Source organism: Ornithinibacillus salinisoli (assembly GCF_042684965.1).
GTDB classification, from domain to species: Bacteria; Bacillota; Bacilli; order Bacillales; family Amphibacillaceae; genus Ornithinibacillus; species Ornithinibacillus salinisoli.
Window position 1 is genome coordinate 1 of the sequence record NZ_JBHUMI010000007.1, and the last position, 44,913, is coordinate 44,913.

46 protein-coding genes are annotated in these 44,913 nt (G+C 35.7%); 10 read left to right on the top strand and 36 right to left on the bottom strand.

Annotation, left to right across the window (positions count from 1 at the left end; genetic code table 11):
* The 5 genes from ACFSTA_RS03370 to ACFSTA_RS03390 all read right to left on the bottom strand — a co-directional run.
* On the bottom strand, positions 1-497 hold a 497-nt coding region (locus ACFSTA_RS03370; protein WP_377555138.1), incomplete at its 3' end, for a transposase family protein.
* Positions 498-660: 163 nt separating this feature from the next.
* Positions 661-1,833 (bottom strand): hydroxymethylglutaryl-CoA synthase, encoded by a 1,173-nt coding sequence (locus tag ACFSTA_RS03375; protein WP_377555139.1) that lies wholly within the window; start codon positions 1,831-1,833, stop codon positions 661-663.
* A gap of 103 nt (positions 1,834-1,936) precedes the next feature.
* The gene (locus tag ACFSTA_RS03380) at positions 1,937-2,608 is read right to left on the bottom strand and encodes a Type 1 glutamine amidotransferase-like domain-containing protein (protein WP_377555140.1); all 672 of its coding nucleotides are present in this window, start codon (positions 2,606-2,608) and stop codon (positions 1,937-1,939) included.
* 62 nt (positions 2,609-2,670) lie between these two features.
* Positions 2,671-3,912, bottom strand: coding sequence for a metal-dependent hydrolase family protein (locus tag ACFSTA_RS03385; protein WP_377555141.1), 1,242 nt, complete (start codon positions 3,910-3,912; stop codon positions 2,671-2,673).
* 42 nt (positions 3,913-3,954) lie between these two features.
* Positions 3,955-5,124: a hypothetical protein gene (locus tag ACFSTA_RS03390; RefSeq protein WP_377555142.1), complete on the bottom strand. Its 1,170-nt coding sequence runs from the start codon at positions 5,122-5,124 to the stop codon at positions 3,955-3,957.
* Positions 5,125-5,376: 252 nt separating this feature from the next.
* Here ACFSTA_RS03390 and ACFSTA_RS03395 point away from each other — a divergent pair, with 252 nt between their 5' ends.
* On the top strand, positions 5,377-6,657 hold the full coding sequence (locus tag ACFSTA_RS03395; RefSeq protein WP_377555143.1) for a tetratricopeptide repeat protein: 1,281 nt from the start codon (positions 5,377-5,379) through the stop codon (positions 6,655-6,657).
* 318 nt (positions 6,658-6,975) lie between these two features.
* A complete protein-coding gene (locus ACFSTA_RS03400; RefSeq protein ID WP_377555144.1) occupies positions 6,976-8,259 on the top strand; it encodes a helix-turn-helix domain-containing protein in 1,284 nt (427 codons plus the stop codon).
* Between the two features lie 215 nt (positions 8,260-8,474).
* Here ACFSTA_RS03400 and ACFSTA_RS03405 read toward each other — a convergent pair whose 3' ends face one another.
* The 8 genes from ACFSTA_RS03405 to ACFSTA_RS03440 form a co-directional block, all read right to left on the bottom strand.
* Positions 8,475-9,548, bottom strand: coding sequence for a M42 family metallopeptidase (locus ACFSTA_RS03405; protein WP_377555145.1), 1,074 nt, complete (start codon positions 9,546-9,548; stop codon positions 8,475-8,477).
* 280 nt (positions 9,549-9,828) lie between these two features.
* Positions 9,829-10,614: an ABC transporter permease gene (locus ACFSTA_RS03410; RefSeq protein WP_377555146.1), complete on the bottom strand. Its 786-nt coding sequence runs from the start codon at positions 10,612-10,614 to the stop codon at positions 9,829-9,831.
* On the bottom strand, positions 10,615-11,379 hold the full coding sequence (locus tag ACFSTA_RS03415; protein ID WP_377555147.1) for an ABC transporter permease: 765 nt from the start codon (positions 11,377-11,379) through the stop codon (positions 10,615-10,617).
* Positions 11,380-11,383: 4 nt separating this feature from the next.
* Positions 11,384-12,328 (bottom strand): ABC transporter ATP-binding protein, encoded by a 945-nt coding sequence (locus tag ACFSTA_RS03420; protein WP_377555148.1) that lies wholly within the window; start codon positions 12,326-12,328, stop codon positions 11,384-11,386.
* A 140-nt stretch (positions 12,329-12,468) separates the two neighbouring features.
* On the bottom strand, positions 12,469-12,669 hold the full coding sequence (cspD, locus tag ACFSTA_RS03425) for a cold-shock protein CspD (protein WP_377555149.1): 201 nt from the start codon (positions 12,667-12,669) through the stop codon (positions 12,469-12,471).
* 217 nt (positions 12,670-12,886) lie between these two features.
* Positions 12,887-14,050, bottom strand: coding sequence for a PcsB-like coiled-coil domain-containing protein (locus ACFSTA_RS03430; RefSeq protein WP_377555150.1), 1,164 nt, complete (start codon positions 14,048-14,050; stop codon positions 12,887-12,889).
* A gap of 146 nt (positions 14,051-14,196) precedes the next feature.
* On the bottom strand, positions 14,197-14,457 hold the full coding sequence (locus ACFSTA_RS03435) for a histidine kinase (protein ID WP_377555151.1): 261 nt from the start codon (positions 14,455-14,457) through the stop codon (positions 14,197-14,199).
* Between the two features lie 39 nt (positions 14,458-14,496).
* A complete protein-coding gene (locus tag ACFSTA_RS03440) occupies positions 14,497-14,808 on the bottom strand; it encodes a hypothetical protein (protein ID WP_377555152.1) in 312 nt (103 codons plus the stop codon).
* A gap of 241 nt (positions 14,809-15,049) precedes the next feature.
* On the opposite strand from ACFSTA_RS03440, the gene ACFSTA_RS03445 reads away from it, so the two are divergent.
* A complete protein-coding gene (locus ACFSTA_RS03445; protein ID WP_377555153.1) occupies positions 15,050-15,217 on the top strand; it encodes a hypothetical protein in 168 nt (55 codons plus the stop codon).
* Between the two features lie 81 nt (positions 15,218-15,298).
* Here ACFSTA_RS03445 and ACFSTA_RS03450 read toward each other — a convergent pair whose 3' ends face one another.
* On the bottom strand, positions 15,299-15,604 hold the full coding sequence (locus ACFSTA_RS03450) for a hypothetical protein (RefSeq protein ID WP_377555154.1): 306 nt from the start codon (positions 15,602-15,604) through the stop codon (positions 15,299-15,301).
* 546 nt (positions 15,605-16,150) lie between these two features.
* Here ACFSTA_RS03450 and ACFSTA_RS03455 point away from each other — a divergent pair.
* Positions 16,151-16,705: a DUF3231 family protein gene (locus ACFSTA_RS03455; RefSeq protein WP_377555155.1), complete on the top strand. Its 555-nt coding sequence runs from the start codon at positions 16,151-16,153 to the stop codon at positions 16,703-16,705.
* A 166-nt stretch (positions 16,706-16,871) separates the two neighbouring features.
* On the opposite strand, the gene tnpA is transcribed toward ACFSTA_RS03455, so the two are convergent.
* The 3 genes from tnpA to ACFSTA_RS03470 all read right to left on the bottom strand — a co-directional run bounded on the left by tnpA (position 16,872) and on the right by ACFSTA_RS03470 (position 18,414).
* Positions 16,872-17,324, bottom strand: coding sequence for an IS200/IS605 family transposase (gene tnpA, locus ACFSTA_RS03460; protein ID WP_377555156.1), 453 nt, complete (start codon positions 17,322-17,324; stop codon positions 16,872-16,874).
* 202 nt (positions 17,325-17,526) lie between these two features.
* Complete coding sequence (locus ACFSTA_RS03465; RefSeq protein WP_377555157.1) at positions 17,527-17,796, bottom strand: hypothetical protein; 270 nt, start codon at positions 17,794-17,796, stop codon at positions 17,527-17,529.
* A gap of 123 nt (positions 17,797-17,919) precedes the next feature.
* A complete protein-coding gene (locus ACFSTA_RS03470; protein WP_377555181.1) occupies positions 17,920-18,414 on the bottom strand; it encodes a L,D-transpeptidase family protein in 495 nt (164 codons plus the stop codon).
* A gap of 399 nt (positions 18,415-18,813) precedes the next feature.
* Here ACFSTA_RS03470 and ACFSTA_RS03475 point away from each other — a divergent pair, with 399 nt between their 5' ends.
* Positions 18,814-20,634, top strand: a complete 1,821-nt coding sequence (locus ACFSTA_RS03475) for a S9 family peptidase (RefSeq protein WP_377555158.1) — start codon at positions 18,814-18,816, stop codon at positions 20,632-20,634.
* Positions 20,635-20,754: 120 nt separating this feature from the next.
* Here ACFSTA_RS03475 and ACFSTA_RS03480 read toward each other — a convergent pair whose 3' ends face one another.
* Positions 20,755-21,366 (bottom strand): class I SAM-dependent methyltransferase, encoded by a 612-nt coding sequence (locus ACFSTA_RS03480; RefSeq protein WP_377555159.1) that lies wholly within the window; start codon positions 21,364-21,366, stop codon positions 20,755-20,757.
* 762 nt (positions 21,367-22,128) lie between these two features.
* Here ACFSTA_RS03480 and ACFSTA_RS03485 point away from each other — a divergent pair.
* Together ACFSTA_RS03485 and ACFSTA_RS03490 are read left to right on the top strand one after the other, a co-directional pair.
* Positions 22,129-23,517, top strand: a complete 1,389-nt coding sequence (locus tag ACFSTA_RS03485; protein ID WP_377555160.1) for a sodium:solute symporter family protein — start codon at positions 22,129-22,131, stop codon at positions 23,515-23,517.
* 22 nt (positions 23,518-23,539) lie between these two features.
* Positions 23,540-24,643: a M24 family metallopeptidase gene (locus tag ACFSTA_RS03490; RefSeq protein WP_377555161.1), complete on the top strand. Its 1,104-nt coding sequence runs from the start codon at positions 23,540-23,542 to the stop codon at positions 24,641-24,643.
* Positions 24,644-24,930: 287 nt separating this feature from the next.
* Here ACFSTA_RS03490 and ACFSTA_RS03495 read toward each other — a convergent pair whose 3' ends face one another.
* Positions 24,931-25,797 carry a proline iminopeptidase-family hydrolase gene (locus ACFSTA_RS03495; protein ID WP_377555182.1) on the bottom strand — a complete coding sequence of 289 codons (867 nt, stop codon included), beginning with the start codon at positions 25,795-25,797 and terminating at the stop codon, positions 24,931-24,933.
* A 625-nt stretch (positions 25,798-26,422) separates the two neighbouring features.
* Here ACFSTA_RS03495 and ppsA point away from each other — a divergent pair.
* Positions 26,423-29,038, top strand: a complete 2,616-nt coding sequence (ppsA, locus tag ACFSTA_RS03500) for a phosphoenolpyruvate synthase (protein ID WP_377555162.1) — start codon at positions 26,423-26,425, stop codon at positions 29,036-29,038.
* Between the two features lie 295 nt (positions 29,039-29,333).
* Here the strand turns inward: ppsA and ACFSTA_RS03505 are convergent, their stop codons facing one another.
* The 17 genes from ACFSTA_RS03505 to ACFSTA_RS03585 form a co-directional block, all read right to left on the bottom strand.
* Positions 29,334-30,323 carry a phosphotransferase enzyme family protein gene (locus tag ACFSTA_RS03505; protein ID WP_377555163.1) on the bottom strand — a complete coding sequence of 330 codons (990 nt, stop codon included), beginning with the start codon at positions 30,321-30,323 and terminating at the stop codon, positions 29,334-29,336.
* A 349-nt stretch (positions 30,324-30,672) separates the two neighbouring features.
* On the bottom strand, positions 30,673-30,870 hold the full coding sequence (locus ACFSTA_RS03510) for a hypothetical protein (RefSeq protein ID WP_377555164.1): 198 nt from the start codon (positions 30,868-30,870) through the stop codon (positions 30,673-30,675).
* A gap of 26 nt (positions 30,871-30,896) precedes the next feature.
* Positions 30,897-31,271, bottom strand: a complete 375-nt coding sequence (locus ACFSTA_RS03515) for an enoyl-CoA hydratase (protein ID WP_377555165.1) — start codon at positions 31,269-31,271, stop codon at positions 30,897-30,899.
* A gap of 424 nt (positions 31,272-31,695) precedes the next feature.
* Positions 31,696-32,271, bottom strand: a complete 576-nt coding sequence (clpP, locus tag ACFSTA_RS03520; RefSeq protein ID WP_377555166.1) for an ATP-dependent Clp endopeptidase proteolytic subunit ClpP — start codon at positions 32,269-32,271, stop codon at positions 31,696-31,698.
* A gap of 58 nt (positions 32,272-32,329) precedes the next feature.
* Positions 32,330-33,049 (bottom strand): sigma-70 family RNA polymerase sigma factor, encoded by a 720-nt coding sequence (locus ACFSTA_RS03525; protein ID WP_377555167.1) that lies wholly within the window; start codon positions 33,047-33,049, stop codon positions 32,330-32,332.
* Between the two features lie 201 nt (positions 33,050-33,250).
* On the bottom strand, positions 33,251-34,111 hold the full coding sequence (gene speB / locus ACFSTA_RS03530) for an agmatinase (protein ID WP_377555168.1): 861 nt from the start codon (positions 34,109-34,111) through the stop codon (positions 33,251-33,253).
* Complete coding sequence (speE, locus tag ACFSTA_RS03535; RefSeq protein WP_377555169.1) at positions 34,101-34,955, bottom strand: polyamine aminopropyltransferase; 855 nt, start codon at positions 34,953-34,955, stop codon at positions 34,101-34,103. Before speE ends, speB begins: the two co-directional genes overlap by 11 nt.
* Positions 34,955-35,386, bottom strand: a complete 432-nt coding sequence (gene speD / locus ACFSTA_RS03540; RefSeq protein ID WP_377555170.1) for an adenosylmethionine decarboxylase — start codon at positions 35,384-35,386, stop codon at positions 34,955-34,957. The genes speE and speD overlap by 1 nt, the downstream gene beginning before the upstream one ends.
* Complete coding sequence (locus ACFSTA_RS03545; RefSeq protein ID WP_377555171.1) at positions 35,387-36,883, bottom strand: aminotransferase class I/II-fold pyridoxal phosphate-dependent enzyme; 1,497 nt, start codon at positions 36,881-36,883, stop codon at positions 35,387-35,389.
* Positions 36,883-38,067: a methionine adenosyltransferase gene (gene metK, locus ACFSTA_RS03550; protein ID WP_377555183.1), complete on the bottom strand. Its 1,185-nt coding sequence runs from the start codon at positions 38,065-38,067 to the stop codon at positions 36,883-36,885. Before metK ends, ACFSTA_RS03545 begins: the two co-directional genes overlap by 1 nt.
* 478 nt (positions 38,068-38,545) lie before the next feature.
* Entirely contained in the window at positions 38,546-39,328 is a 783-nt protein-coding gene (locus tag ACFSTA_RS03555) for an ABC transporter permease (protein ID WP_377555172.1), read from the bottom strand.
* The gene (locus tag ACFSTA_RS03560) at positions 39,328-40,248 is read right to left on the bottom strand and encodes an ABC transporter ATP-binding protein (protein ID WP_377555173.1); all 921 of its coding nucleotides are present in this window, start codon (positions 40,246-40,248) and stop codon (positions 39,328-39,330) included. The genes ACFSTA_RS03555 and ACFSTA_RS03560 overlap by 1 nt, the downstream gene beginning before the upstream one ends.
* Before the next feature lie 128 nt (positions 40,249-40,376).
* Positions 40,377-40,811, bottom strand: coding sequence for an NUDIX hydrolase (locus ACFSTA_RS03565; RefSeq protein ID WP_377555174.1), 435 nt, complete (start codon positions 40,809-40,811; stop codon positions 40,377-40,379).
* A 24-nt stretch (positions 40,812-40,835) separates the two neighbouring features.
* The gene (locus ACFSTA_RS03570; protein WP_377555175.1) at positions 40,836-40,973 is read right to left on the bottom strand and encodes a hypothetical protein; all 138 of its coding nucleotides are present in this window, start codon (positions 40,971-40,973) and stop codon (positions 40,836-40,838) included.
* Positions 40,974-41,007: 34 nt separating this feature from the next.
* Entirely contained in the window at positions 41,008-41,250 is a 243-nt protein-coding gene (locus tag ACFSTA_RS03575; protein WP_377555176.1) for a hypothetical protein, read from the bottom strand.
* Positions 41,251-41,269: 19 nt separating this feature from the next.
* Positions 41,270-41,428, bottom strand: coding sequence for a hypothetical protein (locus tag ACFSTA_RS03580; RefSeq protein WP_377555177.1), 159 nt, complete (start codon positions 41,426-41,428; stop codon positions 41,270-41,272).
* An 84-nt stretch (positions 41,429-41,512) separates the two neighbouring features.
* Positions 41,513-42,757 (bottom strand): MFS transporter, encoded by a 1,245-nt coding sequence (locus ACFSTA_RS03585; protein ID WP_377555178.1) that lies wholly within the window; start codon positions 42,755-42,757, stop codon positions 41,513-41,515.
* A 302-nt stretch (positions 42,758-43,059) separates the two neighbouring features.
* Here ACFSTA_RS03585 and ACFSTA_RS03590 point away from each other — a divergent pair, with 302 nt between their 5' ends.
* Positions 43,060-43,554 carry a sigma-70 family RNA polymerase sigma factor gene (locus ACFSTA_RS03590; protein WP_377555179.1) on the top strand — a complete coding sequence of 165 codons (495 nt, stop codon included), beginning with the start codon at positions 43,060-43,062 and terminating at the stop codon, positions 43,552-43,554.
* Positions 43,551-44,687, top strand: a complete 1,137-nt coding sequence (locus ACFSTA_RS03595; RefSeq protein WP_377555180.1) for an anti-sigma factor — start codon at positions 43,551-43,553, stop codon at positions 44,685-44,687. Before ACFSTA_RS03590 ends, ACFSTA_RS03595 begins: the two co-directional genes overlap by 4 nt.
* Positions 44,688-44,913: the final 226 nt, after the last annotated feature.

Here is a 44,913-nt window from a genome sequence, read left to right on the forward strand (position 1 = left end):
TGGTATTTCCCTTCTTTCGTGTCCCCTTTATATTCATCAATCGCAATGACTGGAGGAAGTGATTCTACTTTTTTAACTTGTGTTTCAGCTAACTCATCAAATCGTCTTACAATGGTTGAAGATGAAGAACCATACGTTTCTCCTACCTCTTTAAATGTCTTTCCTTTAATCGATCGAATGGATACAGCTTGATTCCATTCTGCGGATGTCAGTTGATATCTTTGTACAATTTTGTTTGCTTCTGAAAACCGTTTTCCACATTCCAAACATCTATACCGACGACGCTTATACCAAATTTGAGTCATTCGCTCAAACCATTTTAAGTGTTTCACTTTCTGATAACGATAGTCATGGATACTTTGCGTTTCCTCTCCACATTGCGGGCAAACATGGGTGGTGCGCTCCATTTCTACATAAATTTCTACACTTCCATCTCGTTCTTCTACTTTTGTCACTAAACAATCTTTTAATCCTGGAATATTCATGATAAAATCCATAGTATACGCATCCCCATTCTTTTTTCTTGTTTCTAGTCAATTCAAGTATAAAGAATGTTTGGGCTTGCGTGTATTTTTTTTCAGAATTTTATCTGAACCCCAACAAATATTATAGAGCCATTAAAAAACCCCAGGAGAAAGTCTCCCAGAGTCTGTCCAAAATTTATCGTAGTTTATTCACATACTGCCTCATATGCTCTATAACGCCCGAAACACAAATATGAGCCGGATCATTTTCGATATCTAACTCTATGTTAGAGCCATCTGTGGGTAATGTGTTTTGAAAAATTTCTTCATATTCTTCTACACTAACTTCTCTTCTACTGTCGAACAATTTTGTATGGGTTTCAACAAATAAATGCTCGCGGTAATTTGGTTTCAAGATTCCAGTAAATAGCTCCCCTACAGCTCCAGAACCATAGCTAAACAAACCAATTCTTGATCCAGCTTGAAGATCCTCTTTAAGTTCTAATAAGGAAAGTAAGCTTAAATATAAGGAACCCGTATAAATATTTCCAACGTTTCTATTATAAGTCGTACTAATTTTATAATTTGTTGTTAATCGTTCTTGAACATCTTCAGTAACTTCGTCCAAAACAGTTCGTAAAGCTTTTAACCCCATTTTTGTATATGGCAAATGATAGCAAATAGCTTCAAAATCATCCAATCCTAAACCAGTTTTTTCTTTATATCGCTCCCACACTTGTTGGAAGAATGAAATGTATTGTTCATTAGAAAATCTTCCATCCACAAATGCTTTATCAGAATATACCGGACGCCAGAAATCCATAATATCTTTTGTCAAATAAGTACTTTTTTCTTCTAAAACCATAACTTTTGGATTTGCACTTATTAACATTGCAACTGCTCCAGCACCCTGAGTTGATTCTCCACCAGTATTTAAGCCGTATCTTGCAATATCTGAACCAAGTACTAAAACCTTACTTTCCGGATTTAAAGCAATATGGCCTTTTGCCATCTGTATAGCAGCTGTAGCACCATAGCAGGCTTGTTTTACTTCAATACTTCGAGCATATGGATTTATATCTAATAGTTCATGAACATAAACACCCGCTGATTTAGAATGATCAATACCTGATTCTGTTCCAAAAATAACAAAATCTATTTGTTCTTTATCCTGATCATCTAAAATTCCCAACGCAGCATTTGCCGCCAGCGTAACCGAATCCTGCGTAATTGGTGGGACAGCCATTTTTTCCTGTCCAATTCCAATTGTAAACTTCTCAGGTTCTACATTTCTTGCCACAGCCAATTTATTCATATCTACAAATAAATGAGGTGTATAAAAACCAATCTTGTCAATACCAATATTCAATGTCAAAGACTCCTTTTAAAACAATAATAACTTCATTTTAATATATTATAAGGTGCCTGTCACTTCCCGAATTTTGTCGAATCAACAAGTTGCTTTTTTTACATTATAATGAATTTATTTCGATTTTTCTTAATATATCCTTCTTTACTGAATACACTCCTTCTCCTTCTATTCTTCGTAGCTTTCCATTGTTAAAGTAAGCACATGTATTTTCATCTATCCCAAAATTTTCATGTTTTTCATACTTAAGTGCCGCTTTTCTTAGATGCATCTCATCATTCCATTGTGTAAAATGAACAGCAATTACTACATTAGATAACAGACCTAATCCGACTCTCTCCTGGAATTCTTTTTGTTCATTGTCCTTTTCAGAAATGATACAATTATCCGGGCTTATTAAGGCTCCAGCGGAAAAACCAACAACAGGGTATCCAGACTCATATTGCTTGACGATCAGGCTGGATATAGGAGAATCCACGATGTAATCTGCATAGAGATTCGTATTTCCTCCACAAATAATAACTCCACTACTATTTTGCAAGCAATTTCTTACTTGGTCGAATGGTGTGGAAGGCAGTGGTAGAAGATGAAATTCCCTTAATCCCAAAACTTCTAATAATTGGGTGTATTTATGTATATAATCTTTCCACCCATCCCGCTCTACGTTTAAAATTGACACTGGCTTATCCGTTCTTAACGCAATTTCCGCAAAACATTTCCCCATCACAGGTGTAAAAGGAGGTCCCCCTCCAAAAAGAAATAAATGTCTATCCATACATAGCCCCCCTGGTGCCTGTCACCGACAAAAAACGACAAAAACCGGGGAGTGACAGGCACCTATAGTAGGTTTTTTTCGACTTTTCCGTTTTTAATTACGACTTGGATGTTGTCGTTGTTTGCTAGAGAGTAGATGTCTTCTATTGGATTTCCTTTTACAACAACGATATCTGCTAGTTTACCTTGCTCAAGGGTTCCAACTTTCTCTTCCCACCCTAAGCATTCTGCCGCTGTTTTTGTTGAAGCAACGATTGAATCCATCGGTGTCATACCTGCATCAACCATTAGTCCAAGCTCTCTAAGATTGGTGCCATGTTTCATTACACCAGCATCTGTTCCCATAGCAATCTTAACTCCGGCTTTATATGCTTTCGTAAAACTTGCCTTATGTTGTTCAATTACTTCTTTTGATTTTTCAACTGCACTGTCAGGCATTCCAACATCTTTTGCACTTTCTAATACGGCAACTGGTGCTAATAACGTTGGAACTAAATAAGTGCCATTTTCTAGCATTAACTCAATCGCTTCATCATCAATAAAGATACCATGTTCAATCGAATGAATACCTGCTTTCACGGCATTTTTAATTCCTTCAGCTCCTTGAGCATGGGCCATGACCTTAACACCTTTTCGAAAACGTCCCTCTTCTACTATTACTTTCAATTCCTCAAGCGAGAATTGTGTGAACTTTGGATGGTCCGTTGCACTCAGTACACCACCAGTTGCATGTACTTTAATGACCTCTGCTCCAGCTCGAAGCATCTCACGTGTTTTTTTTCGTACTTCCTCCACACCATCACATTTTCCACTCGGCATTCCAGGATAATCAGAAGGTAGTAAATCAACTGTATTACCTGCTACCTGATAACCATCACCGTGACCACCGGTAATCGTTAACGCATTAATACTCAATTGTAAACGTGGACCAGTAATCAATCCATCCTCTACCGCTTTTTTTACTCCTAGATCAGTTCCGAGTGCATCCCTTACAGATGTTACTCCAGCATGTAATGTGTTTTTCAAATACTCTGCTGCCTTGTAATACATGAATGAAAATGGCGTTGTCAATCTCTCAGATAGCGGTGCGTATTCCATCATCATATGAACATGAGTATCAATTAGTCCTGGTAAAATTGTTCCTCCAGCTGCATCAACAACAACTTCATCGCCTGTCGTCGCATAACCATTTTCAGGTCCTACGTAAACGATACGCTTGTCCTCTGATACGACAACATGGTCTTTCTTCGGTTCTCCACCATTTCCATCAACTAATAATCCATTTTTAATTAATTGTTTTACCATTATAAAGTCCCCCAATATATTAATATAATTTAAATCAGCATATTATAACGTCCCTACCAATATGCCAGCAATTACAACTGAAGCTACGGTAACTGTTGTGAAACCACCTATAAGCATGGGTGCTAACAACTCATTAAATATCAATTTTTCTTCTTTTTTATTTCGAGCGATACTTCTCGATACTTCTTCACAAAGAATATAATCACCCGGGAATCCGAATAAAGCAGTTAAAGCTACTGGCATACCTTTGTAAGGATGCCATTTGAAAACTTTTGACATCACATAGCCTCCTAGAGAAAGACCAAACGTTCCAATTAATAAGATCAATAGAACACTTGGAAGATTATTCACTGCCTCTTGTGGGGTAACACCAGCCATTGATCCAACCGCAACAAAAATAATAACAATCATGGTTAACGTAAATGAATTTGACTTTTCTAATGCTTTTGGTTCAAATAACTTAAGCTTTAATCCAACAACACCAATGGCAAGACACCAGAGCGTATAGTGAATAGGAGTTATTTCACCAAGTGTAATTCCGATCGCAGCACCAACAAATACAAAGAACAATTTTAATGTTGCGCTCGATTTAAGAGGATTTGATTTTTCCTCAACTTGATCAGTACCATTTAACTCTTCCTCGGTCGCCATTGGAACGAATGTACCGTTGTCGATATCTTTCTGAAGCCTGAGTGCATATCTCCTCATAATATTTAATGCTAGAGGCATGCCTAGTACTCCTTGGAAAGCAACTACAAGTGCTGGTATAACAACTAAGCTTGATAGCCCAATTTCTGTTAGCTTTTCGGAAGTAACAATTAGTGCAATGATTCCTCCGCTGACAGGTCCAACTCCCGCTACCGCAGTAGGATAATCGAAAATTAAGGAAATGATAACTAAGATTAAAGCGCCAGAAACAACTAATCCTCCTAGAGCAATAAGTACTGCCTTAATTTGACTTTTTAGCAATGAGAAGGGAATCATTGTACCCATATGTAAAATTGCCGGGCCAATTAAAATAGCTCCTAATGCTCCAAGTGTTGATTTCTCCATGATGTCGCTTGGGAATATTCCTGTCCAACTTAACACTAAGAATCCAACCATAGCTGTCAAAAGCATTGGAACTCTTGCTCTTGACTTAATTGATAGCCATTCCCCAAATGCAATAAGTGCAAAAATTAAAACGGTAGCGATAAGCGGATTGCTTAACATAATTCCCCTCCTCTTAAATATGCAAAATGTTAAATAATTATAAATAATGTTTATTAATATAACACTTTGCAAATGTAATGTCTATGGATTTTTTTAAGTTTTTATTATTATCTAACTAATTAGTAAAATATGAAAACGCATACGTTACCGCCCTATCAATAAAACAATAAGAAATAATATTTTTTGATTCAACTGGTCTACAAGTGACAGGGACTACCTATACAATTTATAATGTCTTTAGGGGGTTTTGATATGGTTATGTCAAATGATTTTGGAGATAAGATAAAATACTACCGGGTAAAAGCTAACATGACACAAGATGAATTAACCAAGGGCATTATTTCAGTATCATATTTATCGAAAATAGAAGCAGGTGTACTAAATCCTACCGAGGAAATTAGAGAATTATTATGTAAAAGACTTAACCTCGATCCGTTATTTCTTGAGAACGATAAAATGCATGATCTATGTCATACATGGTTTAAACAGTTATTCAACAGAGAAACAACAGCAGCCAAAGAATTGTTTCAAACTATTAATAATAATGTTGATTACATTGCAAATAAGCAACTTCATAATTTATTTCAAATACATAAATTGTTTTATTTTATACTTACCAAAAATACAGCAGCTGCAGATCAACAATTTGCTTTTCTTCAGCAAGAATCACCTAACTATAAAGGTAAAGTACTTTTTTATTGGTTAAGAGCATCGGGTGATTATCATTTTTCTAAGTTATCTTTTGCAGATGCTTTACATTATTATTTAGAAGCGGAAAAAAATATTTCCCTCGAACAAATTCATTTCCCAGAAAAAGAAGAAAAAGACCTATATTTTCTAATTGCTACTACAGCTAGTAAAATTAGAAAAACATATATTGCAATCGTATATGGATTAGACGCACTAGAATACTATCGTAGTATATATAACCTAAAGAGATGTGCAAATTGCCACATTTTGCTTGGCATATCGTATCAACGTGCAAATGAATACCAAAAATCATTAGAAAGCTACACATTAGCAATTACAATAGCTCAAAACATAAAAGACAAGAATCTACTTTCTCTCTGTTACCAAAATATGGGGAAACTTTACTCCTTACTAAATAAAACAGAGGATGCTATAAATTATTACCAAGAAAGCTATAAACTACGAGAAGAGTCCCATGCCAATAAGAGAATAATTCCTATTTCAAGTCTCATGAAGGAATACTATGACATTGGTGATCTGGAAAATGCAGAAAAATGGATGGAAAAAGGGTTAGAGTTATCAGAAACATTAAGCCCTGTCGATTCGATTTATTTTCATGAATTTAAAGTTTACCGTCATCTTATTAAAGGGTACGACAATACATTTGAAGCATTAATTAACAAAGAAGTCCTTCCTTTTTTAAATGAAAAGCAATTAGACTTTGAAAAATCATTCTACCTAAAAATCTTAGCCGACTACTACTTTAACAATAGAAAATACAAACTAGCAGCAACCACCTATAAAAGAGCACACCAAATACTAGGTAGATTCAACTCCGATTAGGTGCCTGTCACCTCCCGAATTTTGTCGTAGTATGTCGTTTAAAATAATCTTGAAATCAACTTATTAAAGATGTTGTTTACCCTTTTCCCATAAGAAACTTCCTTAGGATTTGATAGATTCCTCCAAGGAAGTTTTTTATTCTCCACTCATTCATCGAATTTCTAGACAAATGGCTAGCACCGACAAGAAACTTTTCCTTCAAAATCACATTTTTTCATTGTTTTTTTAGTTTTTTTTGATTTTATTGAATAATGCGATTACTATATAGTCAAAATTACCTACCGAACTTATAATATAGATAGGTAGGAGGTAATGGTTATGGAGAGAAATGCACTAGAAGATTTCGGAATTAAAATCAAGTACTACAGGACTAAGGCAAGAATGACACAAGAAGAATTATCAAGGGGAATAATATCTGTTTCCTATTTATCAAAAATTGAAGGAGGTGTCGTGAATACGTCAAAGGAAATTAGAGGACTATTATGTGACAAGTTAAAAATTAACCCACACTTTATTGAAAATGATCAAATGCTTCATATATGCCTAGCTTGGTTTAAACACTTACTAGATAGAGAGGTAAAAAAAGCGAAAGAACTATACCCCCAAATCAATGATAACATCAATTATGTTGCGAACATTCAGCTTCTAAATTTATTAGAAATTCACAAACTCCATTATTATCTACTTACAAACAATAAATTTGAAGCTGATCATCAATATGCAACACTACTAAAAGTATCGAAGAAATTCAAAGGAAAGAACCTCTTTTATTGGTTAAAAATATCCGGAGACTATAAATATTCAAAGTTATTATATTCCGAAGCATTGTATTTATATCAAGAAGCAGAGAAGAAAATTCACCTCGAACAAATTTATTTTCCAATGGAAGAGAAACAAAACCTATATTACTTAATAGCTACCACAGCTAGTAAACTGAGAAATTCATATATCTCCATAGTTTATGCAGAAAAAACGTTGGAGTACTATCGAAGCATTTACAATTTAGCAAGATGTGCTGAGTGTCATATATTGCTAGGTATTTCTTATCAACGAACCAATGAGCCCGAGAAATCTATTGAAAGTTTTCAATATGCTGCTACGATCGCTAAAAATACGCGTCAGAACAAGACTCTATCTCTTAGTTATCAAAATATAGGTAATCACTACTCTAAAATGAATAAACCAGAACTAGCCATCGATTATTTTCTTAAAAGCTATAAATTGCGAAGAGAAGAGAATACTGTTAAAAAGATTACCACCATTTCCAGTTTGATGAAGGAATATTATTCAAAAGGTAATGTTAGTCATGCTAAAAAATGGCTTAAAGAAGGGCTAGAGTTATCCAAATCTATTAGTCCCTTAGAATCGATTTACGTGTATGAGTTTAGAGTGTATAAAAATCTTATTATAGGTTTTGATGATACTTTCGAGGAGCTAATTAACGATGAAGTAGTACCATTTTTAGAAGAAAAACAGCTGGACTATGAAAAAAATAACTATTTAAAAATTTTAGCAGATTACTATTTTAACAATCGAAAATATAAACAAGCAGCAGCTAACTATCAAAACTCTCTCAATGTTCTAACAAAATACTCAAAATAGGAGCGTAATTATAAATGAAAAATTTCCTTAAAATAATTTTTGTAGTAACTCTACTTTTCCTACCAATAAGTAATAATTTCTCAACCACTGAAACAGCTCACATAAATGAAGACAAATACAAAATCGACAACCCCGAAGAACCAGACCCATTCGAAGAAAGATAAACCATAGGTGTCTGCCACCAACATAATTCGACAAGTGACAGGCACCTTAATTTAAATAAATTCCATGCTTCCCCAGTTTGCGTTATCTTTTATCAATGCTTTTAACAAATGTAACCCTTTTTCAAAGTCATTCAGATCTGCTACTTCTACTGGCGAATGAGAATATCTTCTAGCAAATGTAATAGCTCCAGCCAATATACCTTCCCGTTCTAAATGTACAGCCGATACATCCGATGAAGCACCTGGTAATACAGCTAATTGATAAGGTATCTTAGCTTTTTCTGCATAGTTAATAATTAAATTCTTCATTTGTGGTGCCATAATATTACCTCTTACCGAACTACCTGCAAGTGCAGGAATAACAGGACCTTTTCCAATCCCAACAGGCAACGTTCCAATACTATCAGGTGTATCAGCACAAGGAATCGTATCAATGACAATGGCAAAATCCGGATTTAGTTTATAGGTTGCTACTTTAGCGCCACGCAACCCAACTTCTTCTTGAACAGTTATAACACCAACCAATGTCCCATTAAACTCTCGATTTTGTAAAGCCTTAAACAATTCAATTAAAAGAACACAACAACTGCGATTATCTATTGCCTTGCCACAAATTAAATCCTCATTGGTAAACTGTTCAATCTCACTTATGTATGTTATTGGATCACCTATCCGAATTCCCATTCTACCAATTTCTTCTTTAGACTCTGCACCAACGTCAACATACAACTCCTTTATCGTCGGTTGCCTCTTCCTTTCTTCTGGCGTTTGAAGATGTCCTGCTTTTACACCTACTACACCAAAATGGCCATTCACATTAACTTTCCGACCAATTAATAAAGACTCTAGTACTCCTCCGGTTTTTTCCATTCGGATAAACCCTCTATCATCTATATCTTGAACAATACAACCAATTTCATCAGAATGAGCGGAAATCATCATCATAGGACCTGGCTTATTTCCTTCTAAATATGCATAAACATTCCCCATCGAATCTACTTCCACTTTATCAGAATGTTTCTTAAATCCTTCAACCAGTGCTTCAACTACTTTCATCTCCTGCCCTGGTGTCCCTTGGATACTTGCAAAACTTCTTAATTGCGTTAAAAATTCATCCTTAAACATAGTTCCCCTCCACTTTTTTTGATATTTCTATCTATTTTGACACAAAATACACAAGTGTACAACAGCAGTGCCTGGCACCGACGTTTTTCCACAATGTCGGTGCCAATGTTGTATAAGTAATGTAAGAGGCTAGAACAATCCATAAGAAAATGTAATACTTCCCCCTCCTAGTTATCTGTCCACAACACCTACATATAGCAGTTTGCAAAGTGAGTAGAAAAGCGGCTGGACAAGGATAAAATATCCATTCGACAAAATTCGGGAGGTGACAGGCACCCCCCTAGATACTTTTTAATAATGCTCCTTTTTTTCTTGCTGCTTTTTCCATTACGGATACTAGGATTAGAGACAATACTAAATAACATATTCCTACGATGAACTCTTTCATTAATAATGAGTAAACTGAAAATGCTTCTATCCCATAAATAGTTCTTAATGCTTCAATGCTATGGGTCAACGGTAATAACCGTGAAAAGAATTCCAAACTATTAGGAAGAAGTGTAACAGAAAAGTTTACACCACAAAACACTTGAAATACTGCCAATGCTAAATTTAAAAATAAGTTAACATTCGAAAACAGCAGACTGACACAAGCAAATAGCAACGAAAAGCATAAAACAGAAAATAAAGTAATCACAAATAAAACCAATAAATTGCCAATTTCACTTAACGGAAACGAAATCCCAAATAGCCATCGCCCAATCAATATTCCTACTCCGAATACAAAAAGTCCATCAAGCAGTGGTACAATAGCCTTTCGAATAATAATATATAATGTTGGAGTTGGTGAGGCAATGTTTAACTCTAAGGTTCCAAATCTCCTTTCCATTCGAAACATATTCATAAAATTAATAATCATAGTGTGACAAGTATAGTATGCGATATTGCCAATAACTACAAAGTTCAAATAGTCTGACCCGACTAATGCACTTGCTAAGGTAGCAAAAAACAAGAAATGCATAAAAGGATCTACAATTCGAAACAAGACAAATAAACGAAGTGATTGAAAAGAATAAACTGCTTTATAGGACAAGTGTGTAAAGCCGTATTTGCTGATCCAAAACATTTACATCGCCCCCAATTTACCATGTTTACGTAGAATTACTTCCATTTTTTTGATAATAAAGGAAGCTAGAATTAAATAAACGAAACTAACAATAATAGAAGTAACCATCGATGTGTACATCAAAGAATTCATTTCAATTGATTCATATACTGCTTTTATCCCCCAAGTCATCGGTACCCCATAGGAAAGATATTCAATTACAATCGGTAATTGATTAACAGGTATAAACACACCACACATTAGAATAATAGGCGTAAGTATCAAGTTTTGATAGTCATACACATTTTGAAAAACAACAAACACAATAGCTAAAATCAAACCTACAACACAAAGTGAAAAAATTAAAACAAGTACCGAAATAAAAAACCAAGCATAATTAATAATTTGTATATTAAATCCGTAAATAAATCTAGCATAAAAAAAACTTAGAGCCATCGATATTAATGCAATTACAGAGTTACTTAAAGCTTTCGAAATAATTACCTGAAATAGAGAAACTGGGGCAGCAATAAGTAATTTTAACGTATCACTCCACCTTTGTGAAACCAGTGCGGAACCAGAGGAATATAACACATAGCTCCACATACTAATTAATGCAGATGCAACAACAAATCGATCAGAATTAATGTCCCCTCTCAACTGTTGCAAAAAATATACGATTGTAAGAAATACTAGGGGTTGGAAAAAAAGAAGAAACTGGTACATCTTATTGTAAAAGTTCGTAAAATATTTTATCTCTCGTAGCACTAAAAAAACCATATTCATACAATCACCCTGCATCCTTCATTAGATAAATATACGCATCCTCTAAAGAGATTTCTCTTTTTCGAAGGCTCAATACTTCTCCATATTGATTCAAATATTCACTAATTCCTTCTTCCATTTCTAAATTAACCTCGAATTTTACGGTGTAAAACGAATCCTTTAACTCATCCAATTCCAAATTGATTAATGCATTATCAGTCTTTAATGCATCCAAATGATTAACACGAATAATAGCTTCGTACAGATTCAAGTGATTACATCGATCTTTAATATGATTTGGATCACCTATAATACTTATTGCCCCATCTTTTATAAACGCAATCCGATCACATAATTCATCTGCTTCTTGCATGTAATGAGTTGTCAGGATAATCGTTATCCCTTGGTTTGATAACTTCTGAACTAAATTCCTCAATAATTTAGCCCCGACTGGGTCAAGTCCAATTGTGGGCTCATCAAGAAACAATATTTTCGGTTCATTTATTAGACATCTGGCAATATGTAACCGTTGAATCATACCTTTTGAATATGTATGTATCTTTTGATTCTCAGCTTTTTTCATCTCCACTAATGATAATAAATTGTCAACAAGGTCTGCTTGCTCCTTATTTTTGATTTTATAGAGCGTACAAAAATAATGCATGTATTCTTTTCCTGTTAACCTTCCATAAACTCCTCTTTCACCACCATAAACGAAATTGATCTGATTACGAATTTTATGGCTTTCTGAAACCACATCATATCCCAATACTTTTGCTTCACCACTAGAAGGCAGTAATAAAGTAGTTAGTATCTTTATAGTAGTAGTTTTTCCAGCACCATTTGGACCTAATAATCCAAAAACTTCCCCCCGTTTCACATTAAATGAAATGTTTTCCAATGCAGTTTTGGTACCTTCCTTCAACTTATAATAACGAGAAAGGTTTTTAACTTCTATTATATTTTCCACAATGATTCCCCCATTGTTTGTAAATTCTTAGAATATTTTACCACAAATTAAGGCAAAGTTTTTATTTTACTTAAAATATTGTAAAAAAATCGCACAAAAAAACTCTCCTCATAAATGAGAAGAGTTTTTTCTAAGTTTACTTACGCTTTTTCAACGTTAGCAGCTTGAGGTCCACGGTTACCTTCTGTAATTTCAAAAGTAACTTGTTGACCTTCTTCTAATGTTTTGAAACCGTCGCCTTGAATTGCTGAGAAATGTACGAATACATCGTCTCCACCTTCAACTTCGATAAATCCAAAACCTTTTTCTGCGTTAAACCATTTTACTGAACCTGTGTTCATAAAAAAAACCTCCATGCGCTTATAAAGCACGTTTATTACTATTTCTGTTCAAGATAATAATTCAAGACGAAGATAATCACTAGAAAGCTATTACATAAATCTTGTATTGCTAACACGAACATAATTTAGTTAACCTTAGTATAACACATATCAAAAAAAAATCAAGGGTGCCTGGCACTGACAAAAATCGACAGGTGACAGGCACCTATTTTGGTACCTATTGTATTGTTACTTTTACTGTACGGACTCCCCAGGATGCTGCTTCTGCTTCTGTTTTGACGTAGACATCAATTTTATTTCCTTTAATTGCACTGCCTATGTCTCCTGCAATTGCATATCCATATCCTTCTACATATACGACTTTTCCTAATGGAATTACCTTTGGATCAACTGCAATCACTTTTGTATCAGGGTTTTTCTTTAGATCTATTCCTGTTGCCGTAACTCCGCTACCTCCAGCACTCTCAATTGTGTAGGCAGTAGCTGTCATGGTAATTGTTTTCTCATCATCTTTATTTTGATTATCTTCTTCAGAATCACTTTGTTTCTCAACTTCTGTCGCTGTCACAGCTGCCTCTTTTGCCTTCTTATCCCGTTCAGCAGCTTTTTTCGCTTCTTGTTCCCTACGAGCTGCTGCAATATTTTCTTTAACCTTGGTTTCAAGCGTAGCAAGATTATTATCTTCTTTTTGTAAATCTTCAATTAAAACAACTAGTTCTTGCCTTTTGGTATTTAACACTTCAACTCTTTGGTCATTTTGAGCTTTTTCTTCTTCCATTCGTACGAGCGTTTCCTCTTGATCGTTTCTCAATGCATTCAAATCTTCAAGCTTCTCTAAAGATAGCTTTTGATTTGCTGCTACTTTTTTCATATCACTCTCTAACTGTTCCATTAATGATGTATCAGATTCAGCAATTTTATTTACTGTCGTTATACGACTTATAAAATCACTAAAACTCGTGGCACTGAAAATCACTTCCAAATAACTGATCGAACCGCCCGACTTTTGATAGGATGCTATTCGCTCCTTTAAAATACCATAGCGTTTTTCAATACTTTCTTCTAATTCTTCGATTTCACCTTGAAGCTGTTCAATTTCTTTCACCGTCTTCGTAATATTTTGCTCAGTTTCCTCAATTAAATCCTGATACTCATTTAATTGTTGATTCACTTGCTCAACATTCGCATTTAATTCTTCAATCTCGGATAGCACTTTATTTACTTGCGCTTCCGCTTCCGTTATATCATCTCTAATATTCTCTCGTTGTTCTTGAATATCATTTAAATCGTCCGTAGATTCCGCATAGCTATAATTGCTAAACAATAAAATACCTGTAACAATTGTAGTAGCAAAGGTTATTACAGTTAATTTTTTAGTCAACTTTTCCTCGCTCCCTATTCTTGTTTCGTTATGTAAGCGAACTATAATCTAGCACACTACTTTTCTATGAAATTATAACACCCTTTAATGACATTACGATTATCATGACATTACAATATTGTATCAACTTAGAAAATAGTAGAGAGTTATGAAAGAATCCGGAATAATAAAACAATGAAAATCCCGATTACAATACCGATATCTCCAGCAATACGTTTTTTTTCTTTTTTCTTTTCTATTATTGTCAACACTTTTCCAACAATGATTAATGCAAGTGCAGAGCCGACAACAGTATCTCGTAAAGATTCACTAAACGTAACATCCGATACTAGCATAATAAATATTGGAACAAGAACCAAAAGCGCAACGATAACATACAAAATAAAATTCAACTTACTTACTTTCATCAAAACATCCCCTATTGGTGCCTGGCACCGACAAATTGTTCATTCTCGAATTAAATCAAAGCCGTTTTTGTGTGTTATTAAACTAACTGTTTTCCCATTGTTTTCGAATGTGAACTTGCTTCCAACTTGTTCGACCTTTTTCCACCCTTTTAATTGCAACTGTATAAGATAAAGTGAATTTATTACTGACCAATTATAAGTATACGAATCATTTGAATGCTTTTCCTCTATTTGTGCGTTCTTGGGAATGGGAAACTCACCATCAGAAGAAAGTGTAAGTGTTCCAAACAATAAAATGATAATTAGTATAACTGTAAATGTTAATCCTATAAATGTGATTTTTTTCTTCATGTCATTCACCTACTATTCCAATTTTGATAGACTCTTCCTCATTTTACCAGAATCTCCTAAATGGCACCTATTTTTTATAATCCATCATATTCTGTCCTAAGTTAAACTTGTCACCATATCTATTTTGACAAGATTCTAACATTTTCCAGTAGGTTCGACTTGAAAAGTTGATACAATTTACCTATAATTGTAGTTGGAATTAACTATATTTTTCTAAATTTTTTTCAAAAAGGAGCTTCATATGATCAGTAAAGATGAGTTGCTTTTCTTTATTAATGAGCTTCAAAAATTAATCAAAGAGCATGAACGATGCGAAGATCTTAAAATCAAACAATTAATCCAGGAAGATATACTGTTTTTATCTGAAACGTTGCATTTGCAATCCAAAATTGATGTCTCCATTCATTAAACTTCCAGATACAAATAACTATGTCACTGCAAAAAATCTAAAAAAAGGAACTGGATATCCCCCAATTCCTTTTTCATTTCATTATCTATAGAACCCTGGCCCGAATCCGGGATTACCAAAGCTCTGATAGCCAAATCCTCCTCCTGGATTTCCTTGGAACCCATATCCTGGTCCAGGTTGACCATAACCGCCGAAACCATAACCTGGTCCAAATCCACCAAAGCCTGGTCCATACCCGTAATAACCTTGATTCTGCCCAAAAAACTCTCCACCCAAATATCCTAACCCAGCTCCAATAAGTCCTGTAGCTAAAGGGCTAAGTCCCCAACCCGCACCAAAAATTCTCGGATCGGCGCTTCTATGCATCGGCATATAGTTTCCATACATGTGAATTCTCCTTTTTTAGAACATGTGATTATAATGCTTCACTATAGCCTATGTACACATACATAATATGATTAGGCAGAGCAATCAATTTCAACAAATCTTTTAAACGAATACCTAATTTCGTTTACAACTATATTTTATTATATTACGTTTACAAGAACGTTCGTTCCATTTCATGGTGTTGGAGTAAAACAATGAAAAATATTTTATACCCATCATCTTAGGACTGAGATATTTTGTTGCCAAACGGAAGAGAATCACCTCTAAGAGAGCATACCGAAAGAAAAAGTTGGGAAAAAGGAGAAAATATGTGTGATAAAAATTAATAGATTTATCCTTTAAACACTGAATACGAAGAAAATATCTTTTTAATGGGAAAAGTATTTAAGGACTCTAAGATATTTCAGCACAATTTTAATAAATTGTGCTTTTTTAATGGAGAAAATGTCGATAATACTTACAAAAAACATTATAAGTGCACCGAATTAATTTACATTTTTAACAAATGAAAAGGAAAGGCTATTGTAAAGGAGGTGAAAAAAACTAGTGCCTAATCCATTTGAAGCTGTCTGGAACATACTTAAAACATCAATAGACAATATAAATGAACCGAAGTCTCCGCTACATGTAATTGAAGTTGGAGATTGCTGGAAGTATTTATCAATTGTTGAAGAATTTATTCGATACGAAGAAATAGGATTAAATACGACCACAGACGATGAAGTAACGGAATTGTTAAATGATGTGATAAAAACATGCGAATCGCAAGTAAAACGATTAAGTCAATTTATGAAACAAGAAGGAATCCCATTACCCGAGGTTTCTTCTGCAAAACCAAAATCTAATTCAAAGGAAATTCCTTTAGGTGTTAAACTCACAGATGATGAAATTGCAAATGGTCTTTCTTTTAAACTGCTTAATTGCATGCAAACTTGCTCCAAAGGACAAATTGATGCCATTCGAAATGATGTTGCCATCTTATGGCTAGAGTTTTTTTCAGAGTGGGTTACACTTGGCACCACTCTGAAAACACTAATGCGAAAACGTGGTTGGTTAAAAGTTCCTCCATACTATTATCCACCCGGTTCTCCATCACAGTAATGTAATTTGATTCATCCATCTATAGGTATGGAACCGCTACCACTTATACGACAAGTAAGTATCCGCCGGTAGAACCGGCGGTTTTAATTTCGCCCTATAAGGGCACTTTACCAACTTAGCCACTAAAGTGGCCCCTCAAGTGACCGCCAACCGTTTATATTCCTCTCTATTTTTTAAATGGGTCTACATATTCACGCTTGCTCATGATGTCTCGTAATCGATCCTCAGCTTCTTGTTCCCGGATATATTTTGCTACAGTTTTCTGATTTAGGCCTACTGTGCTCACGTAATATCCTTTAGCCCAAAAAGTGCGGTTCCCATGGTTATACTTTAGATTTGCATGTCTGTCATGTATCATTAACGAACTTTTTCCTTTTAAGTATCCCATGAAATATGATACTGACATCTTCGGTGGTATTTTGACCAACATATGTATATGGTCGGGCATTGCATGGGCTTCTATTATTTCAACATCCTTCATATCGCATAACCTTCTAAGTATAGCTCCTATATCACGTCTTAATTTCCCATATACTACCTTTCTTCTATATTTCGGAATGAATACAATATGGTACTTACAATTCCATCTTGTGTGTGATAAACTATTGTCACTCGACATGAGTTGATCTCCTCTCGTTATTTAGATTTGGTTTGACGGCCATCTCTATTATAACGTTTGGAGATTTTTCTGTTACAACTCTACAAGTTTCATTTTCACACAGGCAGAGCCTGTGGTTTAAAAAGACGTAATAATAAAAAACCAACTCAAACACCCTAGAGTTGGTTTTTATATGTCGGATTGTGTTATCGACAGGCACCAGTTAGAAGTTAAAAGGTTGCTTGGCATCTTGCATTTGTTGGCGTAAATCGTGTATTTGTTGATAATTTCGTTGGAATTGTGGGTTTCTTGTTGCTTCTTCCCCAGATTGCTTCTGTGCATTTTGTAATTCCTGCTCTGCATGCTGCAATTGCTCGTATGCCTGTTTGAGTAGTTGCACATCGGAACCCTGTGCTTGCGTAATAGCTTGTTGAGCCTCGTCTATTTGCTGACTAGCTTGTTGAATCTGTTGTTGTAAGTTCTGTTCTACCATATAAGCACCCTCCATTATCACAATGAATTGATATCAATCGCTTTATATTTTTCTCTTAGATTACCCGTAATATGTGTTAATGAAGCAGGAATATATGTCGAATTTTGTAAGTGACAGACACCTTTAGGGACGGATGATAACCTTGGTTCCTATTGGTACGAGGCTGGCTAGCTCTTCTACGTCTCGATTGTACATACGTATGCAACCTCTTGAAACTGCTTTTCCAATTGAACTGGGGTCATTCGTACCGTGTATTCCGTAATGCTGTTTGGATAAACTCATCCACATCGTTCCAAATGGTCCTCCTGGATTAGGTGCTTTATTGATAATAATATATTCACCAATTGGTGTCTCATGAAGAATCCTTCCAACAGCAATCGAATACTGCTTTTGCAAAACACCTTCTTTTCGTAATCTTAGCCAACGATTGTTAACAGACACTTCAATCTGGAAAGGAATCGTATCTGGAGTAGGAAAACCTGGAATTACAATTGCTTGACCAGGATAAATAACATTGGGATTTATTTCTGGATTGGCACGGATTATTGCCGATAAAGCAGTTCGATAATCCAAAGCAATCTGATTCAACGTTTCCCCTCGTTTCACCGAATGAATCAGTCTAAACACCCCCATAGAATATAGTCAACACACTACATTCTATGCTATATCGTCAGCGCTTTGAACCTGTTGAGATTTGTCGGTGACTAGGCGCCTCTCTGTCATTCATTTACTCTTTCGTACATTATTAATCCATGCCTTATCTTCGTCCATCATCTTCTTAGCGGCATAAATTGGTAAGGAGCTGTATAACAATGATCACTATGCTTATTCGTAAGTAACCTCTCATTTCAACATAAAAAATAATCCACAATCATATTCTCTATCAGTCTCAAAAACTTACTCCATTCGACAGGTGACAGGCACCGACAAAAGTCGACATCTTAAAATAAAGGAGTTAAGGGTGCAGAACTAGAATATGTACTATTAAGAAATAGTTAGAAGAAGGAAGGGTATTTTATGACAAAAAAAGTTGAAGGAATCACTCGTGCCAAGTACTCGATTGAACAGTTTATGAACTCAGAGAGTATCGTAGATGTATCAATCTCACATGATGATGAATCCATCCTGTTTGGCAGTGATAAAACAGGCGTTTATAATGCCTATGCAACAAACAAAAATGGCGAACTGTCCCAACAGCTTTCCCATTCAACTTCAGACGCTATATTCCCTGTCACATTTTTTCCTGAAGATAAACGCTTTTTATATGAAAGTGATCGAGGCGGAAATGAAATTACACATCTTTTCCTTCAAGATGAAAATGGACAGTCCAAAGATTTAACACCTGGAGAACAAGAAAAGGTTATGTTCCAAGGATGGAGTGCGGACAAAAAGAGTTTTTTCTACCAATCTAATAAGCGCGATAATCGTTTTATGGATCTTTATGAAATGGATATTGAAGCTTTCACTTCAAGCATGTTATTTCAAAATAACGAAGGCTATCAAATAGCGAGTATTTCACCTGATAAATCTTTTCTTGCATTACACAAACCAATCACAGCAAATAATTCTGATATGTATATATTTTCTCCTAGCACGGGTATTGAACATGTATCACCACATGATGGAGATACACAATATACCCCCGTAGCATTTGATAAGGAATCCAACTACCTGTATTTCTTAACCGATGAAGCTAATGAATTTCTTCATTTGAAACGGATACATGTAACATCTAAAACGGTAGAAACAGTTGCAAAAGAAGAATGGAATATTTTAACGGCGAAATTTTCACCGAATCATAGTTACCTCCTATATTTAGTTAACAATAATTCAAAAATTGAATTGAAAATGATGGATACTATGTCAGGAGAATACGTAGAAATACCAGACCTTCCTGATGGCCAAATTAGTGGGGTTACTATTTCTAAAAGTGAAAAACTGATGGTTTTTCTGCTTAATAGTTCGAGTTCACCGTCAAATCTTTATGTATATGATTTCTCAAAGAAAAAACTACAATGTTTGACTGATACGCTTAATCCAGAAATCGAGCAAAGTGATCTTGTAGAAGCCAAGGTTGTCCATTATAGTTCGTTTGATGGACTCACTATCCCAGCGATATATTACGAGCCTCATTTGGAAGATGGCGAAAAAGCGCCTGCTCTTGTATGGGTACATGGAGGTCCGGGTGGACAATCAATGGTTAATTATAATCCGGTTTTTCAATATCTCGCAAATCATGGATATGCCATACTTGCAGTTAATAATAGAGGAAGCTCAGGATACGGAAAAACTTTCTTTAAAGCCGCAGATTTAAAACATGGTGAAGTCGATTTAGCCGATTGTATCGAGGCAAAAAAATACTTAACAGCAACAGGTCGAATTGACGAAAACCGGATAGGGATTATCGGTGGAAGTTATGGAGGTTATATGACACTTGCTGCATTAGCATTCCAGCCAGAAGCCTTTAAAGTTGGTGTTGATATATTCGGCGTATCTAATTGGGAGCGTACTTTAAAAAACATCCCCTCATGGTGGGAAGCTGTACGTGATGTTTTGTACAAAAAACTCGGAAACCCATATACAGCCACAGAATACATTAGAAGCATATCGCCTTTATTCCATGCAGAAAATATCACGAAGCCACTTATCGTACTACAAGGCGCAAACGATCCACGTGTCTTGAAGGTAGAATCAGATGAAATAGTTGAATCCGTTAAGAAAAATGGTGTTCCAGTGGAGTATATTGTCTTTGAAGATGAAGGACATGGTTTTACTAAACGCGAAAATCGAATTACGGGCTATCGTGCGATAAAAAAATTTTTGGATCGTTATTTATAACCTAAAATAGAATGATTATAAAACTGCCTATGAAGCAAAGTTACTTCATAGGCAGTTTTCAGTTTTGTTTATTAGAAAGCGCATCCCAGGAAAATTTAATCCTCATCACTTCTCCAGTCCCTATACTTTACAAGGTTTTGCCCAAATTAAAGATAATATATCTGACCGATAACTTTCTGAAAAGTGGATCTGTAGTTTGGATTCTTCGATAATTTTTTGAATATCTCTATTACAATGACATCCAGAAATTTTCAAATAAAGTGGATCGATTAATTTTTGTGTGAAAGACAGTAAAGAATTAGAACTGAGACCATGCTCCATTAGCAAAATCGTACCATCGTTTCGGCACCACTCATTAAATTTATTTAAAGCTGCAACTGGATCAGAGTAACTGCATAATGATAAAGTAGATACGATACAATCAAAGGAATTTGGCTCCATACTTAGTGTTTCAATATCTTCTTGTATAAAATCTGCATCGATTTTGAAATATTCTGCTGCCTGTGTAGCACTTTTAATCATCTCCGAGCTAAAATCAACACAAGTAAGAAATACACTTTCCTTGTTATAATATCGGAAGTTAGCCCCAACTCCGACTCCTACTTCTAATACCTTTCCATTAGCACTTTGTATTAATTTATTTCTCCATGCATCTAGTACTCGATTATCACGATTTCTTTCGTACATTTTCACTTGTTTATTATACTTTTTAATCTTTTTTTCTTTTTTCATCACATCTACTCCTGTAATTTAGAATGAAACTATCCAATCTATTACAATAGAAAAAATACATAAAACCGAACGAAGGATAAAGGTGTGAATGGGAGAACTAGATGATCTACACCTCCATTCGCACCATAAATAGCTCAATGTGATCTCTTTCACAATGTTAATTTATAAGATAAATCACCGAATATCCTGTTGCTAATCATAATACCATGATACATCATTCAAACGCAGCAAATTTAAAATTTTCTAATAAATAATTATGTATTATCCTACCAATTTTCATAAGAAATGATTTCCGTTGCTACTATCGAAATAGTACGAGTTATCATGTGTGGCAGGTATTCATTTCATTCCCTGACTTCTTCTGACTGAACTCCCTCTCTTAACGATCTAATCGTATTTGAGTCTCATTAACTTATTAACTTACTCACCCTTCTTTACCGTTGTGCATACAGATTTTCTATACCATCTATGTTAACATAAATTTCCAAACCGTTAGTACTATTTTATTCATTTTAGCTCTATGTTACAGATATCTTTTTCAATGCCGATTTGATATGAATTTTAGCTTATGTTAACGTTAATAACGTTGACAAATTGAAAGACTATCTAACTATCTATCCAAATTATTTTCCAATACAAATACTTAATTTTTACGATATCTCTTATACATAAGATCGTGATTTTTTATTATATGACGTACCATTATATTTTTATTAATTGGGAATAATAGATAGAAATCAAAACATCAGGAGCTGAAACATAATGGAACCACAAGCAAATCCTCAACTACTATGGTTTATTGGGATCTATGCAGTCTTAATGATCGGCATCGGAATTTATATGTCGAAAAAAGTGTCAAACAGTACAGATTTTATTTTAGCTGGTAAAAGCTTAGGACCACTTGTTTTAATGGGTACTTTATTAGCAACGTGGACAGGAAGTGGAAGTATTTCAGGTGGTGAAACATCTGTATCCTACAGTTTTGGAATTATTCCTTCATTGATGCTAATGATACCAACATTAATTGGTATTCTTACCCTTTATGTTATCGCCCCTAAAATTAGGGCATTTGGAAAATATACCATTTCAGGAATACTTGAAGCAAAATATGGTACCTCTGCACGCAATTTATCTAGTGTAATTGTTCTTCTTGCTTATGTCGGGATCGTTTCGTATCAAATGGTTGGATTCGGGTTTATATTGAATCTAACAACTGGAATGAGTGTAGAAATCGGTACAATCATTAGTGCCGCACTAATTATATTTCTCGCTATGATTGGTGGTCTGCGTTCAGTATCTCAAACAGATGCAATTAGTGGATTTTTAATGGTTGGTGGTTTAATTATAACTGTCCCTATCATTATCTCAATTGCAGGAGGATGGGATGCTATTGTTGCCAATGTCCCTGAATCACATTTGACAGCAACAGGCGGACTAACAACGGTACAATTAATGGGTTACTTACTACCATCATTATTTCTATTGCTTGGTGACCAAAATATGTATCAACGATTGGCAGCATCAAAAGGAGATAAGTCTGCTAGAAACGCTCAGATTGGTTGGCTGTTAATTATGCTGATTATTTCACCAGCTATTTCCATCATTGCTTTTGCTTCCCGGTCTATTTTCCCAGACATTGACCCAGGTATGGCATTGATGGCTACGACGCTCGCACTACCACTAGGTGTCGGCGGAATATTACTAGCTGCAGCTGCTGCCTTTATTATTACTACAGGAAATTCCTATTTGCTTTCCGCAGCGACCAATATGACGTATGATATATATGGGAAGTATATTAATAAAGATGCATCAGATAAGAAACTATTAGTGATGACAAAAATATTTATCGTCATTCTTGGTGCTTTGGCATATTTAATAATTAGCTATTTCCCAACAGTATTAGAGGTTCAAATGTATTCCTATACGGTATATGGAGCAGGTATTACACCAGCAATTTTAGCCGTATTCTTCTGGAAACGAGTAACTGCAATTGGTGGTATTTCCTCCATGGTTACCGGTGTCGTAACAACATTGATTTGGGAAATTATACTTGGAAAACCATTTGATTTAAACAGTGTTGTCATTTCGGTACCAGCTGCAGTGATCGTACTCATTGCTGTCTCACTTGCAACTCAAAACAATAAAAAGTAATTTTTATGAGGGGAGTAGGAACATGCAAAAACGTTTAGAAGCATTAACTGCATGGTTGAATGATGAGAATATCGAAGTAGCTTTTCTAAATTCAACCGAAAATGTATACTATTTATCGAACTTTTACACCGATCCACATGAACGCTTAATGGGAATTTTTGTTTTCAAACATGGCCAACCACTGTTTGTCCTTCCAGCAATGGAAGTAAATCAATTAAAGGATGCTGGTTGGGGTGATGAAATTATTGGATATTCTGATCATGAAAATCCATGGGAATTTATTCAAACTTCTCTTGAGTCCAGAAATCTTCAACAAGTAGAAGCTGTTGCAATTGAAAAGGAAGTACTATCCTTTGGTCGTAGTGAATCATTCCTAACGTTCTTTCCGGAGGCTAACGTAATTTCTGTTGAAGATAAACTAAATGAAATGCGCGTTGTAAAGGATGATAGCGAAATTGCTGTAATCAAACGCGCTACAGAGATGGCTGATTATGGTGTAGAAGTTGGTATTGATGCCTTGCGGGAAGGTATTACAGAAATGGAAGTTTTAGCAAAGATAGAATATGAATTAAAGAAAAAAGGTATTCGTGAAATGTCCTTTTCTACCATGGTACTATTTGGTGAAAAATCCGGTGACCCACATGGCAATCCAGGTGATCGTAAACTGAAACCAGGTGATATGGTTTTATTCGATTTAGGCGTTGTGCTTGATGGATATTGCTCAGATATTACAAGAACTGTAGCCTTTCAATCGGTAACCGAAAAACAGAAAGAAATTTATAATACAGTATTAAAAGCTCAGTTAGCATCATTAGAAGCAAGTAAACCTGGTACTCGAATCGGTGATTTAGATAAAGTCGCACGTGATATTATTACAGAAGCAGGGTATGGAGAATATTTTCCACATCGAATTGGGCATGGAATGGGTATTAATGTACATGAATTTCCATCCATGAGTCATCTAAATGACGGAATATTAAAAGAAGGTATGATTTACACAATTGAACCCGGAATTTACCTTCCAGGTATTGGTGGTGTAAGAATAGAAGATGATGTTCTTATTACTGCTGATGGATACGAAACACTAACTAAATTCCCAAAAGACCTGCAAATTATTGAAAAGTAAATCAAAAAATGAGCCAATCTTGACAAAGCTTGGCTCATTATTTTTACTCCTTACTTATCTTTATTCTATATACGACATTTATATCATGAATATTTTCTAACCATTCTTTTACTTCTTGATTTATTGTTAAATACATAAGGTCGCTTCCTTTTCTTTCTATGTAAAAACCTTACTTTTATATTCGCAAGTGCTCTTATACCTTTAAAATAAAGTAAATCTTCAACCCGTAGTGGGTTTCTTCATCCTCACTGATTGATCCCCACTCACCTCAAAGTCTTGAAGACACGTTACATGCAGGATAAAAAATCCCTAATCACCTGAAGGTATTCCTCTGGTTCCTCAATATAAGGCATATGTGCACTATTCTCAAAAACATGAATCTTACTATTTGGTGTTTGACTACTAAAATAATTTGTTGATTCTGGTGTCGCTTCATCATACCGTCCACAGGTGTAAAGTGTAGGAATTGAAAACATCTTAAGTTGTTGCGTGCAATCAAAGTTTTTCAGATTTCCTGTAACGTGAAATTCTGAAGGTCCCCACATCATATTGTAGACTTCTGGATTTCTGTAATGAGCTCCCTCCTTTAAAAAGTCTGGCTTTTGATCAAGTCTGCAAACGAAATGTTTGTTAAACACTTTGGTTGCTGCTTTGTACTCTTCTGAATCAGTTGTACCATTCTCCTCACATTTTCTTAAGGTTTGTTGGACCTCAATGGGTAACTCTTGACGATTTCTTTCTTGATCTTTTGCCCACATTGGGGAACTTAAACATGGACTTGAAAAAATAACACTTTCCACACCCTCAGGGTTTGATAGATAATAAGCTGCAGCTAAAGTTGTACCCCAAGAATGTCCAAGTATATGAAATTCTTGGAGCTGGAGTGCTTCTTTTATTTGGTACAATTCCTCCACAAATCGATCAATATTCCATAATGATGGATCGGTTGGACGATCAGATTTACCACATCCTAGCTGGTCATAAAAAATAACTGGTCGATCTTCTGCTAGACTTTTCAATCCTTGTAGTGACCAATGAGACGAACCAGGTCCACCATGAAGTACAATAACAGGTATCGTATTCGTGTTATTATCATGAATTTGATACCATACTTTTCCACCAGTTACATCAATAAATCCTTCTCTAATCAATATATTCCTCCTCGATTCTATGCTTAAATTTACTATTTTTACTTCATGAACTCATACTACCATATTACTTTAGAATATTTTCGAAATAATTACGAGAATAGGCGTGTTATGTGATATTTTGTTCCGGTTAGAAGTACAGTTACTATTATTATTCTTATATAAAAAACGCACAGTAATTTACTGCGCTATTATTGATAAATTTTTATATTAAACTGTAATCTGCGATAAGCTAAAATTGAAGTAGATGTAATGTTTTGTATGAATTAGTTGTGAAAAACAATATTTGAATGGCGAACTTGCTACCTCATATTCATACAAGGTAATTTAGGAAAAATAAACAGATTAGATGGAAAAAAGTTGAATCTAACCAATTCATTGTGGCTAAAAGGTATATGAGTTACTTTCGAGAGGATGAACCAGATTATTAGGTTGCTTTATGGTAAGATGTAGCTTTTTGTGTGTTTAATATAAAACTTCTTCAGAGGGGTCAGATGTTTTATGAAAATAGAACTCTAACTCTTCCCTAGTTTAATTATAGCATATAAAAAATGGTAAATATAGACTATTTATTCTCTTTTGCTACTGCTAAAATACAATAGAACATAAATGACGTTAGGAGAGATGTACAATGAGTTCTTTGGTTCTCGGTTTTCAGGAAATGGATAAAAATCAGCTTTTGCTCGTTGGCGGAAAAGGGTTAAATTTAGGTGAATTATCAAAAATTGAAGGAATACAAGTACCAGAAGGATTTTGTATAACAACCTTGGGATATCAAAAAGCCATCGAACAAAACGAAACGTATCATGCTTTGTTGGAATCACTAACAAGGCTAAAAGTAGAAAATCGAGATCAAATTGGTGAAATTAGCAGGAAGATTCGACAAAGCATTATGGAAGTAGAAATTCCTACCGATGTTGCGGACGCAGTAACTCACTATCTCTCCCAGTTTGGTGTTAAACATGCTTATGCAGTGCGTTCTAGTGCGACTGCTGAAGATTTACCACACGCCTCTTTTGCTGGTCAACAAGACACCTATTTAAATATCATGGGTAAAGAAGCAATCTTGGATCATATCAGAAAATGTTGGGCGTCCCTGTTTACGGAACGTGCCGTGATTTATCGCATGCAAAATGGATTTGACCACAGACAAGTTTATTTATCCGTTATCGTTCAACGGATGGTTTTCCCGCGGACTTCAGGGATTTTATTTACTGCCGATCCTGTTACCTCTAATCGAAAAGTACTATCAATTGATGCAAGTTTTGGACTTGGAGAAGCACTGGTCTCTGGCTTGGTATCCGCCGATTGCTATAAGGTTAAAAAGAATAAAATTGTCGATAAGATGATAGCAGCTAAAAAATTGGCTATCTATGGACGAAAAGAAGGTGGGACAGAGACCCACGAGATCGCTCCTGATCAACAAAAGGCTCAAACACTTACTGACCAACAAATTTTACAATTAGCACGTATAGGAAAACAGGTAGAAGCTCATTTTGGTTACCCACAAGATATTGAGTGGTGTTTAGTTGAAGATACATTTTACATCGTCCAGAGTCGTCCAATTACTACTTTATTTCCCACCCCTAAAACGAATGATCAAGAAAATCATGTCTATGTATCTGTCGGTCATCAACAAATGATGACTGACCCCATGAAGCCTTTGGGATTATCTTTCTTTCTGTTAACAACGAATGCCCCTATGTGTATTGCGGGAGGCAGGTTGTTTGTTGATGTAACAAATCAATTGTCTTCACCCGAAAGCAGAGAAACTTTATTAAATACCTTGGGTAAATCCGATCCACTAATAAAAGATGCGCTGATGACCATTATAGAACGTGGAGATTTTATTAAAGTGTTAGCAAAAAATAATAAGGAAATGAGTTCTCAAAAAAGTAATAACGGTATACATTCTTCAGGTTTTGAAAGTCAACCTGAAAACGATCCAGAAATCATTTCTGAACTAATTAAAAAATGCGAAATATCAATTGAAGAGTTAAAACAAAACATCCAAACGAAATCAGGATCAGATTTATTTGATTTTATTCTAGAAGATATCCAGCAATTAAAGAAGCTGTTATCTGACCCCCAATATTTGGGTGTGATTATGACTGCTATGAATGCTTCAACATGGATCAATGAAAAAATGAATAAGTGGTTAGGTGAAAAAAACGTAGCAGATACGCTTTCTCAATCTGTACCAAACAATATTACTTCGGAAATGGGTCTGGCGCTAATGGATGTTGCAGATGTGATTCGTCCTTATCCGGAAGTAATTGCTTATTTACAACAAGTAAAAGATGATAACTTTTTGGATGAACTGGTTAAGTTTGATGGTGGACAGGAAACCAAAGACGCTATATATGATTATCTTAACAAATACGGAATGCGATGTACCGGAGAAATTGATATTACTAAAACACGATGGAGCGAAAAGCCAAGTACACTTGTCCCCTTGATTCTTAGTAATATCAAAAACTTTGAGCCTAATGCTAGCAATCGGAAATTTGAGCAAGGGCGACTTGTTGCTTTGGAAAAAGAACAAGAGATATTAGATCGATTGAAGCAATTACCGGATGGTGAACAAAAAGCCAAAGAAACAAAACGAATGATCGACCTAATCCGCAATTTCAGTGGGTTTAGGGAATATCCAAAATACTTCATGATTAATTGCTACTTCGTATATAAGCAGGCTTTACAAAAAGAAGCCGAAAAACTCGTACAAGAGGGCGTTATTTATGAAAAAGAAGATATATACTATCTAACTTTTGAAGAACTACTCGAAGTTGTACGCACAAATAAAGTAGATAATCAGATCATTAGCAAACGAAGAGACGAGTACAAATTATATAAAAAACTAACTCCTCCACGTGTAATCACGTCTGATGGTGAAATCATTGTAGGACAGTACAAACGAGAAAATCTACCAGCCGAAGCTATTGTAGGTCTACCTGTTTATTCCGGTGTTGTAGAGGGGCGAGCACGTGTCATCTTAAGTATGGAAGATGCTGATCTAGAAGATGGAGATATATTAGTCACCTCCTTTACTGACCCAAGCTGGACACCATTATTTGTATCCATAAAAGGCCTAGTCACCGAAGTTGGTGGACTGATGACCCATGGAGCAGTGATCGCACGTGAATATAGCTTACCAGCAATTGTCGGCGTGGAAAATGCTACCAAATTGATACAAGACGGGCAACAAATTCGCGTGCATGGAACAGAAGGGTATATCGAAATACTGTAAATGCTGAATACCTTACATTATGAAAGATGTTATATTAAAATTCTTATCTTTTGTTATAGAATAATAATTGTTATGTTTTAAGGTTTAAGAAGAAAATAAATACTGTGGACCATGAAAAGAGCTTGGATTCCAAGCTCTTTTCATGTGAATTATATGGGATTTTCTTTTGAGTTCCGTTGTGAAATGCTCTGGTTTTCTATTGCGATTTGACATTTTGCACCCCAGAAAGGAACCCCGTTACTATTGTGACGACTCTTTTTATTCCAAAGGATGTAACTACATCCAAAAAAATTACTTAATTCTGTACTTTTCCAATAGAATCCCTATAAAACTTGATCCGTTCAGATAACTTTTTATGCAAATGGGTTAACCATTCTGGATGTGTTGTAGAAGCTGCAACGTCTACTGCCCTAGTTAGTTTTGCTAATGAAACGACATGGTGCATTCTGACAAACCCAGAAGCTTCATTCAGGATGCTTCGATCTAGCATGGTTTCACTCTCGTAACCTTCTATGAATATCTTTATAACAGAATTATTAACATTAAAATGTTCAATACCTCGAAGGGCATAGACAATATCAGCTACATACCAATAGTTTGAACAATCATCAAAGTCAAGCACCCCTAATGTATTGTTTTCAAACATAACATTATCTAGTTCAAAATCATAATGAATGATCCCGTAGTTTTCTTTTGTTACACGTAACCCTTCTGCCCATTTGGATAATTTCTCCACTTCTCTATATGCTGCAGTTTCACTTGGATAAAGTAATTCTTCCATTTTATATAGATGATCTTGCCAATTAGGGCGATTTTTTTGCAAATCGTCAGGTAGGCACTTTAGTGTTTGGTGTAATTCACCTAATGAACTTCCCCACCTAAAGATCTGTTCATTATTTATTTCTTCCATTTCATACTGTTTACCTTGAAGTGCTTCAAACACCACCGCATAATAAGTACCACTTTCCGTGTTAACAACTTCAATATAGTTTTCATTATTGGATTTTACTGGTCGAGATACTTTCAAGGAACTGTCTTGCAAATATTGAACAATTTGGAGTTCGGATTCTATTTGTTTTAATTCTTTTTCACATGAATCATTAAACCGTAAAAAATAACTTTTTCCTGCTCTCTTGAACATAAAAATGAAGTTTGCACTTGCTCGAAAACAAAAGACGGTTCCTTCATCATAGCCCCATCTTTCTAGAATCCTTTCAGCCAAAGGGCTTTTCCAATCACGATCAACCGTGTCAATCACTTTCTTCATCGTACTTAATTTCATCATACATTTTCTTCCCCTCTATTAGTAATCGTTACATACCAATAAGCTGGGCGTAAATTTTCCAAAAAAATATAGAGGGCCACATGTATCACTTTTCGGCTCTCCATTTCCTTCGTAGAGTATATATTTTTGAAAGCCCAAAAAGTCATGTTCATCCACTGGGCTAATCGTTATTGTCTATACCTATTAGATGATGGTAGAACAAGACTTAACTTATTGAATTCAATTAACATTCTACCTCACCCCTTTCATTTAAAATAATTATAATTTGAATTTTTATTAAAATCAATATTTTTCTATAAAATTATCCTTCATCATTCGTAATTTCATGATTATTTTCACCGGTTACTACTTATTTAGACTTTATAATCTTTGCTGTGAATTTTAAAATGTCTATTAAAACACCTGGGATAATGGCTACAAAAACCACGGCATAATTATAAGTAAAGAATGAAATAAAAAGTCCTAAAAGACCAAAGGTAATTGTAATAGAAAATATATCTAAATATTCCTCATAGGAAAGCTTTATACTCAAAATATATTTATCCATATTAGTTCCTCCCTTCACAGTTCTAATTAATCCCGAATGATTCCATGACTAGTGCCATACATTACTTCTTTTCCTTGTTGATTTCTATATACCGACTTCATGTCCACTTTTTTGAAGCCCTCGAACACTTCAACATTGGATAGTGTTATTTCGCAAGTAATCGTATCTCCGGTAAAAACCGGGCGAATAAACTCACTAACTATCTCTCTTGCGATGTAGTTTAAATCACCACCAATTTTTGTTGCAATACTCGCTGTTAATAACCCTTGAACCATCACACAACCATTCTCATCAGGCTCAATATGATGTTTACCTTGATCTCCTGTAATACGTCCAAATTCTAATACATCATCTAAAGTAAAGGTTCTTTTCCATGTAAACACATCTCCTTTATGGATCAATAATTCTCCTCCTTTCGATTATTTTTTCGTCATTTTGTTAATCTTAACATAATTTCATTTGAATTGGATGAAAAATTCTGAATTATACATTATAAATGCAGTGTATTTCATCGTGAGACATCTACGCGGAATGGGTATTTAATTATCACTAATAAAGGGCAAGGGGTACGTTATTTTTTAAATTAAATTCATAATAAAGTGTTGCTAGGAGATCAAGCACTTTTAAAAGCGCTAATTAGCTCGAGTATGCCTACCCTATTGATTAATAGTGGAACAGATTGTCCGTTTCAATTTCCCACATAGGATATAGTTACAAAGGAATACAAGATTATTGATATAATAAAAAATCGCACAGTTGAATTCATATGTAAATTCAACTGTGCGATTTAAGATCTATCTTTAAATGTAATTAGCTACTGAACGCTTACTTTATAACCTTATCGATAATCCCATATTCCTTTGCCTCTTCCACACTCATAAAATAGTCCCGATCTGTATCTTTCGCAACCTTATCAATAGGTTGACCTGTACGTTCTGAAATAATTTGATTAATATGCTCACGAAGTTTAATAATTCGTTTGGCGGAAATCTCAATTTCCGTAGCTTGGCCACGTGCCCCACCCAAAGGCTGATGAATCATAATTTCACTGTTAGGGAGGGCAAGGCGTTTGCCTTTGGTACCAGCTAGTAAAATCATAGCCCCAAATGAAGCAGCCATTCCAGTACAAATCGTCCTTACATCAGGTTGAATGTATTGCATCGTATCAAAGATGGCAAAACCAGCTGAAGTAGACCCACCTGGACTATTAATATAAAGTGAAATATCTTTATCAGGATCATCTGCTGCAAGAAATAGGAGCTGTGCCACAACACTATTTGCAACATTATCGTTTATTTCATCACCAATCATAATGATTCGATCTTTTAACAGTCTGGAATAAATATCATATGAACGTTCGCCCCGTCCGGTTTGTTCAATCACATAAGGAATCATACTCATTCTTCATTTCCTCCTTCGTTTCGCTTGCAAACAAGAAGTAATTCACACTAAAATCTTGTTATGCAGCCATGTAGACACTGCTTGAAGGAACGTTGAAATGACCTAATTTGCGTATCGAGCAAGTAGGATTTATATCCTTTCTTAGAGAATGAATAGAAGGAATCGCCCTAATTAATATAGCTGGATCCTGCGTAATGAGGGATTCGTGAAGCAACTGTTCAATTTGTTCTTGCTCTTCCAAATCCCAATATTGATCCATAATTGGACATGCTTCATTTAGTTCTTGTTTTTCTATTCGTTGTTTCGCTCGGTAAATGGTAGACTTTACAGCGGTTTCCGTTGTGTTTAACAATTCGGCTATTTCAGAGGATTGAAACTGAAACCCCTCTTTTAAGGTAAACATAACTGCCTGCTTCGGCGTTAATATATTCAATATCCCTTGGACAGCCTCAAGGCGGTCTTCGAAAACCTTAGATTCATCGATGACATAATCCGGAATATCCTCAAGAGACTCTTTACTACGACTCCGAATCGTGTCAATCCAACTATTATGAGCTATTTTTTTAAGTAATGCCTTAGGTATCTCCGGATGATTTCGATAATGCTGCCAAGCTTTAAGTAAAGATTCTTGTACAAGATCTTCACCATCCCAGCTATTTTGAGATATAAACTGGCAATATCGACGGAGTATTGGGTATAATTCTTGAAGTTGCTCCTCCGTAAAATTATTCTGATCCTCTAGAAAATCATCTGAAACTATTCGAAGTTTATTACGCATAACAGTCACTCCTTCAGCACGTGTCTACCCATTAAACGAACAACTGGAACAAAAAGATACGGGGTAGAAACTTTTTTTATAGTTTATCCGATAATGAGGTATTTGTTCCACTATATGGTTCTAGCATAAAAGAAATCACTAAAAAGCACTTGCGACCCTCAAATGAAGATTGCAAGTGCTTCTCTAATTTTTTTTACTTAACTAGTCCACTAGCGTCAGTAACATTTCTCGAATTGTTTTACATGCTACAGCTGTCGAAGCTCCTGAAGGATCATATTGTGGGGATAATTCCACAACATCAGCAGCTACAATCTGGTTTAATTCTTGAAATTTGATGATGGCATCCAACAATTCTTTATACGTTATACCACCTGGTTCAGGGGTTCCCGTTCCTGGGAAAACGCCTGGATCAAGAACATCCAAATCGATCGTGAAATACACCGGAACATCCTTCAGCCCGCGTAATTTCTCCTTCAACGTATCGAGTGAAAAACGCTCAAGATACGTATGCTTTTTTGCCCAATCAAATTCTTCTTTCAAACCCGAACGAATACCAAATTGAAAGATCCTTCCATCACCAAGAAAATCATGGCAACGACGGATGACGGACGCATGAGAAAGCTCTTCACCTAGATAATCCTGACGCAAATCTGTATGGGCATCAATATGAACAACATGAAGGTCCGGATATTTCTCATAAGCCGCCTTTATAGCTGGTAAACTTACAAGATGCTCCCCACCAACCATCAAGAATTTCTTACCATCCATTAAGACATCAAGACTATATTCATGTATCTGGTCCATTACTTTTTCCGTATTACCAAACGGCAACTCCAAATCGCCACCGTCAAAAATTGCTGTATCTTCCAGATCTTTATCGAGGTACGGAGAGTACGTTTCTAATCCATAAGAATCTGGTCGAATAGCTTGCATGGCAAACCTTGTTCCAGGACGAAAACTTGTTGTACCATCAAAAGGTACTCCAAATAATACCGTACGTGCTTCCGAATACGGCTCTTCACAACCGATGAAGGTATGCACATGTAACGCCTTATTTCTCACGTTTGAGCGCCTCCTTCACATAGTTAGGTAAACCAAATGCCCCAACATGTAAGTCCGTGTTGTAATATTTTGTTTGAAGACCAAACGAATTCCAAGCTTCTGCATGGATATCTTTTAATGGATCAAACGCCTTCGATGCAAAGCCGAACAACCAATGACCAGATGGGTATGTCGGCATATGGTATTGATACACATTTGTTATCGGAAAAATATTTTTAATTTTTTGATGGGCCTTTTTCATATTAGCCGCATATTCCGTAAAATAAGGGGATTCATGCTGGTTTATTAAAATACCATCCTTATTCAATACACGATAACATTCCTGATAAAAAGCCGTAGTAAAAAGGCCCTCCCCAACAGAAATTGGATCTGTAGAATCCACAAGAATGAGATCAAAAGAATGATCTGGTGCATTTTGAACGTAAGCCAAACCGTCTTCAAAAAGTAATGTCATGCGATTATCCTCTTCCACACCACTAGCAGTTACTGGCAAGAACTCTTGACAAAGGCGAAATACACGTTCATCAATCTCTACCATAACTACTTCCTCAACGGTTGAATAACGTAACACTTCACGAGCGGTTCCACCATCTCCTCCACCGATAATTAGAACTTTCTTTATTCCGGGGTTAGTTGCAAATGCTGGATGCACAATCATGTCATGATATATAAACTCATCTTTTTCATTCACCATCATTAAACCATCTAAAGTAAAAAATGTACCGAACTCCTTGCTTTGATAAAAGTCAATTTGTTGAAATGGGGTTTTTTCGCTATATAATGCTTTGTCATAGGCGATAGAAAATTTACATTCGTTACTCCATTGTTCGGTATACCAATTCATTACTTAGCACCTTCTAATTCTGGTTTCACGGAAACTTCTCGAATATCCCGTTCTGCAAACTGACGGATTTTATCAACCATCCCACGTGGTACTTCGAACGATTCTGTTTTCTTGGCTTGTAGTTTTTCAGATAAATAGTCAACGGCTTTCCAAGGACTTACAGAGTCACCACAAGTGTACACATCTACAGAAGCAAAACCATATTCTGGCCATGTGTGAATTGTCAAATGCGATTCAGCAATAATAACCGCGCCAGAAACTCCATATGGGTTAAAGTGATGAAAAACGGAATCAACAATCGTTGCACCGGAGTAATCTGCTGCTTCTCTCATCAACTTCTCAATCAATTCGTTTTTCTCAATTATTTCACTTGGACAACCATAATATTCAATTAATACATGTCTCCCTAATGCTCTTATCTCTAAACCCATTTACGCATTCTCCTTTACTACTGTAATATGGTTCGCTTCTTTCGCTTCCGTCAGTACTTCTCCTAAAGTTTGACGATAAAAATGATACTGCTGAACAACATCCTGAGAAATTAATTCTCCTGGAATAACGAGAGGAATGCCTGGCGGATAGATCATCAATGTATCTGCGCTTATCCTGCCAATTGCATCATCAATGGAAATAGATTCTTGTTCTGCATAGAAAGCTTCCCTCGGACTTACTATAAGTTCATTAACTTGATCTGCTATTACATGGGTAGACATCACAGTTGCATGCCTACCAAAGCTTTTTTCTATTTCTTTTAATGCAAAAACTAATCTTTCAATCGATTCATTTGTATCAGAAGTAGTAATTACTGCCATTACGACATACCCTTCCGCTAATTCCATCTGAATCCCGTATTTTTCTTTTAATAGACTATAAACCTCAAATCCTGTTAATCCAATTCCATTGACACGAATGACTAATTTCGTCCAATCATGGGATTGTTTGAAGTGGTCTTCTACATAATACGATTTTAACACTTCGTAGCCCGATCCCGCTTCAATTGTACGTACCGCTTTTTCGACAATTGGTTTTAATTTATGATAGTGCCCTTCTCCAAACAATGCTAATTCTCTTCTTGCCACATCTAACGAACTCATCAACAAGTAATTTGCACTTGTTGTTTGGAGCATATTTAATAGTTTTTGAATTTTTTCAGGGGCGATTCTATTATTCTTAAGAAGTAGTAATGAACTTTGCGTTAAAGATCCGCCTGTTTTGTGCATGCTTACCGTAACGGCATCTGCTCCTGCGGAAATAGGATCTATCATATTTTTGTGCATAAATCGAATATGAGCTCCGTGTGCACTATCAACAATGACCGCTATACCCTTCTCATGTGCAACCCGGCATATTTCCTGTAAGTCACTCATTGATCCAAAGTAGGTTGGGTAGGTGACCAACATGGCCTTTGCTTCGGGATTCTCAGCAACTGCTTGCTTCACATGCTGTACAGATACTCCATGTGAAATCCCGAAATGATAATCAACTTCTGGCTGAATAAAAACCGGTTTGGCTCCACTTAGAATTATTCCATCCATAACTGACTTATGACCATTTCGCGGAACAAGTAATTTATCACCAGGCTTACAAGTAGACATAATCATCGCTTGAATACCGACAGTTGTTCCATTAACTAAAAAATATGCATAATCAGCTCCGAAAGCCTCGGCAGCCAATTCTTGTGCTTCCTTAATGACGGACTGAGGATGACTTAATAAATCTAGTTCCTTCATGGAATTCACATCCATCCTCATTGTCATTTCTCCAAGGATCATCTTTAACGGATCCATTTTCGCACCCATTTTATGTCCAGGAACATCAAATGGTACGACATCCTGCTGAGCATAATTGACTAACGCATCAAACAAAGGCATCTTATCCTGGTTAACCAAAGGGTTACTATTGGCGACAAGCTCCTTCACGTTATTCATCAGTTTCCGACTCCAGCTAACTGATAGATTGCTTGTTTTAGTTCTTCTACTTTATCCGTTCTTTCCCACGGCACATTAAGATCACTTCTGCCAAAGTGTCCATATGCTGCTACTTGCTTATATTGAGGTTGACGCAAGTTTAACATAGATATAATACCAGCAGGTGATAAATCAAAGATCTGACGAATCGCACGAAGCAACTCTTCCGTTGAAACTCTTTCCGTACCAAATGTTTCAACAGATATACTAATTGGTTCACTAACACCTATTGCATATGATAACTGGATTTCACATCTTTCAGCCATCCCTGCTGCGACAATGTTTTTCGCAACATATCGTGCTGCATAGGCTGCAGATCGGTCAACTTTCGTACAGTCTTTACCTGAAAATGCCCCTCCTCCATGACGAGCAGCACCTCCATACGTATCCACGATAATTTTACGACCTGTTAATCCAGCATCACCATGTGGACCTCCAACAACAAATCGTCCAGTTGGATTAATCAAAACACGGAAGGAATCGGTAAAATTAAATTCTCGTGCTGTATCATAGATGATGTTTTCATTCACATATGCTTCAAATGCATCTTTATCATAATCTTCATCATGCTGAATAGACATGAGAATCGTATCAATTTTCGGATTCTCTGGGTTTGTATAATCAATTGTTACTTGGGACTTCATGTCTGGACGTGCCCATGGAAATGCACCACTTTTTCTTAATTGTGATGCTTTCTTAACAAGGATATGCGCCATTTCAATCGGTAATGGCATCAAATTGTTGGTTTCATTTGTCGCATAACCAAACATAATACCTTGATCTCCAGCCCCAACAGCCTTTGTATCACTTGATGAATCAACACCCATCGCAATATCAGGTGACTGGGTGTGGACAAGAACTTGTACATTACATGTACGACCATCTATACCAAAACGATCATCGGTATACCCAATTTCTATTAGTGTATCTCTTACTATTTTTTCGATATCTAGATCAGCTGTAGTGGTAATTTCGCCACCTACAATTACTGTATTTGTTGTATTAAAAACCTCACAGGCTACCCTAGAAAATGGATCCTGTTCAAGTGCTGCATCCAATACCGCATCAGAAATCTGATCAGCGATTTTATCTGGATGTCCTTCTGATACAGACTCGGAAGTAAACAAAATTTTCTCTGCCAATATTAGCCACTCCTAACAAAATAATACTTTTTTGGGCATAAAAAAAGCTCTCCTACAACCTAAGGAAAGCTTCGATTTAATATCAGCTGCTTATCCTCTTATTGTTCACAAAACGTTATCGTCTTGCGCTCAGGTTGGGCCCCCATGTCTGATTCACTCTGCTCCAGATTGGTTTGCCACCGCATCTTCGACCCCTCGTCTCAGCGGCTATTAATAAGATAGACTTTATTTATGCTGAACTAATACTAATGTATATTTTATAACATGTCAATCCATTTTTTTGTCGATTTACAATAAAAAATAATATGATATTTGATTTCACAGGCTGCCATTCATTTTTTCAAGTAAACTTAAATAAAAAAATAAATGTATTTCATTTTATTACTACATTCAAAAAGTAGAACATCTATTTAAAAATAAAGAAAATCATTTAAGGAAATAGTAGTACAGTTACACATCCGTCTGCATTTCAATCTATGGCTCACCCATTTTGGTCTGCAAACCTCCAATAGGCTAATGTACTAGAAATCCCTATAATACTAGTCACCAATACGATGACTAGACCTGTATTACTTAATATATTTCCTTCCCCACTAACATTGCTAAACATTGCCGGGATCGCCCATGGAAAATAACTGCCATAGCCAATAGCAGCAATAATCTGTGACAATATTAATGTCATGATAACATAGCCTATCGGCGCTAAGTATCCTTTTCCGTAGCATGCTAGCAAAGCAACAGGAGTACTTAAGAGTATAGTTAGTACGGAGCTTACTACAAGTACATATAATCCATGATGCCACACTTCTACCGACCATTGAGGTAATCCTATAACTCCTCCAATAATTAATCCAATAATGATTACCCATGCTATTAAAAGGAATGACCAAATGAACGCAGTAATAAATTTTGCTACCGGAACATATATCCTTGGAAAAGGAAGGGCAAGCAAATCCTTTACCGTTCGATCAGCAAACTCACTGCCAAATATCCAGCTATTTATAAATCCAAATACAAATAACCCACCGATAGCGACACCTTGTGCAAGCAGGCCAAAATAAGATGGCCAATCGGCAGCTCCTGCGAGTTGTGCTTTTGCTCCCAAAACACCTGATTGTTCAGCAAAATCAGGGTGTTTTAACACAAACATAAAAAAACCACCCATGATTGGTAATAGTGTGAAAGCGACAAACGTAATCCAAATTACTTTTGATCTACGAGATTTAAGTAACTCTGATGCAACTAATTTACCTATTTGATTCATTAGGCTCCCCCCTTCTCCCCTATCACACGTAAAAAGTAGGATTCCAAATCCTCTTCTTCAACGAGGAGTAACGTTGGTGGATGATTTCCCTTTACTAAAGCTTTTGCTATATTTTCTGGATGGTTCACTGCATCCTCACTTTGTGTTTCCAGCACTCCGTTTTCGTTTTCCCAAAAATCATATCCTAAACCAGCTAGCGTTATCTTTGCTTCATTTCTATCCTTCGTATTTATTAATAGCTTTACAATACGGTTCTTGTCTAGTTCCTCTTTTCTAAGCTCCTGTACTAACTGTCCTTGATGAATAATACCTATCTTGGTTGCGATTTTAGAAATTTCACCTAAAATATGGCTAGATATAAATATAGTGGTTCCCTTTTTGTAAGCTAGTTCTTGCAATAACTCCCTAATTTCTACAATTCCAGCAGGGTCCAAACCGTTTGTAGGCTCATCCAATAATAATACCTGAGGTTCGTGAAGAAGAGCTTTTGCGATACCAAGGCGTTGACTATTTCCCATGGATAAATGTTTTGCCTTTCTATGTTCATAAGGGATAAGATCCAAGCGTTCAATCACACGATCTATCGTGGATTTATCTTGAATTTTATGGTGGTTACTAGCAATTTCTAGATTTTCTCTTACCGTAAGATCCGGATATGCATAAGGTGTCTCCACCATATACCCCACTTGTTTCCATATCTCATAATTACCAGCACTTACTTTCTGCCCATTAACAAAGCATGAACCGGAAGAAGGACGAATCATTCCTAACAACATACGAATCGTTGTCGTTTTCCCAGCACCATTCAATCCCAAAAAACCATATATTTCTCCCCTTTTTACTTGTAAACAAACGTTTTCAACTGCCTTAACACCTTTATAGCTTTTGGAGAGATTCTCCGTATAAATGATATTATCCATCATTATACCCCCTCTAGATGTAGCAAATGATTAGGAACAGGAGTTGTCTAGGAAATACGAAATTGATTCGAATCCATTTCAACCTACCACCTGTTGTCTAATTCTTTCTTCTCATCAGTACACCTGTTTTACAACGACTTATTTTTTTCTAGCAAACGATCTGCAAGTTTCATGTTATTCTTAAGAAAAATTGGTATATCAGTATGAGCAAGAATCTCATTCGTTGTCATCCAAATTACTTCATCAACCTCTTCTGGACTTTTTGCATAAGGTTCCCCTGATTTATATTGACACAAAAAAACAATGTCAATTACATGGACTCCCGTATCCGCAATAAATGAAGAACTATTGACATAATGGAGGTTTGTAACCTCAACCCCAACTTCTTCACGTATTTCTCTTTGTAATGTCCTTTCCAGAATATCGGTAGAGTCACCCTCCAACTCACATTTTCCACCAACGAGTGATAGCATTCCGGGAGCATGCTCCTCATTATTACTTCTTCGTATTAATAGCCACTTACCATCTTTATAAATCGCTCCCTCAACATTAACGATAAACATGTAATTCCCCCATTATTTTACCTACTATTTCTGATTTTTTATTTCTTCACGAAGTTTTTTAATCTCATCGGTTTGAGTAAGGAGATTAAGATTCACTCTACGTAGAGCATCATATATAGCAAATATCCCTCCAACCACAATCCCTGCAAATAAAAGTTCCATTTGACTCCCCCTAATGTCCACAAGTTAATAATTACTATGACAAGTAAGTTAAACTAATTGATATACACGCAATCAAAATCAATCCGAAAATAACTATAACTTTACCACTTTCGTATCGAAAAAATAAATAAACAAAACTTATATATGTAATAATAGCAAATGAAAAAAACAATATCCCTGATATACGTTCTTCGCCTGCATAATCACCCAAGATTAAGTGTAAAATTGTTATAATATAGGAGATAATTCCAAATCGATAATGAAGTTTTTTGTCCACAAAATCCCCCCAGTTACTTCTATTTTTCTATATCTCTGTACATACTCATTGCTCCATAATCAAATATAGTCATCGAAAATTTTATATCTACAATCTCTTTCGAACTATTGTTAAGAAACTCATTAATTTTTTTATCAAATCCTGATTCCGTCAAACTTCTAATTGTTTTTATCTTCAAAAGTAAAGCTCCTTCCCCACTTAAACAAAATGAAGTATATCATTCTTTACGAAATTTAAGGATAAACGTTTCACTTTTCTGTCGTCATGCCCTCTTCTTCACTTTTTCCATATTTACAGCTGTTGAATTCTTACTATTTAAATGGTGAAATACTGGTAAGAAAAAGGAAATGATTGTAACTATGACAACGAAACCACCCATGATGTTGAATAGAGAAGGAATACTCCAGGCTTCAGCAATAACCCCACCTATAAACGCACCCACTGGCATCCCAGCCTGAGCCAGTAAAATCCGTACTGCAAAAACTCTGCCGCGCAATTCATTAGGTACCGTCCGTTGGTACATCGTTGTGTTATTAATATTAAAAACAATCATACAGAACCCCGTAATAGCAATAAACAGAATTGCAAACGGAAAAGAACTTACAAACCCTAATGAAGCCATACACAATCCTATTATCATCATAGATCCCAGCATTACTTTTCTACGATTTTCAGGTTCCTTAGTCATTCCCATTACAAGCGAAGCCAATATCATTCCAACGGAGAAAAAAGAGGTAAATAATCCATACTGAATCGGACCTCCTCCTAATATTTCTGTAACATACGGTAAGAACATAGGGGATATAGCACCATTTGTAAAATTGGCCATCATGAGTAACAACCCAACTCCAAGAAGCACTGGATTGATACGATAAAATTTTAAACCAGCTTTAAATTGCTTCCACCACGTTTCCTTCGTTTCAGACAAGGTCACTTGTTTGTTCGGAAGATAAAGTAATACCAATCCGGCGACACCCATTACTCCTACTAATAACAGGAGAACAGCTTGAGCCCCTAGCCATTGTAAGATCACTCCCCCTAAGGGTGGCCCAATAAGGAACATTACTTGCATGGATCCCTCTAATAATGAATTCCCTTTGTTCAAACGATCCTTCGGTAAAATTTCCGCTACAAAAGCCATACTGGAAGGACGAAACAATGGCTCAGCAATCCCAATCATAATAGCGGTTACATATAAATGCCATACATGCAATTCGCCAATTGAAAAAGTGATCGTTGGAATAAGGAATGCAATTGCACGCAACCATTCTGAAACGACCATAACCTTCTTCCGATCCCACCGATCTAAATACGGTCCAGACCATAGCTGTGTAATTAGGCTAGGCACCATCTGAGTAACCCATATGCTACCCATTGCCACTAATGAACCAGTAAGTTCATACACTAACCATGACATAATAAAGGTAGCAAATGTCCCCCCCAAACCAGAAGCGGTTTGCCCTAAGAGTAAAAAAACAAAAGAACGATTTCGAAATAAATCAGCCATATTTTCTCCTCATTTCCCAAATTCCTTTATTTGTAGTTATTATGTATCTACGTACTAGATTTAATATTTGCTATTCACGGAATATTGTTTTGTCATTATAATTTTATCATAATTAGTTAAAATCTCCTTATTAATATTTTCAATTTTCTAATTCAATGTTTTCTGCAGCAATATATTAGATTTTGCCTAGTAAACACTATAGAAATCTATTATTCTTTAATAAATACACCATGAAATTAATCATTAAATTATTGTAACCTTTTTATTTTTTATCCGTGTTATTAACGAGGGGGAAGAAAATAGTGAAAAGTAATATAGATGGTATTTATAATATGTATTTCCATGATATTTATCGTTTCCTTCTCTCTCTTTGTCATAATCATCATACAGCAGAGGACCTTGTACAAGAAACCTTCTTTCGGGCACATTTATACCTTGAAAACTATGATGGAAAAAACGTTAAAACATGGTTATTCACCGTTGCACATAATGCCTTTATTGATTATTACCGAAAGCAGAAACGAACAGATATTAAAGACCAAAGTTTCTTTTTATCCCTATTTGATAAGAAGAAAGCCATTGAAGATACGGTTGTCATACATGAAGAAGTGCAAGAAATAATCGACAGGTTATCCAACTTACCAGATAAACATAAATATGCTGTGCTTTTACATGATTTTCATGGTCTTTCTTATATGGAAGCTGCACAAGTTATGAATATAAAACAACCCTATTTTAAAGTCTTATTATTTCGTGGTAGGCAAGCGATTAGAAATAGAAAGGCGGGAAGAAAATGAGCCAGGAATTCAAAAGAAAACTAGCTGCGTATGAAAAAGGAGAACTTACAGGCAAAGTATTAGAGGATTTTGAAAAGGAATTGGAAAAACTAGAAAGTTACCATGAACTACTAGAAGATGATACAGATAAACAACCAACGACTATTTTAAGTAATAAAAAACAGAAAAAAATTATGAAAAGAGGTAAATGGAAGGCTAGAATACAAACTGCGTTTACTGCTATTGGGATATTTATTATTTTTACGATAGTTTCCAGCATACTTACTGCAATTTATTATTCATGGGGAAATCCGGACCGAGTTGATGTCTTTAGAGGCATTATTGACCACACGTTGACAGTAACAGATCCTTATGGATATCTCGGAGGTACAAGCATGAATTCGAAAGCTTATTATGGCCTAGAAGCAACTAGAGATATCAATAAAAAAGTTGGCAATGAATCAATAAAAGTTGGTGAATTAGAGATTAATTTTATCCTCTCCTTAATGGGAATGCCAGAAGAAGACTATCTTGGAAAGATAACTCAAAACCAACCATCCTTTTTCTATCCTGGAGATGCCAATGGAAACATGTCAGATTGGAATAAATTAGATAAACTCCCAGAGGGTACCGTTGTTTCTGCCTATATATCATTTGATGAACTAATGGAAACAAAAGAAGTGGAACAACTTTTTGCAAATAAAGAGATGAACCTTTTATGGTTAGTGGTTGATACGGGTTTGGAGGGAACAGACGATTGGTATGTTTTTGAGCCGATTGGCTTTCCAAGCTCACCCATTTGGCATGACGATGACATGATTTTACAATCTAGCGAAGAAGAAAAAGGTTTGTTTGGTAGTGGCACGAAATCGGAGAGTTATTCATCACCTGGATATCATGAAGGCGATCAAAGCGTTCTCCATGAACAATTTTTGAAAACATTAAATTTCCTAAAAGAACATGAACGTAAGGCGAATAATTTAGTATTTGGGAAGTTAAGACTATCCGAACGAATTGATTATCTTGAAAAAAACGGAATACAGCATTATGGTGTGGTAATTACAGGACCGACTAAGGAAATATTAAAACTTCAGGATGAACCAAGGGTAAGCGCATTAGAAGTAGATGAAGTTGAATTTTGGAACTGGGATTAAGTTTCATTAGGAATAACATCCACTTTCCTATTTAGAAATGACTTTAAAAAAGCAACGGCATTTTATGCGTTGTTTTTTTAAGTAATGGAAATTATTCGCAGTTGATGTAAAATGCGCAGTAACTTAATATGTTGGTTGGTGCCTTTACCTCGCTCCAGAAATACACTTCGCTTTCCGCGGGCGGCTGGTGAGCCTCCTCGTGCTGGCGCACTGTGGGGTCTCACCG

Excerpts from the sequence above, each read along its gene's own strand:
- ACFSTA_RS03380 (WP_377555140.1), bottom strand. The coding sequence starts at position 2,608 with ATGGATAGACATTTATTTCTTTTTGGAGGGGGACCTCCTTTTACACCT.
- ACFSTA_RS03385 (WP_377555141.1), bottom strand. The coding sequence starts at position 3,912 with ATGGTAAAACAATTAATTAAAAATGGATTATTAGTTGATGGAAATGGT.
- ACFSTA_RS03390 (WP_377555142.1), bottom strand. The coding sequence starts at position 5,124 with ATGTTAAGCAATCCGCTTATCGCTACCGTTTTAATTTTTGCACTTATT.
- ACFSTA_RS03395 (WP_377555143.1), top strand. The coding sequence starts at position 5,377 with ATGGTTATGTCAAATGATTTTGGAGATAAGATAAAATACTACCGGGTA.
- ACFSTA_RS03400 (WP_377555144.1), top strand. The coding sequence starts at position 6,976 with ATGGAGAGAAATGCACTAGAAGATTTCGGAATTAAAATCAAGTACTAC.
- ACFSTA_RS03405 (WP_377555145.1), bottom strand. The coding sequence starts at position 9,548 with ATGTTTAAGGATGAATTTTTAACGCAATTAAGAAGTTTTGCAAGTATC.
- ACFSTA_RS03410 (WP_377555146.1), bottom strand. The coding sequence starts at position 10,614 with ATGTTTTGGATCAGCAAATACGGCTTTACACACTTGTCCTATAAAGCA.
- ACFSTA_RS03415 (WP_377555147.1), bottom strand. The coding sequence starts at position 11,379 with ATGAATATGGTTTTTTTAGTGCTACGAGAGATAAAATATTTTACGAAC.
- cspD (WP_377555149.1), bottom strand. The coding sequence starts at position 12,669 with ATGAACACAGGTTCAGTAAAATGGTTTAACGCAGAAAAAGGTTTTGGA.
- ACFSTA_RS03435 (WP_377555151.1), bottom strand. The coding sequence starts at position 14,457 with ATGAAAGTAAGTAAGTTGAATTTTATTTTGTATGTTATCGTTGCGCTT.
- ACFSTA_RS03440 (WP_377555152.1), bottom strand. The coding sequence starts at position 14,808 with ATGAAGAAAAAAATCACATTTATAGGATTAACATTTACAGTTATACTA.
- ACFSTA_RS03445 (WP_377555153.1), top strand. The coding sequence starts at position 15,050 with ATGATCAGTAAAGATGAGTTGCTTTTCTTTATTAATGAGCTTCAAAAA.
- ACFSTA_RS03450 (WP_377555154.1), bottom strand. The coding sequence starts at position 15,604 with ATGTATGGAAACTATATGCCGATGCATAGAAGCGCCGATCCGAGAATT.
- tnpA (WP_377555156.1), bottom strand. The coding sequence starts at position 17,324 with ATGTCGAGTGACAATAGTTTATCACACACAAGATGGAATTGTAAGTAC.
- ACFSTA_RS03465 (WP_377555157.1), bottom strand. The coding sequence starts at position 17,796 with ATGGTAGAACAGAACTTACAACAACAGATTCAACAAGCTAGTCAGCAA.
- ACFSTA_RS03475 (WP_377555158.1), top strand. The coding sequence starts at position 18,814 with ATGACAAAAAAAGTTGAAGGAATCACTCGTGCCAAGTACTCGATTGAA.
- ACFSTA_RS03480 (WP_377555159.1), bottom strand. The coding sequence starts at position 21,366 with ATGAAAAAAGAAAAAAAGATTAAAAAGTATAATAAACAAGTGAAAATG.
- ACFSTA_RS03485 (WP_377555160.1), top strand. The coding sequence starts at position 22,129 with ATGGAACCACAAGCAAATCCTCAACTACTATGGTTTATTGGGATCTAT.
- ACFSTA_RS03490 (WP_377555161.1), top strand. The coding sequence starts at position 23,540 with ATGCAAAAACGTTTAGAAGCATTAACTGCATGGTTGAATGATGAGAAT.
- ppsA (WP_377555162.1), top strand. The coding sequence starts at position 26,423 with ATGAGTTCTTTGGTTCTCGGTTTTCAGGAAATGGATAAAAATCAGCTT.
- ACFSTA_RS03505 (WP_377555163.1), bottom strand. The coding sequence starts at position 30,323 with ATGATGAAATTAAGTACGATGAAGAAAGTGATTGACACGGTTGATCGT.
- ACFSTA_RS03510 (WP_377555164.1), bottom strand. The coding sequence starts at position 30,870 with ATGGATAAATATATTTTGAGTATAAAGCTTTCCTATGAGGAATATTTA.
- clpP (WP_377555166.1), bottom strand. The coding sequence starts at position 32,271 with ATGAGTATGATTCCTTATGTGATTGAACAAACCGGACGGGGCGAACGT.
- ACFSTA_RS03525 (WP_377555167.1), bottom strand. The coding sequence starts at position 33,049 with ATGCGTAATAAACTTCGAATAGTTTCAGATGATTTTCTAGAGGATCAG.
- speE (WP_377555169.1), bottom strand. The coding sequence starts at position 34,955 with ATGAATTGGTATACCGAACAATGGAGTAACGAATGTAAATTTTCTATC.
- speD (WP_377555170.1), bottom strand. The coding sequence starts at position 35,386 with ATGGGTTTAGAGATAAGAGCATTAGGGAGACATGTATTAATTGAATAT.
- ACFSTA_RS03545 (WP_377555171.1), bottom strand. The coding sequence starts at position 36,883 with ATGAATAACGTGAAGGAGCTTGTCGCCAATAGTAACCCTTTGGTTAAC.
- ACFSTA_RS03555 (WP_377555172.1), bottom strand. The coding sequence starts at position 39,328 with ATGAATCAAATAGGTAAATTAGTTGCATCAGAGTTACTTAAATCTCGT.
- ACFSTA_RS03560 (WP_377555173.1), bottom strand. The coding sequence starts at position 40,248 with ATGGATAATATCATTTATACGGAGAATCTCTCCAAAAGCTATAAAGGT.
- ACFSTA_RS03565 (WP_377555174.1), bottom strand. The coding sequence starts at position 40,811 with ATGTTTATCGTTAATGTTGAGGGAGCGATTTATAAAGATGGTAAGTGG.
- ACFSTA_RS03570 (WP_377555175.1), bottom strand. The coding sequence starts at position 40,973 with ATGGAACTTTTATTTGCAGGGATTGTGGTTGGAGGGATATTTGCTATA.
- ACFSTA_RS03585 (WP_377555178.1), bottom strand. The coding sequence starts at position 42,757 with ATGGCTGATTTATTTCGAAATCGTTCTTTTGTTTTTTTACTCTTAGGG.
- ACFSTA_RS03595 (WP_377555180.1), top strand. The coding sequence starts at position 43,551 with ATGAGCCAGGAATTCAAAAGAAAACTAGCTGCGTATGAAAAAGGAGAA.